The 43,483-nt window shown below is 52.2% G+C and carries 38 protein-coding genes and 1 riboswitch; of the genes, 4 read left to right on the forward strand and 34 right to left on the reverse strand.

The genetic code is table 11. The features are described from left to right. Positions 1 to 174 precede the first annotated feature (174 nt). The 3 genes from gatB to gatC are packed head-to-tail and all read right to left on the reverse strand — an operon-like array spanning position 175 to position 3,383. On the reverse strand, positions 175 to 1,605 hold the full coding sequence (gatB, locus tag ACNA6I_RS16310; protein ID WP_048007534.1) for an Asp-tRNA(Asn)/Glu-tRNA(Gln) amidotransferase subunit GatB: 1,431 nt from the start codon (positions 1,603 to 1,605) through the stop codon (positions 175 to 177). A gap of 14 nt (positions 1,606 to 1,619) precedes the next feature. Then, a complete protein-coding gene (gene gatA / locus ACNA6I_RS16315; protein ID WP_048007533.1) occupies positions 1,620 to 3,080 on the reverse strand; it encodes an Asp-tRNA(Asn)/Glu-tRNA(Gln) amidotransferase subunit GatA in 1,461 nt (486 codons plus the stop codon). A gap of 12 nt (positions 3,081 to 3,092) precedes the next feature. Further along, positions 3,093 to 3,383: an Asp-tRNA(Asn)/Glu-tRNA(Gln) amidotransferase subunit GatC gene (gatC, locus tag ACNA6I_RS16320; RefSeq protein WP_048012154.1), complete on the reverse strand. Its 291-nt coding sequence runs from the start codon at positions 3,381 to 3,383 to the stop codon at positions 3,093 to 3,095. A gap of 215 nt (positions 3,384 to 3,598) precedes the next feature. Here gatC and ACNA6I_RS16325 point away from each other — a divergent pair, with 215 nt between their 5' ends. Together ACNA6I_RS16325 and ACNA6I_RS16330 are read left to right on the forward strand one after the other, a co-directional pair. Next, positions 3,599 to 3,955, forward strand: a complete 357-nt coding sequence (locus tag ACNA6I_RS16325; RefSeq protein WP_048007531.1) for a cupin domain-containing protein — start codon at positions 3,599 to 3,601, stop codon at positions 3,953 to 3,955. Positions 3,956 to 3,987: 32 nt separating this feature from the next. Then, positions 3,988 to 5,061 carry an AbrB family transcriptional regulator gene (locus ACNA6I_RS16330; protein WP_048007530.1) on the forward strand — a complete coding sequence of 358 codons (1,074 nt, stop codon included), beginning with the start codon at positions 3,988 to 3,990 and terminating at the stop codon, positions 5,059 to 5,061. Here the strand turns inward: ACNA6I_RS16330 and ACNA6I_RS16335 are convergent. The 17 genes from ACNA6I_RS16335 to ACNA6I_RS16415 form a co-directional block, all read right to left on the reverse strand. Beyond that, positions 5,042 to 5,482 carry a YueI family protein gene (locus ACNA6I_RS16335; RefSeq protein WP_231578691.1) on the reverse strand — a complete coding sequence of 147 codons (441 nt, stop codon included), beginning with the start codon at positions 5,480 to 5,482 and terminating at the stop codon, positions 5,042 to 5,044. The two genes, ACNA6I_RS16330 and ACNA6I_RS16335, sit on opposite strands and share 20 nt — an antisense overlap. 223 nt (positions 5,483 to 5,705) lie before the next feature. Then, on the reverse strand, positions 5,706 to 6,653 hold the full coding sequence (gene argF, locus ACNA6I_RS16340; protein WP_048012153.1) for an ornithine carbamoyltransferase: 948 nt from the start codon (positions 6,651 to 6,653) through the stop codon (positions 5,706 to 5,708). Next, positions 6,650 to 9,721: a carbamoyl phosphate synthase large subunit gene (locus ACNA6I_RS16345; RefSeq protein WP_416313750.1), complete on the reverse strand. Its 3,072-nt coding sequence runs from the start codon at positions 9,719 to 9,721 to the stop codon at positions 6,650 to 6,652. Before ACNA6I_RS16345 ends, argF begins: the two co-directional genes overlap by 4 nt. Beyond that, positions 9,714 to 10,778, reverse strand: coding sequence for a carbamoyl phosphate synthase small subunit (locus tag ACNA6I_RS16350; RefSeq protein WP_048007526.1), 1,065 nt, complete (start codon positions 10,776 to 10,778; stop codon positions 9,714 to 9,716). Before ACNA6I_RS16350 ends, ACNA6I_RS16345 begins: the two co-directional genes overlap by 8 nt. A gap of 135 nt (positions 10,779 to 10,913) precedes the next feature. Then, on the reverse strand, positions 10,914 to 12,062 hold the full coding sequence (locus tag ACNA6I_RS16355; RefSeq protein ID WP_048012150.1) for an acetylornithine transaminase: 1,149 nt from the start codon (positions 12,060 to 12,062) through the stop codon (positions 10,914 to 10,916). Then, positions 12,059 to 12,850: an acetylglutamate kinase gene (argB, locus tag ACNA6I_RS16360; protein ID WP_048014875.1), complete on the reverse strand. Its 792-nt coding sequence runs from the start codon at positions 12,848 to 12,850 to the stop codon at positions 12,059 to 12,061. Before argB ends, ACNA6I_RS16355 begins: the two co-directional genes overlap by 4 nt. Beyond that, positions 12,831 to 14,060: a bifunctional ornithine acetyltransferase/N-acetylglutamate synthase gene (argJ, locus tag ACNA6I_RS16365; RefSeq protein WP_048007523.1), complete on the reverse strand. Its 1,230-nt coding sequence runs from the start codon at positions 14,058 to 14,060 to the stop codon at positions 12,831 to 12,833. The genes argB and argJ overlap by 20 nt, the downstream gene beginning before the upstream one ends. Before the next feature lie 14 nt (positions 14,061 to 14,074). After that, a complete protein-coding gene (gene argC, locus ACNA6I_RS16370; RefSeq protein WP_148797221.1) occupies positions 14,075 to 15,109 on the reverse strand; it encodes an N-acetyl-gamma-glutamyl-phosphate reductase in 1,035 nt (344 codons plus the stop codon). A gap of 256 nt (positions 15,110 to 15,365) precedes the next feature. Beyond that, positions 15,366 to 16,670, reverse strand: a complete 1,305-nt coding sequence (gene aceA / locus ACNA6I_RS16375; RefSeq protein ID WP_416313751.1) for an isocitrate lyase — start codon at positions 16,668 to 16,670, stop codon at positions 15,366 to 15,368. A gap of 41 nt (positions 16,671 to 16,711) precedes the next feature. Further along, on the reverse strand, positions 16,712 to 18,289 hold the full coding sequence (aceB, locus tag ACNA6I_RS16380) for a malate synthase A (protein WP_416313752.1): 1,578 nt from the start codon (positions 18,287 to 18,289) through the stop codon (positions 16,712 to 16,714). A gap of 167 nt (positions 18,290 to 18,456) precedes the next feature. After that, entirely contained in the window at positions 18,457 to 19,611 is a 1,155-nt protein-coding gene (locus tag ACNA6I_RS16385) for a CamS family sex pheromone protein (protein ID WP_416313753.1), read from the reverse strand. A 15-nt stretch (positions 19,612 to 19,626) separates the two neighbouring features. Continuing rightward, positions 19,627 to 21,633 (reverse strand): NAD-dependent DNA ligase LigA, encoded by a 2,007-nt coding sequence (gene ligA, locus ACNA6I_RS16390; RefSeq protein WP_416313779.1) that lies wholly within the window; start codon positions 21,631 to 21,633, stop codon positions 19,627 to 19,629. Between the two features lie 35 nt (positions 21,634 to 21,668). Beyond that, positions 21,669 to 23,882: a DNA helicase PcrA gene (gene pcrA / locus ACNA6I_RS16395; protein ID WP_048007518.1), complete on the reverse strand. Its 2,214-nt coding sequence runs from the start codon at positions 23,880 to 23,882 to the stop codon at positions 21,669 to 21,671. Positions 23,883 to 23,955: 73 nt separating this feature from the next. After that, a complete protein-coding gene (locus tag ACNA6I_RS16400; protein ID WP_416313754.1) occupies positions 23,956 to 24,642 on the reverse strand; it encodes a heptaprenylglyceryl phosphate synthase in 687 nt (228 codons plus the stop codon). Positions 24,643 to 24,772: 130 nt separating this feature from the next. Then, entirely contained in the window at positions 24,773 to 25,087 is a 315-nt protein-coding gene (locus tag ACNA6I_RS16405) for a YerC/YecD family TrpR-related protein (RefSeq protein WP_048007516.1), read from the reverse strand. Positions 25,088 to 25,143: 56 nt separating this feature from the next. Next, positions 25,144 to 26,163, reverse strand: coding sequence for a DUF3048 domain-containing protein (locus ACNA6I_RS16410; protein ID WP_251528783.1), 1,020 nt, complete (start codon positions 26,161 to 26,163; stop codon positions 25,144 to 25,146). A 43-nt stretch (positions 26,164 to 26,206) separates the two neighbouring features. Continuing rightward, entirely contained in the window at positions 26,207 to 27,946 is a 1,740-nt protein-coding gene (locus tag ACNA6I_RS16415) for an adenine deaminase C-terminal domain-containing protein (RefSeq protein WP_231888680.1), read from the reverse strand. 119 nt (positions 27,947 to 28,065) lie between these two features. Between ACNA6I_RS16415 and ACNA6I_RS16420 the strand changes: the two genes are divergently transcribed. Both ACNA6I_RS16420 and ACNA6I_RS16425 read left to right on the forward strand, forming a co-directional pair. After that, complete coding sequence (locus ACNA6I_RS16420) at positions 28,066 to 28,491, forward strand: DUF2892 domain-containing protein (protein ID WP_082139425.1); 426 nt, start codon at positions 28,066 to 28,068, stop codon at positions 28,489 to 28,491. A gap of 64 nt (positions 28,492 to 28,555) precedes the next feature. Then, entirely contained in the window at positions 28,556 to 28,666 is a 111-nt protein-coding gene (locus ACNA6I_RS16425; RefSeq protein ID WP_323856363.1) for an EYxxD motif small membrane protein, read from the forward strand. Here ACNA6I_RS16425 and purD read toward each other — a convergent pair. The 14 genes from purD to ACNA6I_RS16495 all read right to left on the reverse strand — a co-directional run bounded on the left by purD (position 28,644) and on the right by ACNA6I_RS16495 (position 42,538). Continuing rightward, a complete protein-coding gene (gene purD, locus ACNA6I_RS16430) occupies positions 28,644 to 29,903 on the reverse strand; it encodes a phosphoribosylamine--glycine ligase (protein WP_148797230.1) in 1,260 nt (419 codons plus the stop codon). The two genes, ACNA6I_RS16425 and purD, sit on opposite strands and share 23 nt — an antisense overlap. A 57-nt stretch (positions 29,904 to 29,960) precedes the next feature. Further along, positions 29,961 to 31,496, reverse strand: a complete 1,536-nt coding sequence (gene purH, locus ACNA6I_RS16435) for a bifunctional phosphoribosylaminoimidazolecarboxamide formyltransferase/IMP cyclohydrolase (protein ID WP_048007512.1) — start codon at positions 31,494 to 31,496, stop codon at positions 29,961 to 29,963. A gap of 52 nt (positions 31,497 to 31,548) precedes the next feature. Continuing rightward, positions 31,549 to 32,136, reverse strand: a complete 588-nt coding sequence (purN, locus tag ACNA6I_RS16440; protein ID WP_063190568.1) for a phosphoribosylglycinamide formyltransferase — start codon at positions 32,134 to 32,136, stop codon at positions 31,549 to 31,551. Further along, entirely contained in the window at positions 32,133 to 33,182 is a 1,050-nt protein-coding gene (purM, locus tag ACNA6I_RS16445; protein ID WP_063190569.1) for a phosphoribosylformylglycinamidine cyclo-ligase, read from the reverse strand. The genes purN and purM overlap by 4 nt, the downstream gene beginning before the upstream one ends. An 11-nt stretch (positions 33,183 to 33,193) precedes the next feature. Next, positions 33,194 to 34,615 carry an amidophosphoribosyltransferase gene (purF, locus tag ACNA6I_RS16450; protein WP_048007551.1) on the reverse strand — a complete coding sequence of 474 codons (1,422 nt, stop codon included), beginning with the start codon at positions 34,613 to 34,615 and terminating at the stop codon, positions 33,194 to 33,196. Further along, a complete protein-coding gene (gene purL / locus ACNA6I_RS16455) occupies positions 34,591 to 36,825 on the reverse strand; it encodes a phosphoribosylformylglycinamidine synthase subunit PurL (protein ID WP_416313755.1) in 2,235 nt (744 codons plus the stop codon). Before purL ends, purF begins: the two co-directional genes overlap by 25 nt. Next, on the reverse strand, positions 36,809 to 37,495 hold the full coding sequence (gene purQ, locus ACNA6I_RS16460; RefSeq protein WP_048007508.1) for a phosphoribosylformylglycinamidine synthase subunit PurQ: 687 nt from the start codon (positions 37,493 to 37,495) through the stop codon (positions 36,809 to 36,811). Before purQ ends, purL begins: the two co-directional genes overlap by 17 nt. Beyond that, on the reverse strand, positions 37,492 to 37,746 hold the full coding sequence (gene purS / locus ACNA6I_RS16465; protein WP_048007507.1) for a phosphoribosylformylglycinamidine synthase subunit PurS: 255 nt from the start codon (positions 37,744 to 37,746) through the stop codon (positions 37,492 to 37,494). The genes purQ and purS overlap by 4 nt, the downstream gene beginning before the upstream one ends. Further along, positions 37,739 to 38,458 (reverse strand): phosphoribosylaminoimidazolesuccinocarboxamide synthase, encoded by a 720-nt coding sequence (gene purC, locus ACNA6I_RS16470; protein ID WP_416313756.1) that lies wholly within the window; start codon positions 38,456 to 38,458, stop codon positions 37,739 to 37,741. The genes purS and purC overlap by 8 nt, the downstream gene beginning before the upstream one ends. Positions 38,459 to 38,563: 105 nt before the next feature. Then, positions 38,564 to 39,862 (reverse strand): adenylosuccinate lyase, encoded by a 1,299-nt coding sequence (gene purB / locus ACNA6I_RS16475; RefSeq protein WP_048007505.1) that lies wholly within the window; start codon positions 39,860 to 39,862, stop codon positions 38,564 to 38,566. Further along, positions 39,859 to 41,019 carry a 5-(carboxyamino)imidazole ribonucleotide synthase gene (purK, locus tag ACNA6I_RS16480; protein ID WP_197089432.1) on the reverse strand — a complete coding sequence of 387 codons (1,161 nt, stop codon included), beginning with the start codon at positions 41,017 to 41,019 and terminating at the stop codon, positions 39,859 to 39,861. The genes purB and purK overlap by 4 nt, the downstream gene beginning before the upstream one ends. Then, the gene (gene purE, locus ACNA6I_RS16485; RefSeq protein ID WP_416313757.1) at positions 41,006 to 41,485 is read right to left on the reverse strand and encodes a 5-(carboxyamino)imidazole ribonucleotide mutase; all 480 of its coding nucleotides are present in this window, start codon (positions 41,483 to 41,485) and stop codon (positions 41,006 to 41,008) included. Before purE ends, purK begins: the two co-directional genes overlap by 14 nt. Positions 41,486 to 41,612: 127 nt before the next feature. Continuing rightward, a riboswitch (purine riboswitch) is annotated at positions 41,613 to 41,714 on the reverse strand. 87 nt (positions 41,715 to 41,801) lie between these two features. Continuing rightward, the gene (locus ACNA6I_RS16490; protein WP_048014864.1) at positions 41,802 to 41,990 is read right to left on the reverse strand and encodes an NETI motif-containing protein; all 189 of its coding nucleotides are present in this window, start codon (positions 41,988 to 41,990) and stop codon (positions 41,802 to 41,804) included. Beyond that, positions 41,987 to 42,538 carry a DUF2179 domain-containing protein gene (locus ACNA6I_RS16495; protein ID WP_048007502.1) on the reverse strand — a complete coding sequence of 184 codons (552 nt, stop codon included), beginning with the start codon at positions 42,536 to 42,538 and terminating at the stop codon, positions 41,987 to 41,989. Before ACNA6I_RS16495 ends, ACNA6I_RS16490 begins: the two co-directional genes overlap by 4 nt. Positions 42,539 to 43,483: the final 945 nt, after the last annotated feature.

Genomic DNA, 43,483 nt, shown 5'->3' on the forward strand with positions numbered 1-43,483 from the left:
GATCTCCTCCCCGCGGAAAGCAAGCGCCTGCAGCGAAAAGGAACGGACCATATTCTACCACTTACTTATAAAGAATCGGAAATACAAACTCCACCACAAAAAAATCCGAACGACCACCATCCCCAATAAGAGGACAGCCAGTCGTTCGGATATGTCTACTAGCATATGAATCGGTTAGCGTTTCTTGATCTCCTGCAAGAGAAGCTTATTGACCATCGGCGGATTCGCCTGACCCTTTGTCGCCTTCATGATCTGGCCGACAAGGAATCCAATCGCACGATCCTTACCGTTCTTGAAGTCCTCGATGGACTGTGGATTCGCATCCAGTGTTTCCGTCACGATCTTGAGGAGGGCACCCTCATCGGAGATTTGGACAAGTCCCTTCTCCTTCACGATCACTTCTGGATCTCCACCGTTTTCCACAAGCTCCTTGAACACTTTCTTCGCGATCTTGGAAGAAATCGTCCCCTTCTCGATCAAGCTGATCATTCCAGCAAGACCTTCAGGTGTCAGAGCGATATCGCTGAGCTCTTTTTGCTGGGCATTCAGGTAAGCAGAAACCTCACCCATGAGCCAGTTGGACGCCTGCTTCGAGTCTGCACCCTTGGCGACAGTCGCTTCGAAGAAGTCGGACATTTCCTTCGTGAGCGTCAACACCATGGCATCGTATGCCGGCAGTCCCATGTCTTCCACGTAGCGCTTCTTACGTGCGTCTGGAAGCTCAGGGATCTCGGCGCGGATGCGGTCCATCCACTCTTGGTCGATATGAAGGTTCAATAGATCCGGTTCCGGGAAGTAACGATAGTCATCCGATCCTTCCTTGACACGCATGAGGAGGGTTTTACCCGTCGATTCATCGAATCGGCGCGTCTCCTGCTCGATGATGCCTCCTGAAAGGAGGACTTTCTCCTGGCGAACTACTTCATGCTCAAGACCCTTCTTGACGAAGTTGAATGAGTTCAGGTTCTTAAGCTCTGCTTTTGTACCGAATTTCTCCTGACCGATCGGACGGAGGGAGATGTTCGCATCGCAGCGGAGGGATCCTTCTTCCATCTTACAGTCGGAAACACCGGTGTATTGGATGATGGATTTCAGCTTTTCAAGATAGGCATAGGCCTCTTCCGGTGTACGGATATCCGGCTCTGATACGATCTCGATAAGGGGCGTACCCTGACGGTTGTAGTCGACAAGTGAATACCCGTCTCCTGAGTGAGTCAGTTTACCGGCATCTTCTTCAAGGTGAAGTCGGGTGATACCGATGCGCTTCTTCTCGCCGTTCACTTCGATTTCGATCCAGCCGTTTTCACCGATCGGCTTGTCGAACTGGGAGATCTGGTAGGCTTTCGGATTATCAGGATAGAAGTAGTTCTTTCGGTCGAACTTCGTATCCGTGGCGATTTCACAGTTGAGGGCCATGGCGGCCTTCATGCCGAATTCGATTGCGCGCTTATTGACCACGGGAAGGACACCCGGGTAGCCAAGGTCGATGACATTCGTATTCGTATTCGGATCGGCACCGAAATGGTTCGGAGCCGGAGAGAACATTTTACTGTCCGTCTTCAATTCTACGTGGACTTCAAGTCCGATTATCGTTTCAAAGTTCATCTTCTATTCCCCCCTTACAGTTGTGGTCTTTTTTTATGGAAGTCCGTTGCCTGTTCGAATGCATGGGCAACGCGATAAATGGTGCTTTCGTCGAAATGCTTTCCGATGATCTGAAGACCGAGCGGAAGACCTGTTGAAGAGAAGCCGCATGGGACAGAAATCCCTGGCACTCCAGCAAGGTTCACGGGAATCGTCAGGATATCGTTGGCATACATGGTGAGTGGATCGTCGATCTTCTCACCGATTTTGAATGCAGGTGTCGGTGTCGTAGGCCCAAGGATGACGTCGAATTTCTCGAATACATCTTCGAAATCTTTCTTGATCAGCGTACGCGCCTGCTGTGCTTTTTTGTAATATGCATCATAGTAACCGGAGCTGAGGGCGAATGTTCCGAGCATGATCCTTCTCTTCACTTCGTCCCCGAAGCCTTCAGCACGGGTTTTCTTGTAAAGGTCTAGGAGATTCTCTGCATTCGGTGAGCGATAGCCGTAGCGCACTCCGTCGAAGCGGGCAAGGTTCGCAGATGCTTCAGATGATGCAAGAAGATAGTAGGTTGCCACACCGTATTTTGAATGCGGAAGGGATACTTCTTCCCACGATGCTCCAAGTCCTTCTAGGACCTTCAAGGAAGCAAGAACCGCCTGACGCGCTTCTTCGCCAACGCCTTCTCCTAGGTATTCTTTCGGAACGGCGATCTTCAGGCCTTTCACGTCCCCTGTGAGGGCAGCTGCATAATTAGGTACTTCGACGTTTGCAGATGTAGAGTCATTGGCATCCACGCCCGCAATCGCCTGAAGGAGATACGCATTGTCCTCTACGTTCCTTGTGATCGGTCCGATCTGGTCAAGGGACGAAGCGAACGCGATCAGTCCGAAACGGGACACGCGGCCATATGTCGGTTTCAACCCGACTGTACCTGTGAAAGCTGCAGGCTGGCGGATCGATCCACCTGTGTCGGAACCAAGGGAGAATGGCACTTCGCCTGCAGCAACAGACGCAGCGGATCCACCTGAAGAACCGCCTGGTACCGTGTCAAGATTCCAAGGGTTGCTTGTCTTTTGGTAGCCTGAGTTTTCAGTGGAAGAACCCATGGCGAACTCATCCATATTCAGTTTCCCGATCGTGATGGTTTCGGCTGTATGTAGTTTATTGATGACAGTCGCATCATAGATTGGATCGAAGTTCTCAAGGATCTTACTTCCCGATGTCGTACGAAGGCCTTTCGTGACGATGTTATCCTTGATTCCGATCGGCATACCGAATAGAAGGCCTTTGCTTTCATCTGTGCCGAGCTTTTCATCAAGGGCTTTTGCTTTATTCCGTGCATTCTCTTCATCCAATGTGAGGAATGCCTTTACTTTATCTTCTACATCGCCGATACGCTTGTAAGATTCGCTTACGAGATCCGTTACCGATACTTCCTTCTTATGAAGAAGTTCGTGAAGTTCTGATAATTTATGGTCGAATAATGACATGTGTATCCCTCCTTAATCCAAGATCGATGGTACGCGTACCTGTCCGTCTTTGTGATCCGGTGCATTCTTCAATACGTCTTCGCGTGGCAGACCGTCGACCGGCTTGTCCTCGCGCATGACATTCTTCATATCCAGTACATGGCTTGTCGCGTAGACACTGGACGTATCCAGCTCGTTCAACTGCTCAGCGAAGCCGATGATGGCGTCTAGTTGACCTGTGAATCGTTTTACTTCATCTTCTGTGATGGCCAGTCGTGCCAGGTGGGCAACGTGCTTCACCTGCTCTTCGGAAATTCTGGACATTCTGTTCACCTCCGGGTAATTTCGAACACTTGCAATACTATTGATAATACCAAAGTTCACTTTGTGAAAGCAACTACAAGTCTAGGCTTGATAACGCTTAGACAGCTGTTTAACCAAGCATTTCCTCGGTTACAAAAAAACCTCAACGATCCATCCTGTCGAAGAAAAGAGGATTCCATCGGCGATTGGACGAAATAGTGGAGGAGGTGTATGCTATGAAAATATATGAGTTCAATAAAGAATCCGGTAAAACCATAACCCGGTTCAACAGCAGCGGGGTGACGATCCACCCCCTTTTGAAGCCCGATTCACCTTTCCAGATCGGATATTTTTACCTTGAGGAAAAAAGCGTCATCGGAATGCATCCGGCCATGTGCGACCAAGTGCTTATGATCACGTCCGGCAATGGATGGGTAAGGGTGAAGGACGGAGAAAAGCTTCCGGTAAAGGCCGGAATGGCTGTGTATTGGAGCAAAGGCGAAGAGCATGAATCAGGGTCTGAAACGGGCATGACCGCCATCGTCGCGGAAGGTTCGGACTTGGACCCTCAGCGCTTCCTGTCTTCCTTTTAACCGGGGGATTAATCAAGAAAGGATCCTGCTTTATGCGAATACTTGCATCACTGATCGTCGGCTTCCTTGGCGGCGGCTTATTCACTCTTCTCCATATCCCGTTATCGTGGATGCTCGGGGCCATGGTTTCCATGTTCATCGTGAAAAAATGGGGAAGGTTCGACCTGAAATGGCCACCTCTGCTGAGGAATCTGGCCCTCGTCATCGTCGGATATTCCATCGGTCATTCCTTCAGTAAACGGACCGTGGTGGAAATCTTCACGCAGCTCCCCACCATGCTGTTGATGACCATCTTCATCATCGTGTTCAGCATGGGTCTCGCATTCATCATCACCAAGACGACGGGAATCAACCTGGCCTCCACCATAACGGGGAGTGTGCCGGGAGGGTTGTCCCAAATGGTGGTCCTCGGGGAGGAAATGAAAAATGTGAACCTGACGGTGGTGACGATCCTTCAGGTTGTAAGGGTCCTCAGTGTCGTATGTATCGTCCCCTTTCTCGTATTCAGCCCCTTGCTCGGAGGCGAGGCAGCGAATACGTCAGGGGTCCCGCCGACAGATCCGGCGTCGTTCCGTTGGGAACTGTTGCTCTTTTTCGCAGTGGCTGTCATCACGGGGCTTTTTGCGAAGAAGATCCGCTTTCCTACTCCCTTCCTCCTCGGCCCGATCCTGGTGATCGGAGGGTGCATGATCGGAGGAGCGGGGGTGCCGGATATGCCCGGAGTGTTCATCATCCTGGCCCAGCTTTCCCTTGGGATCTACTTCAGCTTCATGCTGGATATCTCTCCTTCAAGGCAGTTGACGGCCTTCATCCTTTGGTCGGTCGTCACCTCGATCGGTCTGCTCGCCTTTTCCATCGGGCTCAGCTTCCTGCTCAGCAGCTGGCATCATATCTCCTTCATGACGGCCTTCATCAGCCTTTCACCGGGGGGCATGGCAGAGATGGCCCTGCTGGGTCACGCAGTCGGAGCCGATCTATCCATCATCACCGGTTACCATCTGTTCAGGATCCTGTTCATCCTGTTCCTCATGCCGCCCGTGCTGAAGGCGATCTTCAAGCTTCCATATTTCAAGGAACCTGACAACCCTAGAAGAGCATCTTCTTGATCGAAGAGAGGATGCTCTTCTTCTTTTTGACTTCTTCCTTCTTCTTCAATGACTTTTCCTGTACAAATATCTCTTCTTTGTCGATGGCTTCATTGTAGGCCAATACAAGCCCAACATCCGTCTCGGTCTCCATATTCGTCACCATGGAGAAGGAGATGTTGAATGTATCGGCAAGTTTGATGTATTTTGAGAGGAAGGTATAGCTCATTGAACCGTTCAGAAGGAGCCTGGCCTCAGGGTTCTCCTTAAGGGCTTCCTGCACTTCCTTATAGACGCCCTTTTCCCTTACCTGACTCTGCGTAAGAGCCACGACAACACGCTCGCGCAGCGACCCTAAAAACTTCCTTCTTTCATCGGGCTTCGTCTGCTTCTGCCCATATATTCCATTTTCTAAATAATCATCCATTGTCGGTTTACTCAAAACCAGGCACCTCCAAACGTAATCAATCATAGGCTTTCCTACACTCTATGTTCCCATGTGTATGCATGATAATCCTTGATTGCTTCCTTTTTGTTCAAAGGAAAAGGCCCGCTTCCTTTTAGGGAGCGAACCTTTTCCTATCACGACGATTCATTTTATCCGATAAAGTACTGTTTTTCAATACGTTTTTTACACTTTTTGAAAGTCGCTTCAACCCGCACCGTTATAGGACGGATTGGAGGATGGCCTTCTGAACATGGAGGCGGTTTTCAGCCTGCTGGAAGACAGCCGATTGCGGTCCATCAATGACCTCTGCGGTGACCTCTTCCTCACGATGGGCCGGCAGGCAATGAAGGAAGCTGGCGTCTGGTGCTGCCTGGCTCATGAGACCGGCATTCACTTGATACGGCGCAAATGCTTCCATGCGGGTTTCCGTCTCCTCTTCCTGCCCCATGCTCGCCCATACATCCGTATAGACGATGTCCGCACCGGATACGGCCTCCATGGGGTCATAATGCAGCGTATAGCTCCCCCCGTTCAGCTTGGCCAGCTGCAGCGTCTGCTCCTGGATTTCCTTTACAGGCTCATACCCTTCCGGACAGGAGACGACGACGTCCATCCCAAGCTTTGCCGCAAGGATCATGAACGAGTGGGCGACATTGTTGCCATCCCCGATGAACACAGCCTTGACCCCCTTGAAGCTTCCTTTCAATTCAAGGATCGTCAGGACGTCTGCCAAGGCCTGGCATGGATGATAGGTGTCACACAGACCGTTGATGACAGGGACGGTAGCATGCTTTGCAAGCTCGGTGACCGTTTCGGTGTGGAAGGTCCTGATCATGATCCCGTCTACATAGGAGGATAACACCTTTGCCGTATCGGCGATGGTCTCCCCCCTTCCAAGCTGGATATCTTTCGAGTTCAAGTAGATGGCATGCCCTCCCATTTGGAGCATGCCGGCTTCGAACGAGACCCTTGTACGGGTTGACGATTTCTCGAAGATCATGGCGAGGGTCTTCCCTTCCAGCTTCTTGGAATGAGGCTGTTTCTTCAGGCTTTGGGCAAGATCCAGCAGCTCGAGGATTTCATCCGTCGAGTAATCGAGCCAGGTTACCACATCACGCCCCTTGAACGCATTTCCCACACTTTTTAATGCTGTACTTGATTTCATACTCCGTTCACTCCCTGCTTGATTTTGTATTCGGTCAAACGGATCGGTGCCCCGCCTGCCCCCTGACTCCTGATGAACGCGAGGAGGGTGGCTGGCTCCGTGATCACGGTGATCCCGGCCTCCAGAGCTTCAATCCTTTTCGCCTTGCCTTCTTCTGAGCGTTCGTCATTATAGTAAAGGGCTGCCCCGTCGGACTTCACCCAGCTTTCAAATCCGGCTGTTCTAGAGGTCCCATGCTTCACAAGATCACTGTCCTTCGCATCTACAAAGATCGTCCCCCCTGCCTCCATTTCATCATGAAGGGTGACGAACACTTTATGCAGTGCCTCCTCAACTGTACGCCCGATACAAAGCCCTTCTCCAGTCGACTTCATATTGGCTCCCAGAGTCTGATCCAGTTCGGGTAGTGCATGGGAAGAGAAGACAGGATACTTCACCCCTTTGACGTTTACATCCTGAACGGTTGGTAAATCGAATGCCTCTAGCTCCGCTGACGGATCGGCAAGGAGATCAATGGCCATGTCGACGAGTGGATAGCCGATGATCTTGCTTACGATCGGGATCGTCCGGCTCGCCCGCGGGTTCACCTCGAGCATGAGGAGCTCGTCATCTTTCAGAAGGAACTGGATATTCATGAGTCCTTTATAACCAAGGGCCGAGATGAGGCTATCGGCGTATTCGCCGATCCTTGCCACGATGTGCTCCGGGACCGACTCTGAAGGGAAGATGGACATACTGTCGCCGGAATGGACCCCTGCCCGTTCAATATGCTCCATGACGCCTGGTATGTAGGCTTTTTTTCCGTCCGCTACCAGGTCCACCTCGACTTCCCCACCTGCTTTAAACTCATCGATCAGGATCGGGAAGTAGGATGCCTCCGCTTCTTCCAACAGTTCCTTCAGCTCCCCTGCTGTCTCCACTTTGACCATCCCTTTTCCGCCTATTACATAAGAAGGGCGGCACAGGAGCGGATACGTGAGGGTCTTCGCCACTTGGATGGCTTCGCTTCTGCTATGGCAGATATCGCCCTTCACATGAGGGATATCCAGTTGGTCGAGAAGATCGTAGAAGCGTTCGCGGTCTTCAAGATGATCGATGGTATCAAACGATGTGCCGAGAAGCTCCACTCCGTGTTCTTCAAGATCCCGTGCAAGATTCAATGCAGTCTGGCCCCCGAACTGGACGATGACGGCATCGATGGACTCATGGGCAATGATGGCCAGGATGGATTCCTTCGTGATCGGCTCAAAGTACAGGCGATCAGCCGTTTCATAGTCCGTACTGACCGTTTCCGGATTGTTATTGACCGTGATGGTCGTATATCCGTGTTCCTTCAGGCGCTGTATGGCCTTGACGGCGCTGTAATCAAATTCAACGCCTTGCCCGATCCTGATCGGTCCGGCTCCGATGATCAACACCTTTTTATCCCCTTCCAGGGGTTCGATTTCATTTTCACCATAGTAGGTCGAGTACACGTAGTTCGTGACAGCTTCGAATTCACCGGCACATGTATCCACCATCTTGAAGACCGGTTTGAGATCTTCCTTCCATGATGCAACCAATTCGGGACTTTTCCCCGACAAGGCCAAGATTTTATCATCTTCAAACCGCTGCTCTTTGGCCTGCCTATAAAGGTGTTCGTCCAGATTGCCGTTCTTCAGGCTGCTTTCGGTTTCCACCAGATGCTGAAGTACGCCAAGGAAAAGGGAATCAATCTCCGTCTTCTCATGCAGCTCCGACACGGAATACCCTCTCCTCATCAGCTCAAGTAGTTCGAAGAATCGGAGATCCGTCGCCACGCCGATCCTCTGGAGCAACTCTCCGTCCGTCACCTCTCCTTTGAATTCAAGCCCTTGAGAAGATATATCCAGGGATTGTACAGCCTTATGGAAGGCCGCCTCCATGGAGCGCTCGATGGCCATCACTTCCCCCGTCGCCTTCATCTTCGTCCCCAGGACGCGGTTGGCTTCCGGGAATTTATCGAACGGCCACCTCGGGAACTTCACGACCACGTAGTCGAGGGCCGGTTCGAAACTTGCGAAGGTCGTCCGGGTGAGGGGATTGATGATTTCATTAAGCGTATAGCCTACGGCAAGCTTCACGGCGATCTTTGCAATCGGGTACCCGGTCGCTTTTGATGCGAGGGCCGAAGACCTGCTTACCCGCGGGTTCACTTCGATCACATAGTATTGGCTGCTGTAAGGGTCTAAAGCAAACTGTATATTGCACCCACCGATCACTTCGAGTGCATCGACGATATCGAGGGCTGCCGTCCTCAGCATATGGAATTCCTGATCGGTCAAGGTCTGCGACGGGGCCACCACGATGGAATCCCCCGTATGGACACCCACTGGATCGAAGTTTTCCATATTGCACACCGATATACAGTTTCCTTTCGAATCTCTCATGACCTCATACTCGATTTCCTTGAAGCCTGCAATGCTCTTCTCCACGAGGAGTTGATGGATGGGGCTCGCCTTCAATCCCGTCCCGACAAGCTTTCGGTATTCTTCCTCGGTCGCTGCAATACCGCCACCGCGTCCCCCGAGTGTATACGCCGGACGGACGATGACCGGATAGGAAACGGTCTCTGCGAATGCAAGGGCCCCTTCCAGATCTTCGACGATGGCACTTTCCGCAACGGGGTGCGCCAGTTCATTCATCAGATCACGGAATTTCTCACGGTCTTCCCCTTTTTGGATCGAAGGAACCGATGTACCAAGCAGCTTGACGCCATGACCATCGAGAATGCCTTGTTCATGGAGCTGGACAGCCAGGTTCAATGCCGTCTGCCCTCCAAGGTTCGCAAGGATCCCGTCAGGCTTCTCGAGTTCGATGATCTTCGTAAGGGACGGGACCGTGAGCGGCTCACAGTACACCTTATCTGCATACGTCGTATCCGTCATGATCGTTGCAGGGTTATGGTTCACAAGGACGACTTCATAGCCTTCTTCTTTCAGGGCCAGGCACCCCTGCGTCCCGGAATAATCGAATTCCGCCGCTTGGCCGATAATGATGGGGCCTGAACCGATGATGAGGATCTTCTTTAGTGTTGGCTCTTTAGGCATAGATTTTCTCTCTCCCTGACTTTGTAATGGATTGATGGAACTGTTCGAATATCCAAGCTGCATCTTCCGGGCCTGGACGGGCTTCCGGATGGAACTGGACGCTCACGATCGGCTTGGTCCTGTGCTGAAGCCCCTCAAGGGAGCCATCATTCACATTCCGGAAGCGAGGATACAGCTCCGTGCCGGCAAGGCTCGCCGGCTCAACAACATAGTTATGATTCTGGGAAGTGATGAACACTTTACCCGTCTCTCCATCGATCACGGGGTGATTCGCTCCCCGATGGCCGAACAAGAGCTTCTCTGTATTCCCGCCGAGGGCAAGGGCGATAAGCTGGTGACCGAGACAAATGCCCAAGGTCGGCACCTCGAGGATCTTCTCCTTCAGCACGGGCAAAAGCCCCGTCATTTCCTTTGGATCCCCGGGTCCGTTGGAGAGGACCAATCCGTCGTACTCAAGATGATCAAGCTGATGGATCTGGTGGAAAGGGACCACCGTCACGGAACAGTCCAACTGAAGTAAACTGTTGACGATGGACTTCTTCACGCCGAAATCGATGACCGCAATATGGGGATTCCCACTTCCTTGGCGCTGCAGGGACTGAGCGGCCACCCGTCCGATCTGACCGGTCAAATGTTGTTTCGATGGCATAACAGGTGTATGGGATATACAGGCATTCTGACTGCCTCCCTGTCGGATCGATTTGACCACCTGACGGGTATCGACCCCCGTCATATGTGGAATTTCCCACTTCAAGAGGTACTCCTTCAAGGAAGAGTTGGCGTGATAATGGGAATACACATCCGGCGTCTGCAGCATGATCACACCCTTCACCTGGGGCTTCATGCTTTCGGAATCATCATCGTTGATCCCGTACTGGCCGATCAGGGGATAAGTAAAGACGACAATCTGATCTTTATACGACGGATCGGTCAATACTTCCTGGTAGCCTGTCATTCCAGTGAAAAATACGATTTCTCCCAATGCGGGACCCTTCCCGCTCATGTGAACCTCCCCCTGAAAGGTGAGGCCATTTTCCAAACATAGATAACCCGGCATGGGACTTCCTCCTTGGTGTATGAATTAATATTAGTAATTAAGTATTTTTATACATTTATAATCAAAAAAAGAACGAGAATCAAAGGTGGTCTGCCTGATGACCGACTGTACGGCCGGTCACCTGGCTCTCCCTCCTTACACCACGGCCGTTGCCTTGCCGAGTGCTTCTTCTACTTTTGTTACCGCTTGGTCGATCTCATCCCGGCTGACGGTCAATGGCGGCAGGAGTCGGATCACCTTCGGACCAGCCGGGAGCGTCAGAAGTCCGTTCTCCCTGAGATCCGCGATGATGCCCCCTGCTTCCGACTCAAGCCCGATCCCGATCATGAGTCCGTTCCCCCTGATGGAGACGTTATGATTGGACAGCTTATCGTTCAGTTCCTTCATGAAGTAAACTCCCTTATCCTTCACTTCCTGTAAGAAAGAAGGGACGAAGATCGTCTCAAGTGTTGCTTTGGCTGCAGCCATTGCAAGGGGATTCCCACCGAACGTGGAGCCGTGTGTGCCAGGTGAGAATGAAGCAGTGAGGGCCTTCTTCCCGATCATGGCGCCGACAGGAAAACCGCTACCAAGCCCCTTCGCCGCCGTGACGATGTCAGGATCCAGATCATGATGCTGGTATGCAAATGGTGCACCCGTACGGCCGATACCGGTTTGGACTTCATCGACGATGAGGAGCGCTCCCCATTCACTGCACTTCGCTTGGACTGCTTTTAGAAAAGAGGATGTACCCGGAATCACGCCCCCCTCGCCCTGGATGATTTCCACCATGATGGCGGCTATCTCGTCACCCTTGATGCCTTCAAGGGCCGATTCGTCGTTATATGGTAAATAGTCAAAGGAAGGTGCCAGGGGGCCAAAGCCGCTGTGCACCTTTTCCTGACCGGTGGCGCTCATCGTGGCAAACGTCCGACCATGGAAGGATTGTTTGAACGTCAGGATCTTCGTTCTACCCGTGTGCTTCTTGGCCAGCTTGATGGCGGCTTCATTCGCTTCGGCACCGCTGTTGCAGAAGAATACGGCGTCAAGATCCGTGTTTTCCGTCAGAAGGGCTCCGACCTCTTCCTGGGCCGTGATGGGGAACAGATTGGATACATGCCACACCTTCTCCAGCTGCTCCTTCACCGCCTCTTTCACCACTTCGGGAGAGTGCCCGAGATTGCATACGGCTATGCCTGATATGAAGTCGAGATACGAGCGCCCTTCCCCGTCCTTCACGACCGTCCCTTTACCTGAAACCAGTTCAAGTTCCCAGCGATTATACGTGGGGAATAAATGACTCATAATCGATTGACTCCTCCTGCTTGTATGATTTTCGTCCCGACAATCTTCCCTTCTTCGTAGAGGCTCCCTTTCCCTCCGACAATCATGACTTCCTTCATGCCTGAATCAAGGGTGGAAACAGCCGCTTCGACCTTCGGGATCATCCCGCCGTAAATGGTTCCTTCCTCCACAAGGGAGTGGATGCCCTCCACTGTGGTTTCACGTATAAGATCGCCGTCCTTCAGGATGCCCGGGACGTCCGTGACCAATAATAGCCGTTCAGCCCCGAGACCTGCTGCGATCGCCGAAGCGCCGAGATCGGCATTGACGTTCACCTTCACACCGTCGGATGTGACGGCCAAGGGGGTGACAACGGGAACGTATCCAAGGGAAAGGAGATCCTCAAGAAGGTCGGCCTGCACCTTCACCACTTTCCCCACCCGTCCGAGGACCCCCTCATTCAGGAATTCGGCAAGAAGGAGACGGCTGTCGTAGCCGCACACACCCACGGCTTTTACGCCGGAGTGATTGAAGCGGTGGGTCAGATCACCATTCACTTTTCCTTTCAGCATCTGCTCTGCCACCTCGAACACTTCATCCGTCGTCTTCCGTTGACCGTTGATGAAGGTGGAGCGGATGCCGAGCTTTTCGAGCATCCCGTTGATTTCCGGTCCGCCTCCATGGACGATGACCACATGATAGTCTTCAGCCATGGTAGCGATGCTGTCGATAAAGGATGATGGAAGCTGAGACATGATGCTCCCCCCCACTTTGACGACGACCGTTTCCTTATGTCCGGTAGCTTGCATTGATCTTGACGTAGTCATAAGTCAGATCACACCCCCAAGCCTTCCCTACACCGCTACCTTCCTGAAGGATGATGGAGATGCACACTTTTTCATTTTTCATATACTCGCTCACCAGTGCTTCATCGAATGCCTGGGGTGTTCCAGAGGTGAAGACGAGCGTCTCGCCGATGAAGATATCGCAAAGCTCAGGCTGAATCTTGATGTCGCTGTGGCCCATGGCTCCTACGATGCGTCCCCAATTTGGATCCCCTCCGAACAGAGCCGTCTTCACCAGGCTGGAACCGACGACCTTTTTGGCTACGACATTGGCTTCACCGTCGGTATGGGCCCCTTTGACGGACACTTCGATCAGCTTCGTGGCACCCTCTCCATCGCGCGCGATCTGTTTGGCAAGGTCTTCACACACAAGGGTCAGCGCCTCTTGGAAAGAGGACCAATCAGGGTGCTGCTCGTGAAGTTCTTCATTCCCGGCCAGTCCATTGGCCATCACGACCACCATATCATTCGTCGACGTCTCCCCGTCTACGGTGATCTGATTGAACGATCCGTCGATGGAGGTCTTCAGGGCGGCTTGCAGGGCAGGAGTCGAGATGGAGGCGTCCGTTGTGACGAATCCGAGCATCGTTGCCATATTCGGATGGATCATCCCTGAACCTTTTGCAGAGCCCCCGATGGTGATGGTCTCTTCACCGACTTTCACCCTGTAGCATGACGTCTTTTCGATGGTGTCCGTCGTGAGGATCGCCTGCTGGAATGCAGCGGCTCCTTCCTGTGAATCCGTCAGTTCGACCTCCTTGCACCCCCGCTCCATCTTATCCATCTGAAGCCATTCCCCGATTACACCGGTGGATGCGACAGCGATGTATTCTTCAGGAAGCTGCAATCGCTCCGCCATCCACTCCCTTGTCTGATAGGCGTCCTTCAAACCCTGCTCGCCGGTGCATGCATTGGCGATTGCGCTGTTGACGACAATGGCTTGCAGAAGCCCTTTTTTCCCGATGCTTTCCTGGGTGACTTTGAGAGGAGGAGCCTGGAAGTGACTCTGGGTATAGACCGCCCCGCAGTTCGCCGGTACTTCGCTGTAAATGACCCCGAAATCTTTTTTTGCATAACGGAGTCCGATATGAAGTCCTCCGGCCTGATAGCCTTTGGGAGAAAGGATCGTTCCTCCCTGTACCTTCACAATCTCCTCTTTCTCTTTGACTTTCATGGTTTCTCCTCCTCTTAAGGATAAATTGGATAGTGATGCAGCCCTGTCGTTTCATGCCAGCCGAACATCATGTTCATATTCTGGACCGCCTGACCGGCTGCACCTTTCATCAGGTTGTCGATGACAGATACAATCGTGACGCGGCCCGTCCGCTCGTCCATGGACAAGCCGATGTCGCAATAGTTGGTCCCGAACACCTCTTTTGTCCCTGGGAACCCCCCTTTGGGTCGTACCCGGACAAAGGAATGGTCATCGTAAGCGTCACGGTAGGAAGCGAGGAGCTCTTCAGTGGAAGAAGGATCCTTCAGTTCCACATAGATCGTCGCCATGATACCCCTGGTCATGGGCACGAGATGGGTGGAAAAAGTGATCGGCCCCGTATCGGGATCCCATTCGTGAAGCTGCTGTTCGATTTCCGGTGTATGCTGGTGCTCATGTACTTTATAGATACGGAAGTTCTCATGGGTTTCCGCGAAATGACTAGAGAGAGAGGCTTTGCGCCCTGCACCGGAGAGTCCCGTCTTAGCATCGATGATGACACTGCCCGGTTTGATCTTCCCGGCAGCAGCCAGTGGGTACAGGCCAAGGAGTACAGCGGTTGGGAAGCAGCCGGGATTGGCAATCAACTCGGCATACCTGATCACACGGCCGTTGCACTCAGCCAGGCCATACACAGCCCTTTCAAGGATCTCAGCGGGTGCCGCTTCGCCGTGGTACCAGTCTTCATAGGCTCCGTGTCCTTTCAGTCGCAAATCTCCCGAAAGGTCGATCACCTTCGCCTGGCCACCAAGTAGTCCGGGTGTCATCTTCTTTGAAATTCCGGAAGGCGTCGCCAAGAAGACCACGTCGAGGCCCTTCATTTCATCTTCATCGATCGGATGGACACGTTGTTCACTGATCCCGTAAAGATGGGGATATTGGTCCGAATAAGGTGTTCCATCAAGGGAGGACGAGTACAGGACAGACTCCCTGACTTCCGGATGGTTGGACAGCAGCCGGTACAACTCGACGCCCCCATATCCCGTGCTCCCGACAATTCCAACTTTCATTGCATTCACCACTCACATATTTTTTAAATTAGGTATAATTATAGGTATGTATATTAATAAAATCAATAGTATATTTATAAATAATTATTTTATTTAAATAGTTTGGTAATTGGTCCCCGTTTTTTACCTGAATATAGGTGACGTTGGTCCGTTACCCCTGATCTGCACAATGCGTCCTTACATGACCAGACGGAATAATCATTCATCCTGATGCATAAAAAATCCGTCCGCTGCGTGCGGACGGATTCCCGTCGAATCAGAATTGTGCTGCTTCAGTGGAGCCTTTGAGGGCGGTGGTGGAAGAATTCCCGCCTGTGATGACCATGGACACTTCATCGAAGTACCCGGTCCCGACTTCCCTCTGATGCCTTGTGGCTGAGTACCCATGCACCTCGCTGCCGAATTCGGCTTCCTGGAGTTCAGAGTAGGCTGCCATCCCGCGATCCCTGTATCCCCTGGCAAGCTCGAACATGCTGTGATTCAGCGCATGGAAGCCGGCGAGGGTCACGAACTGGAATTTGTAGCCCATGGCGCCGAGCTCCCTCTGGAACTTGGCGATGGTCTCATCGTCCAGCTTCTTCTTCCAGTTGAAGGACGGGGAACAGTTGTATGCCAAAAGTTTTCCCGGGTATTGCTCATGGATGGCTTCTGCAAACCGTCTTGCTTCTTCCAGGTTCGGTTCGGACGTTTCACACCAGATCAGATCGGCAATTGGGGCATAAGCGAGTCCCCTGCTGATGGCCTGGTCCAGTCCCGACCGGGTCCTGAAGAAACCTTCCGGCGTCCTTTCACCCGTGATGAACGGGGCATCATACGGATCGACATCACTGGTGATCAAATCGGCGGCATTGGCATCCGTCCGCGCGATGATGATGGTCGGGACTCCTGATACATCGGCGGCAAGCCTGGCAGAAATCAGATTCTTCACAGACGTCTGGGTCGGAAGAAGGACCTTCCCGCCAAGATGGCCGCATTTCTTCTCAGATGACAGCTGATCCTCGAAATGAACGGCTGAAGCCCCCGACTCGATCATGCCCTTCATCAGTTCGAATACGTTCAGCTGCCCCCCGAATCCGGCTTCGGCATCCGCTACAATCGGTACGAACCAATCGATGGATTCATCTCCTTCTACATAGTGGATCTGATCGGCACGCTGCAGGGCCTGGTTGATCCGCTTGACCACCGACGGAACGGAATTGGCGGGGTAGAGGCTTTGATCCGGATACATCTGCCCTGATAGATTCGCATCTGCTGCCACTTGCCAGCCGCTCAGATAAATGGCTTTCAGACCCGCCCTCACCTGCTGGACAGCCTGATTGCCCGTCAGTGCCCCGAGGGCGTGGACATAGGATTCCTCATGAAGGAGCCTCCAAAGCTTCTCCGACCCTTTCTTCGCGATCGTATGCTCGATATCCATACTCCCCTTCAAACGGATCACGTCTTGAGCCGAGTAGGGCCTCGTGACTCCTTTCCACCGCTCTTCTCTCTCCCATCCTTCTTGAAGCTCCATTACCCGCTCATTCATCGACTTCACCATTTCCAACACTCCTTTTTGTTTCATCCCTTAGGATGGTTATATGAATTTCGTTCTTCCCGTTTTCCTTAGAGAATCTCATAGCCTTTCAGCGTCAAAAACTCTTCGAACCTGTCATTCCTGATCAATTCATCGAACAGTTCCACCGCTTCCGGGATGCGTTTCTCTTCATACGCGGTGCCAAATTCTTCTTTGATTCTCGTAAGCTCTTCCTGCTTGATGGCTTCATAGAGTTCCATTGTCAGCTTCCGTCCATCTGCAAGGACGCCATCCGGATGCCTGATCCACTGCCATAGCTGCGCCCTGGATATCTCGGCGGTTGCTGCATCCTCCATCAGGTGGTTAATCGGTACGGCCCCCTGCCCCTTCAGCCAGGCAGATACATAGCGGATCCCCACGTTGATATTAAGGCGGACTCCTTCTTCCGTGATCTCTCCATCCGGCAGCTGGAGGAGATCCTCCGCTGTGATCTGAAGACCGGTCAGACGTTTATCCGCAATCTGATTATCCCCGGGCATCTCCCCGTCAAACACGTCTTTTGCGACCTGTACTAGCCCGGGATGAGCGACCCATGTGCCGTCATGTCCGTCCCTTGCTTCCCGTTCCTTATCCTGTCGTACCTTCCGGAAAGCTTCCTCGTTCTTTGCGGGGGCGCCTTTAATGGGAATCTGCGCCGCCATTCCCCCTATCGCCGGTGCCCCTCTCCGGTGACAGGTCTTGATCGTAAGCAGTGAGTAGGCCCGCATGAACGGTGCTGTCATGGTGACGGTGGAGCGATCGGGAAGGACTCCCTTCGTGCGGAATTTTTTGATATAGCTGAAGATATAATCCCAACGGCCACAGTTCAGGCCAGCCGAGTGCTCTTTCAGTTCATAGAGGATTTCATCCATCTCAAACGCAGCGGTGATGGTCTCGATCAGCACCGTTGCCTTGATCGTCCCCTTCGGCAGTCCTACCGCCTCCTGGGAAAAGACGAACACATCATTCCAGAAGCGGGCTTCCTGGTGACTTTCAAGTTTGGGAAGGTAGAAAAATGGCCCCCTCCCCGTCCCGGCGAGCTTCCGCCCACTGTGGAAGAGATGCAGTCCGAAATCAACCAGTCCAGCGGAGAGAGGTTCACCGTCCAGCTCAATATGCTTCTCCTCCAGGTGCATTCCCCTCGGTCTGACGATGAGTACGGCCCCTTGTCCGTTGAGCCGGTATTCTTTCCCGCCAGGCTGGCTGTAGCGGATCGAACCGTCTACGGCATCCCGCAGATTGATTTGCCCTTCCATGACATTCTGCCAAGTCGGAGATGTCGCATCCTCCAGGCACGCCATGAAGCATTTGGCCCCGGAGTTCAACGCATTGATCATCATCTTGCGGTCGACCGGACCGGTGATTTCCACCCGGCGATCCTTAAGGGCTTCCGGCAGTTCATCCACCTTCCAGGCAAGCTTGCGGATATGCTCCGTCTCGTTCAAAAAATCTGGGGATTCCCCTTCATCAAAGCGTTTCTGACGATTCTCCCTTGCTTCGAGCAGTTCCTTCCGCCTTTGACCGAAACGCCTTTCCAGCTGTTCCAAGAATCCCAGTGCTTCATCGGTGAGAATCTCTTTGTATGATTCTTCACCCTTTATTCTCATGCCATCCACTTTGGTGTCCATCCTTACTCATCACACCTTCCACTCTGCATTGTTATAATACAGTTTATTTAACATGTTTGTATTGTATAACAGATAAATCTGTTATGGAACACCTTTTTATCGCATATCGTTCGACAAATCTCGCAGAACAGCAAAAAACCCCGTCCTTTCAAGGACGGGGTTCATGCTTATTCATAGATATGGACGTAGGTTTCCTTGCTTCCTTTTTTCTTCACGATGAGGGCTTCGGGCCCGTCAGAAGAGGAAATGGTCAATTCCATGTCCCAGCTTTCAGGCACATGTTTCGTGATCATAGAGGAAAGATGCTGGGCAAATCCAATGGTTTCGGTCTTCCCTTCAAAGGTGAGGGCGACTTCAAAATTCATTTTTGCCAGTTTATCATCTTCATATAGTGCTTGGCCGGTCAAACCCGTATACACGGGGAAGTAATCCTCCACATCATCTTTCAAAGTCTTGAACACTTTGTAATCATTCGGATGGGCATCGGCCGCTTCCGGTGAAGGGAAGAGATAATGGCTTTCGTTGACATCATTCCATTTCTGGATTGTGTCTTCTCCGTTCCCTGCTGTCGAGTAGGCAAAGAAATGACCGGGTACGCGTTCATCTTTCGGCGCCTGCTTGTAAAGGGCCATCATGATCGGGGCGTTTTTGAGTCCGTCTTTCTGACGAAGGCGTTTCACGACCTCTTCAGCCATCTTCATTCCTTGCTGCTTCAGCTCGTCATTGCTGATATTCTTGACGGTCCTGGCACCGCTGGACATATTCGTTTCATACTGGACCGAGTTCAGGGAGAGGGCGATTACAACCCCTCCAAGCTGAACACTTTTCCCATCATCGGTCTTCTTGAGATAGTTATGTTCTACAAGATGGGCGAGGTAGATCGGTTCTGTGTCGCCGTCCTCCTGGACAGGATTCAGCCCGACATTCTCTGACTCCTTCATCTTCTTATCCTTCAGCTGCTTGCTCGTATACTCACGCTGCAGCCAGCTGTCTACGGTTTCCTTATCGAGGTATTTCCCTTCTTTGAAGAAATACTGGTCTGTAGGGAATTGATTCTGGGCTACCCGCATAAGCCCTGTCTCGATTTCATTGATATCATATCGTGATCCGAGGTCGTTTACGACAACGCCACGGGTTTCACTGGTCTCATAAGGCAGCATCGTCTTGTAATAGTCTTCTGAAATTTGAAAGCTCGGTATAATCGCTTTCTCTCCTTCATCGGCTTTGTTCTCTTGAACGACCTGATCCTGCTTCTCAAACGTCGGTGCACATCCTCCCAGTAGGAACAGTACGGAGAGAGCGGCCACGATTCCTTTTTTCATTCGTTGCTACACCTCTTATCGGTTTAGTTCTTCCATCAGCTTATCCTCATCCCAAACCTCGATCTCCAGCTCATTGGCCTTCGTCAGCTTGGAGCCTGCCTCTTCTCCGGCAATGACGAGATCGGTCTTTTTGCTCACGCTTCCTGTCACTTTGCCTCCTAGGGCTTCGATCCGTTCTTTCGCTTCGTTCCGGCTGAGCTGTTCGATCTTTCCTGTAAGAACGATGGTCTTTCCTGCGAAATAGGAATCCACGTCACTTGCAGCAACCGGTTTCGGGCCTTTATAGTCCATGTTCACTCCGGCATCCTTCAGTTCGAGGATCAACTCCTGCACTTCTTCGTTTTCGAAATAGGCAACCACAGCTTCTGCCATCTTCCCGCCGATTTCATTGATGGCTGTCAGTTCTTCGGCAGATGCCGCGGAAAGCTTGTCCATCGTCCCGAATTCCTGGGAGAGGGTCTTTGCAGCTTTGGCACCGACGTGACGGATCCCCAGGCCGAACAGCAGCTTCTCGAGTGAATTCTTCTTCGACGCTTCGATGGCAGCAAGGAGATTATCAACGGATTTCTCCCCCATCCGTTCAAGGGCCAGGAGCTGATCGCGTTCCAGTCGATACAAGTCGGCTACATCTTCAATGAGCTGTTCCCTGAACAACTGGCTGATGACTTTCTCTCCCAGCCCGTCGATGTTCATGGCATTCCGTGAAACGAAATGGATGAGTCCTTCCCTGATCTGAGCAGGACATTTCGGATTGATGCACCGGAGAGCAACCTCTCCTTCCAATCGCACCAGTTCGCTTTCACATTCCGGACAGTGGGTCGGCATGGAGAATTCCTGTTCTTCGCCGGTACGCTTTTCTTCGAGTACGTTCACCACTTCAGGGATGATGTCCCCTGCCTTTTTGATTACGACGTGGTCGCCGATCTTGATGTCTTTCTCCCTGATGAGGTCCTCATTATGTAATGAGGCACGCTGAACGGTCGTCCCTGCAACCCTTACAGGTTTGAGGATTGCAGTAGGTGTCACCACGCCTGTACGCCCGACGCTCAGCTCAATGTCCTTCAGGATCGTAACGACTTCTTCTGCAGGAAACTTGAAGGCGATGGCCCATCTTGGACTCTTCGCCGTCGTCCCGAGCTCACTCTGTTGATCGAGGGCATCCACTTTGATGACGATCCCGTCGATGTCATATGAGAGATCAGGGCGGCCCTGCGTCCATTTCTCCACGTATTCCAGCACTTCCTCAATCGTGGCACACCGTTTGCGCTCCGGATTCGTCTTGAATCCAAGCTCATCCAGCCGGTCGAGCCCCTCGCTGTGCGACTCGATTCCCATATCCCCGATTTCCGCCAAGGCATAGAGGAAGATATCCAGATTCCGTGAAGCGGCGATTTTCGGATCAAGCTGACGAAGGGAGCCAGCCGCCGCATTACGCGGATTGGCAAACGGTTCTTCTCCCCGCTCCTCTTTCGCTGCATTCAATGCTTCAAACGACCGCTTCGGCATGAACGCCTCGCCCCTCACTTCAAATGCGGCCGTTTCTTTCACTTTCAGGGGAATCGAGCGGATCGTCTTCAGGTTGGAAGTGATGTCTTCTCCGATGGAACCATCTCCCCGGGTAGCACCCTGAACGAAGCGGCCATCCTCATAGCGGAGGGAAACGGCCAGACCATCGATCTTCAGTTCGCATACGTAGGAAAAATCGTCGCCGACTGCCTGGCGGACACGTCTGTCGAAATCCCGTAGATCCTGCTCGTTGAAGGCATTCCCGAGACTGAGCATGGGCGTCCTGTGCTCGACTTTTTCAAAGAAATCAAGGATTGCCCCTCCGACCCGTTGCGTAGGGGAATCAGGTGACTTCAGGTCCGGAAATTGGTCCTCAAGTTCGATGAGCTCCCTCAGACGCTGATCATATTCTGAATCCGGAACCGACGGCTTATCGAGTACATGATATTCGTAGTTATACTGATTCAAGGTTTCGTGCAGCTCCTGCACGCGCTTTTCAGCTGATTGTCGTTCCATTTCCACACAGCCCTTTCAGACGATTTGTAGGTTGATCACACTTTTTCAATCGGGGCGAATTTCGCCAGCAGACGCTTGATCCCGGTTGGACTTGGGAAGGCGATGTCGAGTTCGACGCCGTCACCGGATCCTTTCACGCTGACCACGGTGCCTGTCCCCCATTTCTTATGCTGCGCTTTGTCACCGACCTGCCAGCTTGCAGCAGCTCCTCCTGATGCCGGTGCCGGACGTGAAACCGGTTTTCTCGGCGCCGGGCGCGCTGCCGGGCGGGATGACTGGAAGGAGATCGCGCTTTTCTTCTCGGTCATCACATTATCCAGCAGGTCTGCAGGGATTTCATTGATGAAGCGCGATACAGGATTCATCTTTGTCTGCCCGAAGAGCGTGCGCATCTGGGCATTTGAAAGATACAGTTCTTCCTCGGCACGGGTGATGCCGACATACGCAAGCCTGCGCTCTTCCTCCATCTCGTCTTCTTCCATAAGGGATCGACTGTGAGGGAATACCCCTTCTTCCATCCCCATCAGGAAGACAACAGGGAACTCAAGCCCCTTCGCCGCATGGAGCGTCATCAGGATGACGGCATCCTTCGGCTTATCGTCTTCATCCAGCTTGTCGATATCGGCTACAAGGGCGAGGTCGGTCAGGAAGGCCACCAGGCTCTTGTCTTCATTCGACTTTTCGAATTCCTTCGTGACCGAGAGGAACTCGTCCAAGTTCTCGAGACGGCTCTGGGATTCGATGGATTTCTCTGCCTTCAGCATGTCATTGTATCCCGACTTATCGAGGATCTCTTCCACGAGTTCGGTGACGGACAAGTATTCCTGCATCCCTGTATAGCCTTTGATCATTTCCTTGAATTCAACCACGGCTTTTGTGATTTTCGGGCTCAAGCCGATAAAATCAGCTTCTTCAAGGGCCGTGAACATGGAAATATCATGGTCCTGGGCATAGCGGGCAATCTTATCGAGGGACGTCGCCCCCACTCCCCGCTTCGGTACGTTGATCACCCTTTGAAGGCTGATATCATCATCGGGATTGGAGATGAGGCGCAGATAGGCCAAGATGTCCTTGATCTCTTTACGATCGTAGAACTTGATTCCGCCGACGATGGCATATTCGATATTCGACTTGAGGAGAACTTCCTCCATGACACGGGACTGGGCATTCGTCCGGTACAGGATGGCAAAGTCGGAGTATTTCCGCTTTCCGGAATCCACCATCTCTTTGATTTTCCCCGTTACGAACTGCGCTTCGGACTGCTCCGTATCCGCTCTGAAATAGGAAATTTTCTCGCCGTCATGATTTTCCGTCCACAGGTTCTTCGGCTTACGATTCGAGTTCTTCTGGATGACTTCGTTCGCCGCCTGGAGGATCCGCTTCGTCGAGCGGTAATTCTGCTCGAGGAGGATCACTTTGGCCCTCGGATAATCCTTCTCGAAGGATAGGATGTTGGCGATATCGGCACCCCGCCATTTATAAATGGACTGATCGGAGTCACCGACGACACAGAGGTTCTGGAAGCGTGACGCCATGAGTTTGACGAGCATGTACTGGGCCCTGTTCGTATCCTGATACTCATCCACGTGGATATATTGGAATTTGCGCTGATAGAATTCAAGCACTTCCGGCACCCTTTGGAACAGCTGGATCGTCGTCATGATCAGATCATCGAAGTCGAGTGCCTGATTCTTCCTTAGGCGCCTCTGGTATTCCGTATAAACATCGGATACGACCTGATCGTAGTAGCTCCCTGCATTCTTCGCGAATTCTTCAGGAGGGATCAGTTCATTCTTCGCTGAGCTGATCGAGCCGAGGATCGATCGTGGATCGAATTTCTTCGGATCGATGTTGCGGTCCTTCAGGATCGACTTGATGACGGACTGCTGATCCGTCGTATCGAGGATCGTGAAGTTCCGGTTGATGCCGATCCGGTCGATATCCCTTCTGAGGATCCGTACACACATGCTGTGGAAGGTCGAGATCCAGATACTCTCGGATGCGCCCCCGAGGATATTCGTGATCCGGTCCTTCATCTCCCTTGCCGCTTTATTGGTGAACGTGATGGCCAGTATATTATAAGGATTGACTCCTTTTTCCACCATCAGATAGGCAATCCGGTGGGTCAACACCCGCGTCTTCCCGGAGCCTGCACCTGCCATGATCAACAGAGGCCCGTCGGTCGCCTTCACGGCTTCTGCCTGCTGCGGATTCATCCCGTTCAATAATCGATCAGTCAAAAATTGCATTCTCTTCACCACCATAACGAACATACGTTCTGTTTTTTATCATTATACTTTATGCTAAGGCCAATGGCTACTTTTATCCTTTTACAGCTTTTACGGTTTTGAGCGCTTCTTTCAGATTCTCATACACGGCATTCCCGACCACGATCACATCGGCAATGTCTGCCATCTCCTTTGCCTGTCGGGCACTCGAGATGCCCCCGCCGTAAAAGAACGTCGTCTCATTCAGGGCACCGCTCACTTCTTTGACGGTTTCGATATCCCCATACTTCCCGCTGTACTCCAGGTAGAAGATCGGCAGGTGGAACATCTCTTCGGCCATGCGGGCATAGGCAGCTGCATCCTCAGCATCAAGGGCGCCCGTTGCGCCGGTCAGCTGTGCCGCCTTGCAGTCGGGGTTCATGATGCAGTACCCTTCCACAAGGATCTCCTCCCAGTTCATGATCTCTCCGTATTCCTTCACGGCTTGATGATGCAGTCCCGTTACCCAATCGGTGTCGGAACTATTCAATACCATCGGGATGAAATACAAGTCGAAGCCCGGTGTCAGGGATTCCATATTCGAAACTTCAAGGATACAGGGAACCGTATAGCGCCGCACACGAGCCATTAAATCCAGGACATTCTCAAGGGTCACACCGTCCGTTCCCCCTACCAGGATGGCATCGGTCCCGGATTCACAGATGGCTTCAAGCTCTCCATCTTCTATGGTTTTGTTCGGATCTAATTTAAACACATGGCTCCACTGCCGGACATCATACATACTGTCGTTCCTCCATTCATTCTTCCATCTAACGTATTATATCATTTACGGACAGGCATCGCATACCATCGTCGGCTGTAAAAAAGTTGAAGAAATCCGTCGCCGGACAAAAAAAGAAAGACGGCTGCAATCAGCTGTCTTCCTCGTTATCGTCTTTTTTATGAACGCGGTCGAGCACAAGTTGATACGTATCGTTCCCATAGTTCAAGCAGCGCTTAACACGTGAGATGGTGGCAGTACTGGCACCGGTCTCCGTTTCGATTTTATGATAGGTATTCCCGTCCTGAAGCATGCGTGCCACCTCAAGGCGCTGGGCCAGTGATTGAATTTCATTGATGGTACAGAGGTCATCGAAGAAACGATAGCACTCTTCCAGATCCTGAAGTGAAAGGACGGCATTGAAGAGCTGATCGAGCTCTTTGCCCCGAAGTTTATTGATTTGCATAGTGGTATACTCCTTTATTTGCTAAAAATTAGTGCCGTAACGCGCAGAGAAGAAGATCATCTTCCTTCCTCATAGGATACGGCTTCCGACAGTCCCGGGGAATCGGGGATCACAGAGATCCACGTGTGGCCCGGGTGGAAAGGAATCGGTTTTCCGTCCTGATAAGGAAGGATGCGCCCTCCTTCGTTCTTCCAGTTGACGTCCCGGAGGATGCCATCCTGAATCAGGTAAGCCTTCCCTCCGCTTTCAAAGTCGATCATCCGCCTGCCCGAGGTGTCGACGACCTCATGACGCGCTTGGATGATCAGCAGATTCTCGATGAAGACGGGGTTCTTTGTTCCGTCTTCCACGGTTTGGTCGCCTGCTGAATACCGTTCATATTTGCCTTCATCACTGTTATAGATGAAAGTGGAATCGAACGAAGGATCCTGATAGGACACCATGATGGAGCCTGCAGCCTTCCCTTTTGCCGGATCATCCGAGAAAGCGAGATTCTTGGGTGGGGCGGAAAGGTCATACCCCAGATCATCGGCACCCTTCTTGATGTTCTCGAACGTGATATAGGAATTATGGGGTGCCTTACGTGAGCTTGCCCGTTTGAACAATGTACCATCATAGCTGATTCCATTCAGGTTATCAACAGAGCCGCCCTGAAGGATCTTTTTCGCATCAGGAGAATAACCATGTGCGATGAACAGACTGTCATACCCCTTTGCGAGACTGATGTAATAATCCCTTGCACTCCTTACAGGACCGACATTCTCAGGCCTTTCGCTCTGAAAAATGGCCAGAAAACGCGTAATGTTCCCTTCAGCGAGGATTTCATAGACGATATCCGCCTTGGATAAGCCTGATTGCGGTCTTGCCTTCGGATGATTATTGATCATGACGGCGATGGACCTGCCATCTCCTTCATCCTGGACTTCCCCTGTTAGAGGAGAGTGGGACTCAGCACCTGTCTTATCTTCTGATACTGGGACGGCATCTTCATTGTCAGTCGGATTCGTTGGCTGATTTGAGCTGCATGCGACAAGTGTGAGCACGCTTATGGCAATGGCCATGAATCGAACAAGCATGCTGAACACCCCTATTTTATTAAAATGAACTTACTTTCATATTTTAACGCATTATCGTCGGAAAGAGTACCGTTTTATTCATGACATCATAGATTCCTTTCGGTGTGACCCGGATATAAGGAAGATGCGTCGACTGGAGGAAGAGCAAGGTATAGATCGGATCGGCAAACGTATAGCCCCTCTCGATCAGCGCCTCTTTCAGTGCCTTTTCTTCCCCGATCAATTCGGGCATCTCCTTGTCGGAAAGGATCCCGCTCAACGGCAGGGGGATTTCCTGGATGACTTCTCCGTTTTCCGTCAGGACGATCCCTCCGCCCAGCTCCTTCATGCGGTTGAATGCCGCAATCATGTCGGGCTTGCTCTTCCCGATCACGATGATATCCCCCGTATTGGAGTAAGACGACGCAAACCCCATTACAGAGTGTGCGAATCCTTTGATCATCGTCGAGATCCTCCACTTCCCTCCGCGGTCGAGCATGAGGAGGAAGGATTCATCGTGCTCCGTAGAGAGAACATCCTGGGATGGGTTGATCGTGATGGAATACGGTTTCGTGATGACGTCATTGACCATTTCAATCCCGAACGGCATGGAGAACTGCATATCATCATAGCCTGCCTCCCAGTGGAGATCGAGGGGCTTGAAACCATTGGCCGACCAAGGGATGACGGTATCCTCTTTCACTGGTTCCCCGTCCTTCAGCACCCACTTCCCTTTCGCCAGCACCGAAACGGGCGTCGCATCGTCCTTCTTCTTCAAGAAGTTGATGTTGGCCACGCGGCCCGTCGCAATCATCCCGTGAAGATGCCCGATCCCGTAATGTCGGGCTGCATTATAGCTCGCCATATTGAACGCTTCTACTTCCGGGATGCCGCTCTCGATGGCCATATTGATCAAGCCGTTCATCACACCTTCTTCATAAAAGGCGGGAGTCGACCCGTCTGTTGTGAACAAGAGGGAATCATACGTGTCGATCCCCTGCTCCTTCAGCCCTTCCAACAAAACCGGCAGATCCGGTCGGATGGAAGAATGCCTCAGGGTGACGGTCAGCCCTTGGAGGAGTCGCTTATACACGTCTTCACCGGTCATGGATTCATGATCCCCGTCAATTCCAAGAAGACGGAGCTTCGCGATCGTCTTATCCGAAGCACCCGGCAAGTGGCCTTCCACGACCTTGCCCATCCGTTTCGCTTCTTGCATCCAGTGGAGGATGAGATCATCCCCCTCCAGAAGACGTGGCCATGCCGTCAGTTCGCCACCCTGGATGACAGCGTCATGCGCCAGCCAGGATTTCACTTCCCGATTCGAGAACGCCGTTTCTTCCTGTATCATCTCCGTCTGTGAATCGAAGCGCGTCCACCAGTACATGGTCACCGGCAGTTTATTGAGCTCCTTCAATAAAGTAAACGCTTTCTTTTTTCCAGATAATAAAAACATCATCAGATTGTCGTTGATAAATGTCGTTGTACCGGTCTGAGATGCATACTTGGTGAAAGTCTGGGGATTATAAAGCTGAAACGGGTGAACATGCGGTTCGATGTAGCCCGGAACAAGATAGTGGGAGCGGCAATCGATGATCTCGCAGTCCGATGTATGTTCCGGCAGGCGGTCCCCGGCATATACGATGCGGTCGCGGTCGATCCAGATATGTCCCTCAACCCATTTCTTTAGAGTCGAATGTAGGTATGTGGCATTCTTCAGGAGCATGCTAGGGGAGCGCTGTCCATCCAGCACCTGTACATGTTCTCTTAGCTCTTTGTTCTTCCATCTGTAGCGTTGTTCCAATGTGAACACTCCTCTAGTGGAATGATAATAGTATAGTTCCCATGCTAACATATTTTACTATTTAACGCAGTAAAGGTTTAAACAATTATGTGAATTTTACACCTAAGGAGATGAAGGAAATGAAGGTATCATCAAACATCGGAATCATCAACGCCCTCGTGAGGATCACCATCGGTTTCACCCTCCTCGCCTGGACCACTGCAAAGCTTGTCAAACGCCCGTGGAGGAAGTCCTATCTGCTCGTCGCAGCCGTCGCAGCCATGAAAATCGGGGAAGGATTCCTGAAATACTGTCCTGTCACAGACCTTATGGGAAGGGACTCTGACAAAGGCATGAACATGAAAGATATGTTCTCTTGGAATAAGAAGGACGAGCATGGGGGTCACGAGCACCACAATCAACATGAACCGGCGAAGCATGCACCTGTGCACCCGGAACCGCATCAAGAAAAGAAAAGCGAGTTCAACCCGGAGCAATTCTCCAATGATGAGGTAGCCAAAGCGTTAAAAGGCGGGATTCCTGATTCCGGCTTCACAAAGAACTGAGACACAAAGAAAAGAGTGCCGGGGATCCCGGCACTCTCATTCGTATGAAAAGGAGTGTTGAAACATGCTTGAATACATCACGGATATGTCTTATGTCCTGCTGTCCATCATCGGAGGGATCGTGGCATTTCTATTCGTCTACGTGAAACGTGTCAGGAAGAAACGCGTCCGATAGCCTTCGCCCCGATATCCGTTCGATAAAAGAGACCCGGCGTTTCCAGCGGTCCCAGCTTTTCATAGACTGCTTCCATGGCCTGTTCAACCGATGGTCCCTTTGCCGCTGTGAGGAGGACCCTTCCCCCATTGGAGACTAGTCCTGCTGCACCCGCCTCCGTCCCTGCATGGTACACAAGTTCAAACGCGCTCAGATCCGGGATCGGCACGCCCTTCCTGTAGGACCCCGGATAACCTTCGGCAGCGAGGACGACACCGACCACCGCTTCCCCGCTCCACTCCAGGGATACGTCCTTCCCTTCGATCAAGTGCTTCACAACAAGGCCGAAGTCGGATCTCAGCCGAGGCAGTACCACCTGGGTTTCAGGATCACCGAAGCGGGCATTGAATTCAATGACTTTCGGGCCATCACTCGTGAGCATCAGACCTGCATAAAGGATCCCCGTGAACGGGCGACCTTCTTCGACCATGGCACGAGCCGTCGGTTCGAGGACGGTCTTCACGGCATCCTGCACCACCGCATCAGGAATGTGGGGAACCGGGGAGTATGCGCCCATCCCGCCTGTATTAGGCCCTTCATCCCCATCATGTGCACGCTTGTGATCCTGTGCAATCACCATGGGGTGGACGGTCGTACCGTCCACAAAGGCCATGAGGGAGAATTCTTCACCGAACAGACACTCTTCCACCACAACCTTCTGGGAAGCATCGCCGAAACGGGCATTCACGAGCATGTCCTCCAGCGCCCCGACCGCTTCCTCCACCGTACCGGCTACAACGACCCCTTTACCGGCTGCAAGACCATCGGCTTTGATGACGATGGGTGCACCTTTCCCCTTTACATACTCAATGGCATCCGCTGCATGGGTGAATACTTCATAGTCCGCTGTCGGGATCCCATAATCCTTCATGAGCTGTTTGGAGAACGATTTGCTCCCTTCAATGATCGCCGCATCCTTGGTCGGACCGAAGATCGGGAGCGACTCCTCCCTGAACACATCGACGATCCCTTCCAGAAGGGGATTTTCCGGACCGACGAATGTGAAATCAAGCTTTTCCGCCCTGGCAAACTCCACAAGGGCCCGGATATTCGTCTCCTGGATCGGCACAAGCTGCGCCACCTCGGAGATGCCCGCATTCCCGGGAGCACAATACACCTTTGACACACTGTCACTTTCGGCAAGCTTTTTGCAGATGGCATGCTCACGGCCGCCACGTCCAATCACTAACACGTTCATCAGTAGAACCTCCTTTTGATAGGGAAGCCCCTCACATTCAGGAGGGGCAGCATGATCTTAATGTTTGAAATGGCGCACGCCCGTGAAGACCATGGCGATTCCATGCTCATCCGCCATCTTGATCGATTCCTCGTCCCGGATCGACCCGCCCGGTTGGATGATGGCCGTGATGCCGGCTGCCGCTGCCGTCTCGACAGTATCTCCCATCGGGAAGAAGGCATCGGAAGCGAGGGACGCACCCTTCGCTCGTTCACCCGCCTGTTCAAGGGCGATCTTGGCGGCGCCGACACGGTTCATCTGACCTGCACCGACTCCGAGGGTCATCTGATCGTCCGTCACGACGATGGCGTTGGATTTCACGTGTTTGACGACCTTCCATCCGAGCTTCAGTGCATCCCATTCTTCTTCTGTCGGTTGACGTTTCGTCACGACGCGGACATCTGCCTGCTCGAGGGTGTGCGTATCGTCTGCCTGTACAAGCAGGCCGCCCTCAACCGATGTCAATCGGCGCTCCGATTTCTTCACGGAATCGAACGGTACGGTCATGAGCCTGATATTCTTCTTGCCTGAAAGGATCTCGAATGCTTCGTCGCTGAATGCAGGAGCGATGACGATCTCAAGGAAAATCTCATGAAGCATTCTGGCTGTCGCTTCATCTACCTGGCGGTTCAAGGCGACGATGCCGCCGAAAATGGACGTGGAGTCCGCTTCATACGCCTTTTCGTACGCTTCGAGAATCGTTTCCCCGACACCGACTCCGCAAGGGTTCATATGCTTGACGGCGACCGCTGCCGGACCGTCGAATTCCTTTACGATCTGAAGGGCTGCATTGGCATCGCTGATGTTGTTATAGGAAAGCTCCTTCCCGTGAAGCTGTCTCGCCATGGCAATGGAGAAATCCGACCCAAGGGCTGAACGATAGAAGGATGCCTCCTGGTGTGGATTTTCACCGTATCGCAGCGCCTGCTTCAGCTCGAACGTGCGGGTCAGGCGCTCAGGGTTTTCTTCGCCTGCAAGTTCGGTCATATATTCTGCGATATAGGCATCATACGCGGCTGTATGGCGGAACACTTTGGCCGCTAGCTTCCTGCGTTTCTCATGAGGAACGACTCCATTGACTTTGAGCTCGGCCAGCACGTCTTCGTAATCAAGGTGATCGACGACGACAGTGACATATTGATGGTTCTTTGCTGCGGCACGAAGCATCGTCGGTCCACCGATATCGATGTTCTCGATGGCCTCATCCGCTTCGACATTCGGTTTGGAGATCGTTTGTTGGAATGGATACAGGTTGACACAGACAAGATCGATTCCTTCGATGCCCTGCTCTTTCATCTGCTCAAGATGGCTTTCCTCGCCGCGCTTAGCCAGAAGACCGCCATGAATGAACGGATGAAGGGTCTTGACGCGCCCTTCAAGGATCTCAGGGAACCCAGTCACGTCTTCTACTCCGATGACTTCTACTCCGCTGTCACGAAGAAGACGCTTCGTACCTCCTGTTGAAATGATCTCAAAACCCAATGCCCGGAGCTCGCTTGCAAATTCGATCACTCCGCTTTTATCCGAAACACTGATCAATGCTCTTTTTTTCAATGTGAATCCTCCTCAGGGTGTTAGTTACTTCCTACGTTACCACTCTACCACATTAAAGCGATCGACCCATCACTTTTTTTCTGAACAGGTCGCGTAATGTTGCCGGGTACAAACGGTGCTCGACTGCCTGGATCTTGCGCTGAAGGGACTCTCTTGTTTCATCTTCCTCCACGGTCACGGCTTCCTGGGCGATGATCTCACCCGTATCCATTCCGGCGTCCACATAATGAATCGTGACCCCGGTCACCTTCACCCCGCCATCGAACGCCTGTCCGATGGCATCCTTGCCCGGAAATGCCGGCAGGATGGAAGGATGGATATTGACGATCCTTCCGCCGAACGCCTCCAGCAGTGTCGGCCCGATCAGCCTCATGTAACCGGCAAGGACGATGAACTCCACCCCTGCCGCTTCCAGTTCGCGGATGATCTCACGTTCGAAGGCTTCCTTGCTTTCATACTCTTTCGCCCGGAAGGAGAAGACTGGGATCCCTGCCGCTTCCGCACGCTCCGTCGCCCTGGCACCGGGGCGATCGCATACGAGCAGGCGGACATCGGCTTCAAGCGTACCGCTGTCGATTTCATCCACGATCGATTGAAAGTTGCTTCCGCTCCCCGATGCAAACACGGCAATCTTCTTCATGATCGTCCGCTTCCTGAGGCAGGAGAAATCGTCACGCCGTTCCCTTCGGCGACATGCCCGATGATGGCCGCTTCCCCGCCGATGCCATTCAAGAAGGCAAGGACCTCTTCAGCCACTCCCTTCTCGACGGCCATAACGAATCCGATCCCCATATTGAAGATGTTGTACATCTCTTCCCTCGGGATGCGGCCGTATTCTTCAAGGGCTCCGAAGATCGGAGGGATGTCCCACGCCCCTTCGGTGATATGGGCTTTCAGTCCATCCGGGAGCATACGCGGGATGTTCTCGATGAATCCACCGCCCGTCACATGGCTCATTCCCTTGATGGAGAATGCCTTCAGCGTCTCCAATACCGGCTTCACGTAAATCTTCGTCGGTGTCAGGAGGACTTCACCAAGAGGGGCGTCCCATCCGGGAAGCGCATCTTCAAGCCTGAAATCATGATCATCGAAGAAGACCTTCCTCACGAGGGAATAGCCGTTACTGTGGATACCGCTGGACGCGAGGCCGATGAGGACGTCACCTTCGCGGATCTCTTCTCCCGTCACAATCGCCTTCTTCTCGCAGGCGCCGACGGAAAATCCGGCAATATCATACTCATCATCTGCATACATCCCCGGCATCTCCGCGGTTTCTCCGCCGATCAAGGCACAGCCTGCCTGCTCGCAGCCGTCGGCAATCCCTTTGACGATCGCTTCGATCTTTTCAGGGACGGCTTTGCCGGTGGCAATATAATCAAGGAAATATAGGGGTTCCGCTCCCTGGACCACGATGTCATTCACACACATGGCGACGCAGTCGATGCCGATGGTGTCATGGCGATCCGCCTGGAAGGCGAGCTTCAGCTTCGTCCCGACTCCGTCCGTCCCGGAGACGAGGACCGGCTCCTTCAAGTTCAATGCCGAGAGGTCGAACATGCCGCCGAAGCTCCCCAACTGACCAAGGACGCCTTCCCGGGCCGTCCGCTTGACGTGCTTCTTGATCCGATCGACGGATTCGTATCCTGCTTCTATGTCAACTCCTGCTTGCCGATATGCATTAGCCATCAATCTTCCTCCTATTTCACTAGCTCTTTTTCGTGTGGATGAAGGGTATCCGGATAGATCTCAGTCGGATACTTCCCTGTGAAGCATGCCAGACACTGCCCGCGATTGTCGGAATTGTCGTTCCGGTCGATCGCCTTCATGACCCCTTCCGTTGACAAAAACGTGAGGGAATCAGCTCCGATGATCTGCCTCATCTCTTCCACGGAGTTGTTCGCTGCGATCAACTCTTCATGTGTGGACGTATCGATGCCGTAGAAGCACGGATTCTTGATCGGCGGCGAGCTGATGCACACGTGAACTTCCTTCGCCCCCGCTTCTTTCAGCATGCTGACGATCCGCCTGCTTGTCGTTCCGCGTACGATGGAGTCATCGACCATCACGACCCGCTTCCCTTCCACGACGCCGCGCACCGGGGAGAGTTTCATCTTCACGCCTTGCTCACGCAGCGATTGGGACGGCTGGATGAACGTCCTGCCGACGTAACGGTTCTTGATGAGCCCGAGCTCATACGGGATGCCCGAAGCCTCTGCATATCCGATGGCACTCGAGATACTGGAGTCCGGCACCCCCGTCACGACGTCCGCTTCGATCGGTGCTTCCTTCGCAAGCTCCATCCCCATCCGCTTCCGTGCGGAGTGGACGTTCACACCTTGGATATTGCTGTCCGGTCTGGAGAAATACACATATTCCATCGTGCACATGGCGTTGCCGCTGGAGAAACTGAATTTCTCGGATGTCACACCTTCATCATTGATGACAAGAAGTTCACCAGGCTCGACGTCCCGGATGAATTCCGCCCCGACGATATCAAACGCACATGTTTCAGATGCCACACAGTACGCATCCCCGATCTTCCCGAGTGAAAGAGGGCGCAGTCCATGGGGATCGAGGGCGACCATGAGCTCATCTTCGGTCATGATGACGAAGGCATACGCTCCCTTGACCATGGAAAGGGCATTGCGGACGCGGTTCTTCAGGCTGGAAAATCCGCTTCGTTTGATCAGATGGGCCAGGACCTCTGTATCCGAGGTCGTCTGGAAGATGCTCCCCTGTCCTTCAAGCTGATGCTTGAGTCCGTTGGCATTCACCAGGTTCCCGTTATGGGCGAGGGCAAGGCCGCCGGTCTGGGAGTTGAAGAGGAGGGGCTGTACGTTTTCATACCCGCCGCCTCCAGCCGTAGCATAGCGGACATGGCCGATGGCTCCCGTTCCTTCCAGCTTCTCGATTGTCCCTTCATGGAAAACCTCTGTGACGAGGCCTTCTCCCTTCAGGCAGCGGAGGCGTTCCCCGTCAGATACGACGATTCCCGTCCCCTCCTGTCCCCTGTGCTGCAGGCTGTGGAGTCCATAATAAGTGATCTGTGCGGCATTGGGATGACCCCAGATGCCGAACACACCGCACTCTTCGTTTAAGCCTTTGATTTCAGTAAGCATGGGATGGCTCCTTTCCAAGCTGCTTCCAGCTCTTGGACCGATGCATTGATGAGGCCGCCTTCACCCTCGGAATTGATGGATATGGCCGCATCATCCGTTACGCGACCGATGAGGGTCGTTTCAGATACTAGCCGTTCAAATGCTTCCTGATGTTCCGGCTTGACGGTGATGAGGAAGCGGGATTGAGTTTCACTGAACAGATCCGCTACAGGGTTTGATCCTGCCAGCGTCACTTCCGCTCCAAGGCCTTCCGTTCCGAAAGCCGATTCAGCAAGGGCGACAGACAGACCGCCTTCTGCAAGATCATGGGCAGAGGCGACAAGGCCTTCCTGGATGGCTTCGAGAAGCTGCATCTGACGACGAAGCTCCACTTTCAGATCGATCGTCGGTGCATGGCCGAAGATCTTCCCTTCCGTCATCTTCTGAAGCTCGCTGCCTCCGAACTCTTCGAGCGTTTCACCCAGCAGATAGATGAGGTCCCCTTCCGCTTTGAAGCTTTGGGTGGTGATGTGGTCGATGTCTTCGATCAAGCCGACCATACCGACAACCGGTGTCGGGTAGATCGCTGTTCCCATTGATTCATTATAAAGGGATACATTCCCTCCGATGACCGGTGTGCTCAGCTCCCGGCAGGCTTCACTCATCCCATCGACCGATTTTTCGATCTGCCAGAAAATCTCCGGCTTCTCGGGATTACCGAAGTTCAGGCAGTCTGTGATGGCAAGGGGGATCGCTCCTGAGCAGACGATGTTACGGGCTGCTTCTGCAACAGCAATCTTCCCGCCTACTTCCGGATCGAGATACAGATAGCGAGAATTACAGTCCGTTGTCATGGCAAGGGCCTTCCTTGTCCCGCGCACGCGGACGACAGCCGCATCGGAGCCCGGGCTGACAACCGTACTCGTCCTCACCTGATGGTCATATTGATCATAGACCCATTCCTTGCTTGAAATCGTCGGCTGCTGAAGGAGGGAGAGAAGGGTTTCTTTATAATCGTCCACAGTCGGCACCGGGGTCTCCATCGCCTGGAATTCCTTGTAGTACGCCGCTTCTTTGGATGGTTTATGGTAGACCGGTGCTTCTTCAGCCAGTGCATCGACCGGCACATCGGCTACGACTTCGCCTTTATGGGTGAGGCGGAGACGCTGGTCATCCGTTACATGCCCGACGGATACCGCTTCAAGATCATATTTGGAGAAGAGATCGACGATTTCCTGCTCGCGTCCTTTCTTGACGACGATGAGCATGCGTTCCTGGGACTCAGACAGCATCATTTCATACGCCGTCATCCCCGTTTCACGCTGCGGGATCAGGTCAAGGTTCATCTCAATACCGGATCCGGCTTTTGAAGCCATTTCAGCCGAGGAGCTTGTCAGTCCTGCAGCCCCCATATCCTGGATCCCGACAAGTGCATCGTTATGGATGAGCTCAAGGCACGCTTCAAGGAGCAATTTCTCCATGAACGGGTCGCCTACCTGAACGGCTGGACGCTTCTCGTCCGATCCTTCGTTGAGCTCCTCCGACGCAAATGTCGCCCCGTGGATCCCGTCGCGTCCTGTCTTCGCGCCGACGTACATGACGGTGTTGCCGACTCCGTGGGCCTGGCCCTTCTTGATGTCTTTATGGTCGATCAATCCGACACACATGGCATTGACGAGGGGATTCCCCTCATAGGAAGCGTCGAATTGCACTTCACCCCCGACCGTCGGGATGCCGATGCAGTTCCCGTAGCCGGCGATCCCTGCCACTACTTCTTTAAATAGATACTGAACACGAGGAGAATCCAACTCTCCAAAGCGAAGAGAGTTGAGGAGTGCGATAGGGCGAGCCCCCATGGAGAATACATCACGGATGATGCCTCCGACACCCGTCGCCGCCCCCTGGTAGGGTTCGATGGCTGATGGGTGGTTATGGCTCTCGATCTTGAAGACCACGGCCTGGTCGTCGCCGATATCGACGATTCCCGCGCCTTCCCCAGGACCCTGCAGGACGCGTTCGCCCGTGACCGGGAACTTGCGGAGGACCGGCTTAGAGTTCTTGTAGCTGCAGTGCTCGGACCACATGACCGAGAAAAGGCCGGTTTCCGTATAGTTCGGTGTCCTTCCGAGGATCTCTTCCACCATCGTGAATTCTTCATCGGTCAACCCCATATCCCGGTAAAGCTTTTCCTCTTTAACTGTCTTTGAAGTCGGTTCAAGCATTAACGACATGTTGTTCCCTCCAGTGCTTCACAATCGATTGAAATAATTTCTTCCCGTCTTCACTACCTAGTAAAGGTTCCATGGCCCTCTCAGGGTGAGGCATCATACCAAGGACGTTGCCTGCGTGATTCGTGATCCCGGCAATATCCGCTACGCTTCCGTTCGGATTATCCCCGCCGTAGGTGAACACGATCTGATTGTTGGCCTTCAGTTCCTTGAGCGTCTCTTCGTCACAGAAATAATTGCCTTCTCCATGGGCAATCGGGATCTGGATCTCGTCACCCTTTTCATAGCTGTTCGTGAACATCGTTTCATTGGTTTCGACCTTCAACGGTACGGTCTTGCAGATGAACTTCAGATGATCGTTCCGTCTCATGGCACCTGGCAGAAGTCCGGATTCAAGCAGTACCTGGAATCCATTGCATACACCAAGTACGGGCTTTCCTTCTCCCGCAGCCTTGATCACTTCCTTCATGACGTTGGAGAAACGGGCGATGGCACCTGAACGGAGATAGTCGCCATACGAGAATCCGCCGGGCAGCAGGATGGCATCGAAGCCTTCAAGGCTCGCTTCCTCATGCCATACATACTCGACTTCCTCGCCGATTTCATCCTTGATCGCATGATACATGTCTACATCACAGTTGGATCCTGGAAATACGATGACCGCGAACTTCATTGAGCGACACTCTCCTCGATTTCATATCGGTAGTCTTCGATGACCGGATTGGCAAGTAGGCGGTGGCACATCTCTTCAACGGCCGCCTCAACGTTTTTTACAGATGACGGGAGGCTCAGCTCCATATATTTCCCGACACGAACCTCTTCCACTTCCGTGAACTCCATGGAATGCAGGGCATTCTTCACGACGCTTCCTTGTGGGTCCAATACGCTTTCTCTCAGGGTGATATATACTTTGACTTTATACATGTGCAGTTCCTCCCAATCGCTCTAGTATGATGGCATATACTTCTGTCAAACTACCGATTCCTCTTCTGAACACATCTTTGTCGAGCTTCTGGCGCGTCTCGGCATCCCATAATCGGCATGTATCCGGCGATACTTCATCCCCGAGGAGGATCTGTCCTTCCCGGTCCTTTCCGAACTCAAGCTTGAAATCGACGAGGATCACACCAGCCTCATTGAAGATCGTTTGCAGGACGCGGTTGACCTGAAGGGCCATATCCCTGATCTCCCGGCGCTCTTCACTGGTCGCAACCCCAAGGTAATCAATGTGGTCATCATTGATGAGTGGATCCCCCAGCGCATCATCCTTGTGGTAAAACTCGATGATCGGTGAAGGCATCTCCTCGCCTTCCTCCCTGCCCAGACGCTTCGACAGGCTGCCTGCGATCACATTGCGGACCACGACTTCGAGTGGAATGATATCCACCTTTTTCACAAGCTGCTCTTCATCCGACAGCTGTTTGATGAAATGACTCTGGATGCCGCGTTCGGCAAGCTTTGAAAATAACAGACTGGAAATCTTGTTATTCAGGACGCCCTTCCCAGCGATATCCGCCTTCTTTTCCCCATTGAAGGCCGTGGCGGAATTTTTATAATGGATCCATACGACATCAGGGTCATCCGTTGCGTAAATCCGTTTGGCTTTTCCTTCGTATAACAGCGAGCCTTTTTCCATGTTGAGTCCCTCCATATTCGAAACATTGCCAATCTTCAGTCTATATTTCCATAAAAAAAGGGAGGGGTCTGAATATAAACCCGTCCCTATGCGATTGTCAGAGCGTCAGTCTACGAGGCCGCAGCGCTCAAAAATCGTATCTACATGCTTCAAATGGTAATTGTAATCAAAACAGTCATCGATCTCAGCAGGCGACAATTTTGATGTGATGGCTTCCTCTTCTTCTACGAGAGTGCGGAAGTGCACCTGTTTCTCCCATGCTTCCATGGCCTTCGGCTGCACGGTATCGTAGGCTTCCTCACGAGCCATCCCCTTATCGATGAGGGCAAGAAGGACGCGCTGTGAATAGATGAGGCCGAGTGTACGGTCCATATTGCGCTTCATGTTCTCCGGGAACACCGTCAAGTTCTTCACGATGTTGGCAAAGCGGTTCAACATGTAGTTGAGGGCGATCGTCGCATCCGGAAGGATCACGCGCTCAGCAGAAGAGTGTGAGATGTCGCGCTCATGCCAGAGAGGTACATTTTCATAGGCCGTGAGCATATAACCCCTGATCACACGAGCCATCCCGGTCATATTCTCGGAACCGATCGGATTGCGTTTATGAGGCATGGCAGAAGAGCCTTTTTGCCCCTTGGCGAAGAACTCTTCGACTTCACGCGTCTCACTTTTTTGGAGTCCGCGCACTTCGACTGCAAACTTCTCGACGGATGTTGCAATCAGTGCAAGTGTCCCCATGTAATGTGCGTGACGGTCACGCTGAAGCGTCTGGGTGGAAACAGGTGCCGGTGTGATTCCGAGCTTTTCGCATACATACGCTTCAACGAATGGATCAATGTTGGCATATGTTCCGACAGCACCGGAAATCTTACCGAATTCAACACCGGCCGCAGCGTCCTTGAAGCGATCGACATTACGCTTCATCTCTTCATACCAGAGGGCAAGCTTCAATCCGAACGTGGTCGGCTCAGCGTGCACCCCGTGCGTACGCCCCATCATGACCGTATGCTTATGTTCGATGGCTTTGTTCTTCAGAATCTCTACAAAACGTTCCAGATCCTTCAGGATGATGGCGTTGGCCTGCTTCAGCTGATACGAAAGGGCCGTATCCACTACGTCCGTCGACGTCAGTCCGTAATGGACCCATTTCCGTTCTTCTCCGAGCGTCTCGGATACCGCACGTGTGAAGGCTACCACATCATGGCGCGTCTCTTCTTCGATCTCTTTGATGCGGTCTACATTGAATCCTGCATTTTCACGGATCTTGGCTACGTCTTCCTTCGGGATATCCCCGATCTCAGCCCAGGCTTCGCATGCCAGGATTTCTACTTCCAACCAAGATTGGAAGCGATTTTCTTCCGTCCAAATGGCTCCCATCTCCGGGCGCGTATAACGTTCTATCATCCTTGTCGTCCTCCGATCTTTTCTTGAACCTTCCAGATCCCTGCACTGTTCACAGAATCCAACGTGCTGGCCATATCATCGGTCAGGATCGTCACATGTCCCATCTTCCGCTTTTCCTTCGGGACGTCCTTTCCGTACAGATGAATGAACCAATCGGGCTTTTCTGGAATGGCCTTCATGATAGGCTCTATATGTTCTCCTAATAGGTTGACCATCACAGCATCTTTTAATAAAACGGGTTGGCGCAGCGGCCAATTGCAGACAGCCTTGATATGCTGTGCAAACTGAGACACATCACATGCTTCGATAGAGAAGTGACCAGAGTTGTGAGGGCGTGGTGCCAGCTCATTGATGAAGATCCTGCCATCTTCCGTCAGGAACATCTCGATGGCGAGCGTCCCGACGAGATCAAGGGTCTCACTGATCCTCGTCGCCATTTCCACCGCCAAATCCGCCACCTCTTCCGTCACCCTTGCAGGAGCAATGGTTTCGTGGAGGATATTGTCCACGTGGATGTTTTCAACGACTGGAAAATGCGTCTGCTGTCCATCGGGATTGCGAGAAACAATCACCGAGATCTCCTTTTCGAATGAGAGCCATTTTTCAAGGACACACGCACCGTTCTTCAACAGTTCGGCCGCTTCTGGAATGGCTTCCCGTTCCCGGATCACAAACTGCCCTTTCCCGTCGTATCCGCCTCTTGCCGTTTTCAATACTGAAGGATAGCCAAGCTTTTCTATAGTATCATAGATATCCTGTTCTTGGTGAATGACCGCGTAAGGAGCGACCTCGACACCGGCATGGACAAGGGCTTCCTTCTCCATGATCCGGTCCTGGGTGATGCGGATCAGCTCCGCGCCCTGGGGAACATATGCCCTTTCATTCAGCCACTTCAACGCTTCATAATCGATGTTCTCGAATTCATAGGTGATGACATCACACTCTTCCGCCAACCGGTAGAGGGCATCATATTGATCATATGGAGCCGCGATGACCAGATCGGCCACCTGGGCGCAAGGAGCATTCCTCGCAGGATCAAGAACCGCCACCCTGAAGCCATTGTGTTTGGCTGCAAGGGCCATCATCCTGCCAAGCTGGCCCCCTCCGATGATCCCAATCGTCTGTCCTGGTAAGATCGTTTTCTTAGTCAAGGTCATCACTGCTTTCCATTACGTTTTGTCTCAAGTTGTCCCTTCTCGCCTCGAGAGCTTCTTCGATCCGGCTGTCTTCAACCGAGAGGATCTGAGCCGCCAGAAGTCCGGCATTCGTCGCCCCTGCCTTTCCAATCGCCACAGTCGCCACAGGCACCCCGCTAGGCATCTGGACGATGGAGAGGAGGGAATCAAGTCCGTTCAATGCCTTCGACTGCACCGGCACCCCGATTACCGGAATCGTGGTCTTTGCCGCCACCATGCCCGGCAGGTGGGCTGCTCCCCCTGCACCTGCAATGATGACCTTGACCCCGCGTCCTCGCGCTTCCTCTGCATATGTGAACATATAGTCAGGCGTCCTGTGTGCTGATACAACGCGTTTTTCATAAGGAACATCCAATTCATCCAATACGTCGCATGCATGCTTCATTGTTTCCCAATCCGATGTACTTCCCATAATCACACCTATCATGAACAAGGCACCTCCAGTGGTTAAAAAACAAAAATACCCGGATCGATTGTTCTCCATTATGAGAGAAAGCAATCGATCCGGGTATCATTCACGGACACCAAAATGGGTCCACAAATCAAGCTTCGATCCAGACAGCTACTTTCCTCATAGTCCGACCATTTACGGTAGTCAGGTAGAGACTCATGGGCCATATTCCCATTATTATATGAGGGTATTCGGTTTATTTGTCTTCATCATAACGTGATAACAGGGGGATGTCAACGAATAATCGAACGATAATAAAAGTCTGAAAATTAATGTTCGTATTTAGGAGTCCTTACTCCTCTATCTTCTTTCCTTCAAATACAATTGTCTGTTTTACAGGGACATATGTTTCTTTCCCCTGTTCTTCAAAGACCGGCTTCTCCATGCGCCTGACCGGCATATACCCTTGATCCTTCATGCGATCCAGGCAGTCACCGATCGACTCACCGTCTTTCACTTCAAACAACAACTTCTTACTCATTTCTTGATTTTCCCCTTTCGGATGCTCCGAACCTGCTTCACCCAGAATCCACCGTGGATGGTCTTCGGCTCATAAGCAATGATGAACGCCTTCGGGTCGAGCTCCTTAATGGTATCATAAAGCCTCATTTCATACTTCCGCGGCGTCAGGATCTGAAGCGCCATGCGATTCCCCTCAAGTCCGTTCGCCTCCCAGTTCGTCACACCGTATCCCCGTTCACGAAGCTGACCGGGAAGGGCCTTATCGTACTCCTTCGTGATGACATTCACCGTAATATATCCAAGAGCCAGCTTCTCCTCGATCTTCATCCCCACGATGACTCCGATCCCGTACCCCACTGCATAGGCAATGACATTCTGGATCTGATTGAGGTTATCCAAGACGAGTCCAAGCCCGACAACATATATAACAATCTCAAACATGCTCACAAACGCGGCAATGTACCGATACCCCTTCAACGTCAGGATCATCCTCGTTGTGAAAAACGATACATACACAATATTGATGACAAGGATGATGGCGACCATGATATAACTATTCTGCAACAAAACCTAATCCTCCTATCCCCTTTATGAAGGGGCCAAATTGAAATCTATTTTACTAGAAAAAGTCTGCGGAAGAAAGCACAGAAATCAAATCGTTCCGTACAATTTTTGGCAACGTTCGACTATGGTGTTTATGTTCCCTTTTTTGGGGTTGGTAAACGGGGGAGGAGTGCGGGTTTGAAGGGAATTGTATGGAGTGGATGGTGTTTTATGAAGGGATGGATGGGGTGGTGGTGAAGCATCGGGTTTCATTGCTGTTTTGTTTTTGTTTCTGTTTCTGTTCCTGTTCCTGTTCGCAAATATTGTCATGCAAGTGCTAGATGACTGAGGTTGTTTGCAAGTAAGACATCCGAACTGATACGAACGAGCGAAGTTCACAAATAGAATGAATGTCGATCTGGAGTTTCGCAAATGAAAACTTGATTATCGCAAATAAATTTGAAAATCTCGCAAGTAAATCGGTGAATTCCGCTGGTATTCCTGCTCCAAGAGGGAAGTAATAAGTAAAAAATTGCTCAAAATGGGCAAAAGAAGTTACGAGGAATGTTGAATGGTGTCAGGTACATAAGTGAATACTTTATTTGGAAAAATATCACTGATAAAAGCATCCTATCCGCAGGTATCACGCCCCCTTCGCAAGAAATGAAAAAAAGTCGCAAATAAGCGCGACTCCCCCCATAGCCTCATCTCCAGATAACGCCTCTGTCCATCCCACTTGGCTGATCCCATACTCCCACAGGTCATTAAAGCTCTAAAAGTCTGTCTCTTCGCCCTTGCTCACCGATATCATCCCATACTCTAACCGTAATTTCGCCCTCCTAACCAAAAAAAAAATCTTTCTACCCACCTTATTTCAAACGGCCAACATCACGACCAACACCACTCCCCGCCAACGAAAAAAACCAACAAAAAAAGCAACCCATCAAATGAGCTGCTTTTCTCTACATT

It is taken from the genome of Rossellomorea sp. FS2 (assembly GCF_047915635.1).
GTDB classification, from domain to species: Bacteria; Bacillota; Bacilli; order Bacillales; family Bacillaceae_B; genus Rossellomorea; species Rossellomorea marisflavi_A.

Bases quoted from the DNA above. Each gene is read 5' to 3' on its own strand.
- gatB (WP_048007534.1), bottom strand. From the start codon at position 1,605: ATGAACTTTGAAACGATAATCGGACTTGAAGTCCACGTAGAATTGAAG.
- ACNA6I_RS16490 (WP_048014864.1), bottom strand. From the start codon at position 41,990: ATGAGTAAGAAGTTGTTGTTTGAAGTGAAAGACGGTGAGTCGATCGGT.
- pcrA (WP_048007518.1), bottom strand. From the start codon at position 23,882: ATGCAATTTTTGACTGATCGATTATTGAACGGGATGAATCCGCAGCAG.
- ACNA6I_RS16350 (WP_048007526.1), bottom strand. From the start codon at position 10,778: ATGCCGGGTTATCTATGTTTGGAAAATGGCCTCACCTTTCAGGGGGAG.
- gatC (WP_048012154.1), bottom strand. From the start codon at position 3,383: ATGTCCAGAATTTCCGAAGAGCAGGTGAAGCACGTTGCCCACCTGGCA.
- ACNA6I_RS16330 (WP_048007530.1), top strand. From the start codon at position 3,988: ATGCGAATACTTGCATCACTGATCGTCGGCTTCCTTGGCGGCGGCTTA.
- aceB (WP_416313752.1), bottom strand. From the start codon at position 18,289: ATGGACACCAAAGTGGATGGCATGAGAATAAAGGGTGAAGAATCATAC.
- ACNA6I_RS16410 (WP_251528783.1), bottom strand. From the start codon at position 26,163: ATGCTTGTTCGATTCATGGCCATTGCCATAAGCGTGCTCACACTTGTC.
- ligA (WP_416313779.1), bottom strand. From the start codon at position 21,633: ATGGAACGACAATCAGCTGAAAAGCGCGTGCAGGAGCTGCACGAAACC.
- aceA (WP_416313751.1), bottom strand. From the start codon at position 16,670: ATGAAACAAAAAGGAGTGTTGGAAATGGTGAAGTCGATGAATGAGCGG.
- ACNA6I_RS16420 (WP_082139425.1), top strand. From the start codon at position 28,066: ATGAAGGTATCATCAAACATCGGAATCATCAACGCCCTCGTGAGGATC.
- purF (WP_048007551.1), bottom strand. From the start codon at position 34,615: ATGCTTACTGAAATCAAAGGCTTAAACGAAGAGTGCGGTGTGTTCGGC.
- argF (WP_048012153.1), bottom strand. From the start codon at position 6,653: ATGAAATCAAGTACAGCATTAAAAAGTGTGGGAAATGCGTTCAAGGGG.
- purL (WP_416313755.1), bottom strand. From the start codon at position 36,825: ATGTCGTTAATGCTTGAACCGACTTCAAAGACAGTTAAAGAGGAAAAG.
- purD (WP_148797230.1), bottom strand. From the start codon at position 29,903: ATGAACGTGTTAGTGATTGGACGTGGCGGCCGTGAGCATGCCATCTGC.
- ACNA6I_RS16405 (WP_048007516.1), bottom strand. From the start codon at position 25,087: ATGCAAATCAATAAACTTCGGGGCAAAGAGCTCGATCAGCTCTTCAAT.
- ACNA6I_RS16325 (WP_048007531.1), top strand. From the start codon at position 3,599: ATGAAAATATATGAGTTCAATAAAGAATCCGGTAAAACCATAACCCGG.
- purB (WP_048007505.1), bottom strand. From the start codon at position 39,862: ATGATAGAACGTTATACGCGCCCGGAGATGGGAGCCATTTGGACGGAA.
- purC (WP_416313756.1), bottom strand. From the start codon at position 38,458: ATGGAAAAAGGCTCGCTGTTATACGAAGGAAAAGCCAAACGGATTTAC.
- argJ (WP_048007523.1), bottom strand. From the start codon at position 14,060: ATGAAAGTCAAAGAGAAAGAGGAGATTGTGAAGGTACAGGGAGGAACG.
- argC (WP_148797221.1), bottom strand. From the start codon at position 15,109: ATGAAAGTTGGAATTGTCGGGAGCACGGGATATGGGGGCGTCGAGTTG.
- ACNA6I_RS16400 (WP_416313754.1), bottom strand. From the start codon at position 24,642: ATGTATGATGTCCGGCAGTGGAGCCATGTGTTTAAATTAGATCCGAAC.
- purQ (WP_048007508.1), bottom strand. From the start codon at position 37,495: ATGAAGTTCGCGGTCATCGTATTTCCAGGATCCAACTGTGATGTAGAC.
- argB (WP_048014875.1), bottom strand. From the start codon at position 12,850: ATGCAAGCTACCGGACATAAGGAAACGGTCGTCGTCAAAGTGGGGGGG.
- gatA (WP_048007533.1), bottom strand. From the start codon at position 3,080: ATGTCATTATTCGACCATAAATTATCAGAACTTCACGAACTTCTTCAT.
- purN (WP_063190568.1), bottom strand. From the start codon at position 32,136: ATGAAGAAGATTGCCGTGTTTGCATCGGGGAGCGGAAGCAACTTTCAA.
- purK (WP_197089432.1), bottom strand. From the start codon at position 41,019: ATGACCTTGACTAAGAAAACGATCTTACCAGGACAGACGATTGGGATC.
- purS (WP_048007507.1), bottom strand. From the start codon at position 37,746: ATGTATAAAGTCAAAGTATATATCACCCTGAGAGAAAGCGTATTGGAC.
- ACNA6I_RS16355 (WP_048012150.1), bottom strand. From the start codon at position 12,062: ATGAGTCATTTATTCCCCACGTATAATCGCTGGGAACTTGAACTGGTT.
- purM (WP_063190569.1), bottom strand. From the start codon at position 33,182: ATGGCTAATGCATATCGGCAAGCAGGAGTTGACATAGAAGCAGGATAC.
- ACNA6I_RS16345 (WP_416313750.1), bottom strand. From the start codon at position 9,721: ATGCCTAAAGAGCCAACACTAAAGAAGATCCTCATCATCGGTTCAGGC.
- ACNA6I_RS16425 (WP_323856363.1), top strand. From the start codon at position 28,556: ATGCTTGAATACATCACGGATATGTCTTATGTCCTGCTGTCCATCATC.
- ACNA6I_RS16385 (WP_416313753.1), bottom strand. From the start codon at position 19,611: ATGAAAAAAGGAATCGTGGCCGCTCTCTCCGTACTGTTCCTACTGGGA.
- purE (WP_416313757.1), bottom strand. From the start codon at position 41,485: ATGATAGGTGTGATTATGGGAAGTACATCGGATTGGGAAACAATGAAG.